Origin of the sequence: Rhodanobacter sp. Root627 (assembly GCF_001427835.1) — a bacterium.
Classification (GTDB): domain Bacteria; phylum Pseudomonadota; class Gammaproteobacteria; order Xanthomonadales; family Rhodanobacteraceae; genus Rhodanobacter; species Rhodanobacter ginsenosidimutans.
Genome location: NZ_LMGW01000004.1, coordinates 343,347 through 390,866, shown reverse-complemented (window position 1 = coordinate 390,866; position 47,520 = coordinate 343,347). Strand labels below are relative to the sequence as shown.

Sequence of the window (47,520 nt, the reverse complement as noted above, 5' to 3'; positions counted from 1 at the left end):
CGCCGATGGTAGTGTGGCTCGCCCATGCAAGAGTAGGTCACCGCCAGGGGCTTTATCCTGATCAACCCTCACCGGAAACGGTGGGGGTTTTTCTTTTGCACGGCTTCTTTTTATCCGGCTGACGAAGCGCACCGTCCGGGCACTGGACAGCGCTGTTGAGGACGGCTTCCGTCGAACTGATGGGTGACCTATGCATTGATCGATGCGGTGACCATCGCCACGGCGTCCTGCTGGAACGCGTGCGATGTGGTCGGCCCGTGGTCGTATGGGTGAACGTGCCAGTCAGCTAACGACCTGTTGGCGAATGCGCGGGTTTTCGACCCCGACGAATGAGCCGTCCGACCGAGCGATCTTTGACCGATCACGTATCTCGGGGAACGCACCGGACAAATTGTCGCGCCTGCTTATTTCGGTGACGATAGTTCCGCTTGGATCGGTAGAATCGAGCGCCTTTCCCCATAGCGAACACGAATGACGACTTTCAACCAAAGCCGCCTGGGTCCCCTGTCGTACCTGATCTTTTCCTCGCGTTGGCTGCAACTGCCTTTGTACCTGGGGCTGATCGTTGCCCAGGGCATTTATGTCGTGCAATTCCTGCGGGAGCTTTGGCACCTGGTGGAAACCACCTTGTTCCACGGTGGCATCGATGCCGCCGGGGGAGGCGACAGTGCCGAGGCGACCATCATGCTGACCGTGCTCGGCCTGATCGACGTGGTGATGATTTCCAATCTGCTGGTGATGGTGATCGTGGGCGGTTACGAGACGTTCGTCTCGCGCCTGCGCCTGGAGGGGCATCCGGATCAGCCGGAATGGCTGTCACACGTCAATGCCACCGTGCTGAAAGTGAAGCTGGCAATGGCGATCATCGGCATCTCCTCGATCCACCTGCTGGCCACGTTCATCAAGGCGCGCAGCATGGATGGCGAAACGATCATGTGGCAGATCCTGCTGCACCTGACTTTCGTGGTGTCTGCGGTCGCGCTTGCGTATATCGACCGACTGACGCTGCCAGCGGGCAAGCACGCGCCCACGCACTGAAACCTGCGCGCGAATCCCCGCAGGTCATGCGAGGTAGTCGCGGCAGGTGGCATCAGGATGCGATGCGGCGATCAGTCCAGCGCGTAACCGAACTGGCTGAGGAATTCCGCGGCGAACTCGCCGTAGCTGAAATGCTGGTTCTGCGTGCCGGGGTGTTCAACCTTCAGCGCGCCCATCAGCGAGGCCATGCGCCCCACGGTGGGCCAGTCCTTGCCGCGCATGATGCCGAAGATCAGGCCGGCGCGATAAGCATCGCCGCAACCGGTCGGGTCCACCACCGCGCGCTCGCGTGCCGGCGGGATCTGGTGGGTTTCGGTGCCTGCGTGGATGACCGAGCCCCGCGGCCCCTGGGTCACGATGTAGGCGCTCACATGCGAGGCGATCTCCTCAGCGCTCCAGCCCGTACGGGCCTGCAGCAACTGGGACTCGTAGTCGTTGACGATGACGTAGGTCGACTTCCCGATCATCGCGCGGAACTCGTCGCCATTGAACAACGGCATGGCCTGGCCCGGGTCGAAGATGAAGGGCACGCCGCGGGCGGCGAACTCATCCACATGCTGCAGCATGGCCTCGCGGCCATCCGGCGCCACGATGGCGAAGTCGATCTGCGGGATGTCGCGGACGTGGTTTTCGTGCGCGCTGGACATCGCGCCGGGGTGGAAGGCGGTGATCTGGTTGTTGTCCAGATCCGTGGTGATGAAGCACTGCGGAGTGAACTGGTCGTCGAACTCGCGCACGCTGCTCAGGCGAATCCCGCACTGTTCCAGATGCTTGCGGTAGGGCGCGAAATCCTGACCCACCGTGGCGACCGGCAGTGGATCGCCGCCCAGCAGCTTCAGGTTGTACGCGATATTGCCAGCACAGCCGCCGAACTCACGCCGCATGGCCGGCACTAGGAACGACACGTTGAGGATGTGTACCTGCTCGGGCAGGATGTGATTCTTGAACTGGTCCTGGAACACCATGATGGTGTCGTAGGCCAGCGATCCGCAGATGACGGCAGGCATGGTGGGTGAAGGGTCCCCGATTGTGGGATGCCGCGCAGGGCAGCAGGATAGGGCCGATGGACGGCCCAGGCCAAAGGTTCAAATGCTACCGCGAATACGCGCAATTCGCGACTTGGTTCCTTCGTGCAAAGTTCGTCCGCCGATACAGAAAACGTACTTATCATCGTGTTGTACAAGGCTTTCTTAACGTTATTGTCCTTGCGTGGACGGGTAACGCTGACTAGACTGGCGAGCTTGATTTTTGCTCAATATCGGCGCACGGCGGACCCATGTTCAAGAAGTTTCGCGGGATCTTTTCCAACGACATCTCCATCGATCTCGGCACGGCGAACACGCTGATCTATGTGCGCAGCCAGGGCATCGTGCTGAACGAGCCATCGGTGGTGGCGATCCGCCAGGACCGCGGTCCCGGCGGTCCGCGCACGATTGCCGCGGTGGGCAGCGACGCCAAGCGCATGCTCGGCCGCACGCCGGGCAACATCGCCACGGTGCGTCCGATGAAGGACGGCGTGATCGCCGACTTCACCATGACCGAGGCGATGCTGCAGCATTTCATCAAGCAGGTGCACAAGTCGCGCCTGCTGCGGCCCAGCCCGCGCGTGCTGGTGTGCGTGCCCTGCGGTTCCACCCAGGTCGAGCGTCGCGCCATCAAGGAATCGGCCGAAGGCGCCGGCGCCCGCGACGTGTTCCTGATCGAGGAACCGATGGCGGCGGCGATCGGCGCCGGTATCCCGGTACACGAGGCGCGCGGCGCGATGGTGCTGGATATTGGCGGTGGCACGTCCGAGGTGGCGGTGATCTCCCTCAACGGCATCGTCTACTCGCAGTCGGTGCGCGTGGGTGGCGATCGCTTCGACGAGGCGATCATCAACTACGTGCGGCGCAACCACGGCACCCTGATCGGCGAATCAACGGCCGAGAAGATCAAGCTGCAGATCGGCTGTGCGTTCCCGCAGAGTGAAGTGCGCGAGATCGAGATCTCCGGCCGCAACCTGGCCGAGGGCGTGCCGCGGATGTTCACGGTCAACTCCAACGAGATCCTCGAAGCGCTGCACGAGCCGCTGGCCGGCATCGTGGCGGCGGTGAAGTCGGCGCTGGAGCAGACCCCGCCGGAGCTCTGCTCCGACGTGGCCGAGCGCGGCATCGTGCTGACCGGCGGTGGCGCGCTGTTGCGTGATCTCGATCGCCTGATTTCGGAAGAGACCGGCCTGCACGTGCAGGTGGCCGACGACCCGCTGACCTGCGTGGCGCGTGGCGGCGGCAAGGCGCTGGAGCTGATCGACCAGCACGGCAGCGATTTCTTCGCTCCCGAATAATTCACGGCATCCGGGGGACCAAGGGCCGCCATGGCGCATGCGCGCGACGAATCCTCGCCGCTGTTCGCCGGCAATGCTGCCGGCACGCTGCGACTGATTTTCTACCTGGCACTGGCCGTGGTGCTGATGGTGCTCGACCAGCGCAATGGCTGGATGTGGCGCGTGCGTGATGCGGCGGCGGCGGTGGTCGAGCCGGTCTATCGACTGGCGGGGCTGCCGGTTGCCGGCATGCGAACGCTCAGCGTGGCGTTCGGCGATCGCCAGCACCTGACCGAGCAGAACCAGCGCCTGCGAGAGGACCTGCTGCTGGCCAACGCCAAGTTGAATCGCATGGCCGCGGTGGCGCAGCAGAACCAGCATCTGAAGGAATTGCTCGACACCCGGCACAGCCTTGAACTCAACGTGCAACTGGCGCGTGTCATCGGCGTGGACCTGGGCGCCTACAGTCATCGGCTGATGCTCAACGTGGGCGCACGCGACGGCGTGAAGCCAGGGCAACCGGTGATCGACGCGCACGGCGTGATGGGGCAGGTGATCGAGAGTTTGCCCACCACCTCGGTGGTGATGCTGGTGACCGACCCCGCCCACGCCATTCCTGTGGTGGTCGAACGTACGGGTTTGCGCACGGTGGCCTACGGCTCGCGCGGGGGCGATCAACTCGTGCTGCCCACGATCCCGCTGGCGGCCGACGTGCAGCGGGGCGATCAATTGCTGACGTCCGGACTTGGCGGGCGCTTCCCGCCCGGGTTTCCGGTAGGACGGGTCACCGAGGTGGCGCCTGCCGCCACCGGCATGTTCCTGGTTGCCCAGGTGCAGCCGGCGGCCGATATCGGTCGCAGCGAAGACGTCCTGCTGCTGCATGACCAGGCTGAGCCGGATGGTCCGCCAGCGCCGGCCAAACCGATGGGGCCGCCAAGCGAGCTCGCCCCGGCGAACGCGGCCGACGCACCAGCGACTCCGCCAGCCGCACCGGGAGTATCGCGATGAATCGCCAGAGTCTGATGCGCTGGTGGTTCACCGCCACGCTGGTGGTTGCGCTGCTGCTGATGCTGGTGCCGTTGCCCGGCCCGTTGGCGCCGTTCAAGCCGTACTGGCCGGCCCTGGTCCTGTTGTACTGGTCGCTGGAATCCGAGGATCGGGTCACGCTGGGCCTGGCGTTTGCGGTGGGTCTGGGCGCCGACGTGGTCAACGGCGTGGTCTTGGGCGAACAGGCCCTGCGGCTGTGCGCGCTGGTGTTCATCGCCCTGCGCTTCCGTTCGCGGCTGCGCTTTTTCCCGATGTGGCAGCAATCGCTTGCGGTGTTGGTGCTGTTGTTGAACGACCGCGTGCTGCTGCTGCTGGTGCGCTTTCTGGGCGGCGCGTCGTTGCCACCGGCCAGCTGGTGGATCGCGCCGTTCGTAGGCGCGGCGCTGTGGCCTTTCCTGTTCCTGCTGCTCGACGACCTGCGCGCGCGCTGGCGGATCCAATGAAGCGCGATTCCGTGACATGAAGCGTCGGTCGATCAAGGACGCCCGCGGTGAGGGTGCGTTGTTCCGGCGCCGGGCCCTGGTCGGTTTCGCCCTGATCGTGGTGAGCCTGGGCCTGCTGATGGCCCGCTTCGCCTATCTGCAGGTGGTGCGCCACGACGAGTTTGTCACCCGCTCGCAGAACAACCGGGTCAAGCCGCGCGCGATCCCGCCCGCGCGCGGCCTCATCTACGATCGCAACGGCGTGCTGCTGGCCGACAACGTGCCGGCGTTCCGGCTTGAGGTGGTGCCGGAGCAGGTCAAGGACATGCCCGCGTTGCTGGCACAACTGGGCCGGGTGGTTCCGCTGGACCACGATGACCTGGACGCGTTCGCCAAGCAGCTCAAGCAGAACCGCCGCTTCGAGAGCGTGCCACTGAAAATGCACCTCACCGAAGACGAAATCGATCGCTTCGCGGTCAATCGCTGGCGGTTTCCCGGCGTCGACGTGGTGCCTTACCTGACCCGGCGCTACCCGCTGGGCGAGGCCTTTGCGCACGTCGTGGGTTATGTGGGGCGCATCGACGCCGACGATGTCGATCGCCTCGACCCGGTGCGCTACAAGGGCACCAGCCACGTCGGCCGTAGCGGGGTCGAGCGGTCTTACGAAAACACGCTCCACGGCCAGCCCGGGTACGAGCTGGTCGAGGTCAATGCCGACGGCCGCACCCAGCGCGTGCTGGAAACCCATGCGCCCACGCCGGGCAGCAATCTCTACCTCAGCATCGATTCCCGGTTGCAGCGGGCGGCCGAGGCGGCGTTCGAGGGGCGTCCCGGGGCGGCAGTGGCGATCGACCCGCGCAACGGCCAGGTGCTGGCCATGGTCAGCGTCCCCACGTTTGACCCGAACCTGTTCGTCAACGGCATCAGCCAGGTCGACTACAGCGCGTTGACCCACAACCCCGACAAGCCGCTGTACAACCGCGCACTGCGTGGCGTCTATCCGCCCGGCTCGACGGTGAAACCGCTGGTGGGGTTGGCCGGCCTGGAAACCGGCTTTCGCAAACCGCAGGACACCGTTTTCTCCAACGGCGTGTTCTACATCCCCGGTCAGTCGCGCGGTTATCGCGATGACGTGCGCGGTGGCAGCGGGCGGGTCAACCTGATGCAGGCGATCGAGCAATCGGTCAACACCTACTTCTACAAGCTGGCGCTGGACATGGGCATCGACCGGCTCAGCAACTACATGGCCAAGTTCAGTTTTGGCCGCCCCACCGGGATCGACCTGATCGGCGAGGCGTCCGGCGTGCTGCCTTCGCGCGCATGGAAGGCGGCGCATTCCAGGGAGCCCTGGTATCCCGGTGAAACGGTGATCGCCGGCATCGGGCAGGGTTATTGGGCGGTGACACCGCTGCAGCTGGCGCACGCCATCGCCACCTTCGCCGGCCATGGCATACCGTACGAACCGCGCCTGGTGATGGCCACCCAGCAAGGCATGGATGCGCCCCGCAAGCCGCTGCCCAACCCACCCTCCGGGCCCTCGGTGATCGCCAACCCCGCCGACTGGGACGCGGTGAACCAGGGCATGCAGATGGTGATCTACGGCGCCAAGGGCACCGGCCGTGCGCTGTCGGCGGGCTTTCCGTACCTGATGGCCGGCAAGAGTGGCACCGCCGAGCGTTTCTCGCGTACCACCAGTGCCTACGACACCAACCGCAATACCGCCTACCTCGCCAGTCGCCATCGCGCGTGGTTCGTTGCCTATGCGCCGGCTGACAACCCGCAGATCGCGGTGGCGGTGCTGCTGGAATCGGGCGCGTGGGGCGCCTCCGCATCCGGTCCGATCGTGCGCAAGATCCTCGACGTATGGCTGGCCGAGCAGGGCAGCGTGCTGGCGGGGGCGACGCGCCTGCCTGCACCCACGGCGGCTACCGCTCGCACGCCACTGCCCGCCACCACGCCGACCGACGATGAGGAAACTCCCGTCGCGCCGCTGCCGCAGGGAGACACGCCATGATCGAGGTGCTGTACGTGCGCGGGCGGCGGTTCCTGCGCCGGATCATGACCCGCCCGCGCATAGACCTGCCGCTGGCCACGGGCTTGCTGCTGCTGGCCTTTATCGGCCTGGTGACGCTCTACAGCGCGGGCGACGGCAACCTGGCACTGGTGGGCGGGCAGGCCGGACGCTTCGTGCTGGGTGGTGCGTTGTTGCTGCTGATTTCGCGCATCCCGCCGCAAGTGCTGCGCAGCTGGACGCCATGGCTGTACGCCGGCAGCACCGCATTGCTGGTGGTGGTGGCGGTGCTGGGCGAGGGTCGTGGTTCGATCCGCTGGCTGGACCTGGGCGTGATGCGCTTTCAGCCGTCCGAACTGTTGAAGCTGACGATGCCGATGATGGTGGCCTGGTACCTGCACCCGCGGCGGTTGCCGCCGGGTTGGGGCGACATCGCCATGGTTGGCCTGCTGATCGCGATTCCCGCCGGATTGATCGCGGAGCAGCCGGACCTGGGCACGGCGCTGCTAGTGACCGCTGCCGGCACGTTCGCGTTGTTCCTCTCCGGCATGGCGTGGTGGCGCATCGGCGTGCTGCTGGCGGCGGTGGGCGGCATGATTCCGGTGGCGTGGCATTTCCTGCACCAGTACCAGCGCGACCGCGTGCTGACCTTGCTCAATCCGGAATCCGACCCGCTGGGCAATGGCTGGCACATCATCCAGTCGCAGATCGCGGTGGGCTCGGGCGGCATCTTCGGCAAGGGCTGGCAGCACAGTACGCAGTCGCGGCTGGATTTCCTGCCCGAGCACACCACCGATTTCATCTTCGCGGTGTTTTCCGAGGAGTTCGGCCTGGTCGGCGTCATCGCGCTGATCACGCTTTACGCCTTCATCATCGGCCGTTGCCTGTGGATCGCGATGGAGGCGCGCGAGACCTATTCGCGACTGCTGGCCGGCGCCATCGGCATGAGCTTCTTCGTCTACGTGTTCGTCAACGGCGGCATGATCGCGGGCATGCTGCCGGTGGTCGGCGTGCCGTTGCCGCTGATCAGTTACGGCGGCACGTCGGCGGTGTCGTTGCTGGTGGCGTTCGGCGTGTTGATGTCGATCCACGCCAACCGCAAGCGGCATGCATGAACGCGGTCATGCCACGCGCCCAAGGCTGCCCCAAGTTGCCGCGGCGTGCGTGTTAGGCTTTCGAGCGACCTCCGTCATTTCGCAAGCGAAGCTTCCATGACTGTTATCCGCGCCTCGCGCCCTGCCGGTTTCCTGGCCGCCCTCATCGTGCCCTTGCTGTTGTGTGTCGCGCCGGTATCGGCGCAGACGCATCCGGGCCAGGCGGCGCTGGTGCAGGAGGTGGTGCGCGATACCGGCAAGGATGCCGCCACCTTGAACGCGCTGCTCGACGGCGCCAAGCGGCAGCAGAGCATTCTCGATGCGATCAGCCGCCCGGCCGAAGCCAAGCCGTGGCGCGATTACCGCCCCATCTTCGTCACCGACAAGCGCATCAACGACGGCATCGCGTTCTACCGCGAACACCGCGACCTGTTGCAGCGCATCGGCACGCAATACGGCGTGGACCCTTCGTACATCGTGGCGATCGTGGGTGTGGAAACCAGCTACGGCCGCAATACCGGCAGCTACAAGGTGCTCGATGCGCTGGTCACGCTGGGCCTGTATTACCCGCCGCGGGCGAAGTTCTTTCGCGAGCAGTTGAAGGAGCTGCTGGAAATGCCGGCCAATCACCTGGCCGGCCCGCTCGACACGCTCACCGGCTCGTACGCCGGTGCGCAGGGCTGGGGCCAGTTCATGCCCACCAGCATCCGCGACTTCGCGGTGGACGCTGACCACGATGGTCGCATCGACCTGCAGGGTTCGCTGCCGGACATCTTCGCCAGCGTGGCCAATTACTTCGCCGGCCACGGCTGGGTCAGCGGCGAGCCGGTGGCGGCGCGCGCGCAGCCCGATGCCAGCGCACGGCCGATCACCATCAAGGACAGCCGCCCGCAATGGCCGCTGGAACAACTGGAAGCCTGGGGCTACGCGCCGCTGCAGTCGCTGCCGCCCGCGCAGATGACCACCTTGCAGACGTTCGATGGCGTCAACGGCCCCGAATACTGGTTCACGTTCCAGAATTTCTACGTCATCACCCGCTACAACCGCAGCCCGCTGTATGCGATGTCGGTGCACCAGCTGGCGCAGGCGATCGCCGCCGGCGTCGGCCAGGTGGATAGCGCGCGATGAAGTGGTGGCACGCGTCGCTGGCGCTGGCCGCGTTGTCGCTGCTGGCCGGCTGCGGCGGGCACAAGACGAAACCCTCGCGCGGCAGCCATGCCACCCAGCAACAGGCAAGCTCCCGTGCGGGCGCGTCGTCGTCGTCCGGCGACCGCTTTCATGACGACCTCAGCCGGCCGCAGAGCAGCCGCTACCGGGATCGCAGCGACAGCATTCCGGACGGCCCGATTCCCGACATCGGCAAGCTGATCGAGCCGGTGCCGAAGGTCGAGCCGCGTTCGCTATATGGCAACAAGTCGCCCTATACCGTGCTCGGACGCAGCTACAAGGTACTGCCCACGGCACGCGGCTACGACGAGCGCGGCATCGCCTCGTTCTATGGCAACAAGTTCCACGGCTACAAGACCTCCAGCCTGGAAACCTACGACATGTACGCGTTCAGCGCCGCCAGCCCCACGCTGCCGCTGCCCAGCTACGCGCGGGTGACCAATCTGGAAAACGGCAAGAGCGTGATCGTGCGGGTCAACGACCGCGGCCCGTTCCACGCCAACCGGCTGATCGACCTGTCCTACGCCGCGGCGGTGCGGATCGGCATCTGGCCCAAGGGCACCGGCCTGGTCGAGGTGCGCGGTATCGATCCGCGACAGCCGGGTCAGGAACTGCCGCCGCCGCCCGTGGTCACACGCCGGCACCCCGGGCTGTATCTGCAAGTGGGCGCGTTCGCCAATACCGACAACGCCAATCGCCTGGCGCAGCGTTTGCGCGAGGCCAACGTGGGCGCGGTGCAAGTCAGCGATGTCGACGTCAACGGGCAGCGCGTGCGCCGCGTGCGGGTCGGGCCGCTGGTGGATGTCGATCGCGCCGATGCGGTCAGCGCCCGGATCGAGGGCATGGGCCTGCCACGACCGCAGGTCGCGGTAGACTGAGCAAATTTGCAGCACCTTTTCACCGACGCCGGCGATCGCGCCGCCGACCTCAAGACCGGACTGAATCACACGATGAATTTTCTTCGCCGCACCCTGATCCCGTTTGCCGCCGCCAGCCTGTTGTTCGGCGTTGCGCTCGCCCAGACGCCACCGCGCCCGTCGCCCGTGCCGCGCCCGGTGGTGCCCGACGCGCCGGTGCCGCCGCCGCCGGACGTCGACGGCAAGAGCTGGGTGCTGATGGATTACGCCACGGGGCAGATCCTGGCCAGCAAGGAGCCGGACCTGCGCGTGGAGCCCGCGTCGATCACCAAAATCATGACCGACTACGTGGTCTCGGCCGAGGTCGCCAACGGCAAGGTCCACATGAGCGACCCGGTCACCATCAGCGAGAACGCCTGGCGCGGCGGCGGCGCCGGCACCGACGGCTCCACCAGCTTCCTCAAGCTCAACAGCCAGGTGCCGCTGAAAGACCTGCTGTACGGCATGATCATCCAGTCCGGCAACGACGCGGCGATCGCGCTGGCCGAGCACACGGCCGGTTCCGAGTCCTCGTTTGCGGCGCTGATGAACGCCTACGCCAAGCAGCTGGGCATGGTGAACTCGAACTTCCGCAACGCGTCGGGTTATCCGATCGAGAACCACTACACCACCGCGCATGACGTGGCGATCCTGTCGCGCGCGCTGATCCACGACTTCCCCGAGGACTATGCGATCTCCGCGGTGAAGGAGTTCGAGTGGAACGGCATCAAGCAGCACAACCGCAACACCTTGCTGTGGCGCGACCCCAGTGTGGACGGCATCAAGACCGGTCACACCGCGGCCGCCGGCTACTGCCTGGCCGCATCGGCCAAGCAGGGCGAGTCGCGGATGATCGCCATCGTGATGGGCGCCAGCAGCGAGAAGGCGCGCGCCGATTCGGCGATGGCGTTGCTCAACTACGGTTTCCGCTTCTACGAAACGCACAAGCTGTACGAGGCCGGCAAGGCACTGGTGACACCGCGGTTGTGGAAGGGTGAAAGCAACCAGCTGCCGCTGGGCGCCGCCGAGGACGTGCGGGTGACGGTCAAGCGCGGTGATTACGACAAGCTCAAGGCCACCATGGATATTCCCGCCACCCTGATCGCGCCGTTCAAGAAGGGCCAGCAGGTGGGCACCCTGCGTGTCACCCTGGCCGGCCAGCCGGTGCAGAACGTGCCGTTGGTGGCGCTGGCCGATGCGCCCAAGGGCGGCTTCTTCTCGCGCCTGTGGGACACCATCCTGTTGTGGTTCCACGGCAGCAAGGACAAGACCGAACAGGCCGCGGACGCGAAATAATGCAACCGATCGACTTCACCAAGGCCAAGCAGGAAGGCAAGGGATTCCAGTTCCCCGGTGAGTTCGAGATCACCGCCGTGGGCAGCGCCAGCGCCGACCTGCCCGCCCGGGTGCCGCAACTGCTGGAGCAGGCGGGGCTGAAAGTGCTGCACGAAAGCGTGCGCCACCGGCATTCCGGCGGCGGCAATTTCGTCTCGGTCACGGTCAGCTTCCGCTGCGAGAACCGCGAGCAATACGACGCAGCGCATGTAGCGCTGCGCGAGTGTCCGGATATCCGGTATACGTTGTAGCCGGGATTTGGGATTCGGGAATCGGGATTCGGAAAAGCCGCTCCCGTCCCCATGATGGAAGCGGGCTGCGCTTCCTTCGCCCAGGAAAAATGCAAGGCAACAAGTTCACCGTGACCCCCGAATCCCCCATCCCGAATCCCCAATCCCGGCCCCTCGCCATTCGCCGCCTCGGCCGCCAGCCCTACGCGGTGACGTGGAAGGCGATGGGTGCGTTCACCGACAACCGGGTGGCCGATACCGCCGACGAATTGTGGTTGCTGGAGCACGATCCGGTATTCACCCTGGGCCAGGCGGGCAAGATGGAGCACGTGCTGGCGCCCGGCGACATCCCGGTGGTGCCGGTGGATCGCGGTGGCCAGGTGACGTATCACGGCCCCGGCCAGATCGTGGCCTATCCCCTGATCGACCTGCGCCGCGTGGGCGTCAGCGTGCGCGAGCTGGTGCATCGGATCGAGCAAGCCATGATCGACACGCTGGCGCATTGGCAGATCGACGCCGTGCGCCGCGACGGCGCGCCGGGCGTCTATGTGGGCGAGGCCAAGATCGCGGCGCTGGGCCTGCGCGTGAGGCGCGGTTGCAGCTTCCACGGGCTGGCCTTCAACGTGGCCATGGATCTGGAGCCGTTCCAGCGCATCAATCCTTGCGGTTACAAGGGTTTGGCGGTCACGCAAATGCTAGACTTGGCCGGCCCCACACGGCTGGCAGACGTCGAGGATGTGCTGATCGGCGAATTCTGCCGCCAGTTCGGTTTCTCCGCCGTACCGACCGCCCCCGTGCTACCCGAACTCCCCGCCCGCGCAGCGGCCCAGGCTTGATCGATCCAGGCGTTTTCATGAGCAACCTTTCCCCCTCCAAGACCATCCCGATCAGCGTTGTCGCCGGCGCGCCCGAGAAGCAACTGGGCAGCGACAAGATCGCGCTGAACCGCGCCGGTTTCGATACCGCCGTGCCGACGCTGCGCAAGCCATCCTGGATCCGCGTGCGGCTGCCGCAGGGCAACGCGGTGCAGCAGTTGAAGGCGCGCCTGCGCGAGAACGCGCTGGTCACCGTGTGCGAGGAAGCGTCCTGCCCGAACATCCACGAATGCTTCAGCAAGGGCACCGCCACCTTCATGATCCTGGGTGAGGTGTGCACCCGGCGCTGCTCGTTCTGCGACGTGGCGCATGGCCGGCCGCAGCCGCCGGACACCATGGAGCCGGCGCGGCTGGCGCAGACCATCGCCGACATGCGGCTGAAATACGTGGTGATCACCTCGGTCGACCGCGACGACCTGCGCGATGGCGGCGCCAGCCATTTCGCCTCGTGCATCCGCGCCACACGCCACGCCAGCCCCAACATCAAGATCGAGATCCTCACCCCCGATTTCCGCGGCAAGGGCCGCATGGAGCGGGCGCTGGAAGTGCTGAAGGATTTTCCGCCGGACGTGTTCAACCACAACCTGGAAACCGTGCCGCACCTGTATCGCGAAGTGCGTCCGGGCGCCGATTACCAGTGGTCGCTGGACCTGCTCAAGCGCTTCAAGGCGCAGCACCCCGACGTACCGACCAAGTCCGGCATCATGCTGGGCCTGGGCGAAACGTACGATCAGGTGATCGAGACATTACGTGATCTACGCGCCCATGACGTCGAGATGATCACCATTGGCCAGTACCTGCAGCCCACGCCGCACCATCACCCGGTGGTGCGGTACTGGACTCCCGAGGAATTCGACGCGTTGCGCGAAGCCGGTGAGGCGATGGGTTTCCATCACGTCGCCTCCGGCCCGCTGGTGCGGTCGTCCTATCACGCCGACCTGCAGGCCCATGCAGCCGGCGTCACCGAGCACGCCTGAGAGAATCCATGAAATTTCGCCCCCTGCTGGCCCTGCTGCTCGCCATCACCACCACCTGCGTTTGCGCGCAGTCCGCCGCCGATCTCGGCGCCGGGCAGAAAAATCGCAAGGCTTCGGTATGGCCGCTGGTGCCCAGCACCACCGAGGCCGAGGCGGCGCAGTTGTCGGCGCGCTTCCTGACGCGCTTCCATTACGACGCGCAGCCTTTGGACGACGCGATGTCGGCCCGCATCTTCAAGGCCTACCTGAAGATGCTGGACGGCGAAAAGGTGTTCTTCACCCAGGCCGACATGGCCACGTTCGCGCCGCTGGAAACCAAGCTCGACGACGCGATCTGGAACCAGGACCTGTCCGCGCCGTTCACCATCTTCAATCTTTACCTGCACCGCGCCGTCGATCGCATGACCTTTGCGCGCGGCCTGCTGGCCAAGGGTTTCGACTTCAACGCCGACGAGAGCTACACCTTCGATCGCAAGGACGCCACCTGGGCGAAAGACAAGGCCGAACTGGACGACCTGTGGCGCAAGCGCACCATGAACGACTGGTTGCGCCTGAAGCTGGCCGGCAAGCCCGATGACGAAATCCGCAAGACGCTGACCAAGCGCTACACCGGCTACATCGAGCGGGTAAAGCAGCTGGACAGCGAAGATGCGTTCCAGACCTTCATGACCGCCTACGCGGAAACCACCGACCCGCACACCGATTATCTGGGGCCGCGCGCGGCGGAGAACTTCGACATCGCGATGAAGCTGTCGCTGGAAGGCATCGGCGCGGTGCTGCAGGCGCGCGACGACTACACCCAGATCCGCGAGCTGGTGCCGGGTGCGCCCGCGATGAAATCCGGCAAGATCCACGTGGGCGACCGCATCGTGGGCATCGGCCAGGGCGCCGAAGGCCCGGTCACCGACGTGATCGGCTGGCGCCTGGACGACGTGGTCAACCAGATCCGCGGCAAGAAGGACACCACCGTGCGGCTGGAGATCCTGCCGGCGGACACCGGCCTCGATGGCAAGCACGTGTTCGTCACCCTGGTGCGCAAGAAGGTCAGCATCGAGGAGCAGGCGGCCAAGAAGAAGATCGTGGAGATCAAGGATGGCGACGTCACCCGCAAGATCGGCGTGATCGAGCTGCCCACCTTCTATTCCGATTTCGGCGCGCGCAGCGAGGGCGACAAGAACTTCAAGAGCGCCACCCGCGACGTGGCCAAGCTGCTGGGCGAGCTCAAGACGGCCGGCGTGCAGGGCGTGGTGATGGATCTGCGCAACAACGGCGGCGGCTCGCTGGCCGAGGCCAATGCCATGACCGGCCTGTTCATCGACACCGGCCCGGTGGTGCAGGTGCGCGACGCCAAGGGTCATGCCGAAGCGCAGGGCGACGACGACCCGGGCATGGCCTGGAGCGGCCCGCTGGCGGTGCTGGTCAACCGCGGCACCGCTTCTGCCTCGGAGATCTTCGCCGCCGCGATCCAGGATTACGGCCGCGGCCTGATCATCGGTGAGCCCACCTTCGGCAAGGGCACGGTGCAGAACCTGGTCGACCTGGACCGCTTCAGCCGCAGCGAGAGCGACAAGCCGCAATACGGCGAGCTGAAGATGACCATCGCCGAGTTCTTCCGCATCAACGGCGGCTCCACCCAGCTGAAGGGTGTCACCCCGGACATCGCGTTCCCGAAGAATGGCGACGAGAAAGACTTCGGCGAATCCACCTACGACAACGCGCTGGAGTGGACGCACATCCCGCCGGCGCAGTACCAGCCGATCGCCGACATGAAGGCGTACCTGCCGAAGCTTGAGCAGATGCACGATGCGCGCGTGGTGAAGTCGCCGGGCTGGCAGCTGATGCTGGACGAACTGGCCCAGTACAAGATCATGCGAGGCAAGAAGTCGATCTCGCTGAACCTGGCCACGCGCGAGGCCGAGCGCAAGCAGCAGGACGCCATCCAGGCCAGCTTCCGCGCGCGGCACAAGGCCATCGACGGCACCACCAACCTGCTCGATGAAGAAGACGACGTCAGCAGCCGGCTGGACGACGGCCTCAATCCGAACGAGCGCAGCCTGAAGAGCGAGCTGAAGCAGGAGAAGGAGGCGAAGGAAGCGAAGGACGTGCAGCTGGACGAAAGCGCGCACGTGTTGTTCGACGCGGTCGGCCTGATCAAGGCCGACCCGAAACTCGCCGCCGAAGTCCTGCCCTACGGCGGCAAGTTCAGCCTGAACACCGTGGCCAGCACCTCGTTGCCCGCGTCCGCCTCAAGCGCGCCTGTGCACTGAGCGCGTAGGCATCGCCAAAGAAAAAGGCAGCGCTTGCGCTGCCTTTTTTTGTCCGCCGAGCCGCAAATCCTGTAGGAGCGGCTTCAGCCGCGATGCTTTTCAGCTTTCGACAAAGAGCATCGCGACTGAAGTCGCTCCTACAACAGCCGGGTGGGTTCAGCCGAAGCGCTGCTGCAACACGGCGAACACCGCCCGCAGCCCCATCGCCTCGCCGCCGCGCGGGCGGCCGGGGCGGTCGGCGTCGTTCCAGGCGTAGGTGTCCAGGTGCAGCCAGTCGATGTCGTCGGGCACGAAGCGCTCCAGGTACAGCGCCGCGGTGATCGCGCCCGCATGGCGCGACGGCCCGGCGTTGGCGAAGTCGGCCAGGTGCGAATCCAGCAGCTTGCGGTACGGCCGCCACAGCGGCAGCCGCCACAACGGATCGGCCACGGCGTGGCCGGCGGCGACCACGTCGTCCGCCGATGCATCGCGATTGCCGAACAGTGCCGGCAGGTCCGGCCCCAGCGCCACGCGCGCGGCGCCGGTCAGGGTGGCGAAATCGATCATCAGCGCGGGCTTCTGCTCGGCGCCGTAGGCCAGCGCGTCGCACAGTATCAGCCGGCCTTCGGCGTCGGTGTTGTCCACCTCGACGGTGTGGCCGGCGCGCGTGGTGATGACCTCGCCGGGACGCATCGCATTGCCTGCCACCGCGTTTTCCACGGCGGGGATCAGCAAGGTCAGCCGCACCGGCAGTTTCGCCTGCATCACCAGAGCGGCCAGCGCGATCGCATGCGCCGCGCCGCCCATGTCCTTTTTCATCCAGCGCATGCCGTCGGCCGATTTCAGATCCAGCCCGCCGGTGTCGAAACAGACACCCTTGCCCACGATCACCAGCTTCGGGTCGCTGGCCTTGCCCCAGGTGAGCTCGACCAGCCGTGGCGCACGGTGGCTGGCGCGGCCCACCGCGTGGATGGTGGGGAAGTTGGCGGCCAGCAGTTCGTCGCCCACCCATTCGCGCAGCTTCGCGCGATGCGTCTTGCCCAGCCGGCGCACGGCGTCGGCCAGCTGTTGTGGGCCCATATCCTCGGTAGGCGTATTGACCAGGTCGCGTACCAGGCAGGTGGCGTCGACCAGCGGCGCCAATTGCTTCAGCACGTCCGCCGCCACTGCCAGCTTCGCAGGCGCACGGCGCGGTTGGCGGTAGCGGCTGAACTGGTACGCGCCCAGCGCCCAGCCCAGCGCGGCCTGCGCGGGGTCGGCCAGCACGCCTTCGGTGGCCAGGTGATAGGTGGCCTCGGGCAGCGTGCAGGGCAGGGCGGCCAGCGCAGCCAGGCTGTCGCGCGGATCGACGCCGGCCAGCACCCGCACCAGCTTGCCGGACGCATCCGCCAGCAGGGCGAAACTGCCCGGCGCGGCATCGAAACCGGTCTCGGCCAGCCAGCGGCGCTGGCTCGCGTCCAGCCGGCGCCGGGTGGCGGCCAGATGGGCCGCGTCGGTGGTTTCGATGGCAATGCTGCGACGGTCGCCGGGCTGGCGTTCGATCAGGGCGGACATGCGGTCTCCTCGTGTTTCGGTGATGCCGGCGCGTGCCCACGCGCGCGGTGAATCGCCCATTTTGCGCGCATTGCGCCGGGCTTGCTCAAGCTTGCGCGTCAAGCCAGTCGGCCAGCGCGGCCATGTCGGGCAGGTCGAGGTCAGGCCTTGCGCCCAATGCCTCGGGCCAGGGTTCGCCGTGGCGGTTGATCCAGGCCGTGCGCAGGCCGGCATCGCGGGCGCCGGCCACGTCCATCGCCGGGTCGTCACCCACGTGCAGGATGTTGGCCGGTGCCACGCCAAGGCAATCGGCAGCGGCCTGAAAAATGCGCGGGTCGGGTTTGGCGAAGCCGGTGCCGCGGGCGCAGACGTGGTGGGCGAAATGGGTATGGATGCCCACGCGGTGCAGGTCGGCATTGCCGTTGGTGAGGCTGGCCAGTGGCACGCGGGCGGCGATGCGTTGCAGCGCGGGCAGGCTGTCGGCGTACAGCTCCACCGCGTTGCGGGCGGCGAAGTAGATTTCCCACAGCGCGTCGACCGGCGCCTCGATCACGCCGCAGGCGTCGAAGGCCTGCTGCAGGGTGAGCTGGCGCTGGGTGGTGAAGTCGTGCGCCAGGTCGGTGCGCTCGGCTGCCACCTGCAGGCGCAGCGCGCGCATCGCGTCGATCGGCCACTTCAGCGCCACGTCCGGGTGATGCTGGCGCAACCACGCGTCGACCGCCTCGTCGGCGCGTTGCAGCGCCGGCAGCACCGGCCACAAGGTGTCATCCAGGTCCAGCGTGAGCGCCAGGATATGCACCTGCGTTCAGCCGTCTATTTATTGCCGAGGTGGAGCACCTGGCCGATCTTCAGGTTGTCGTTCTTCAGGTGGTTCCAGTCGCGCAGTTGCGCCACGGTGAGGTCGTGCTTCTTGGCGATCACCGACAGCGTGTCGCCCTTGCTCACGGTGTAGAGCTTGCTCGGCGCCGGCGCCACGGGCGGCGGGGTCGGGGCCTTGCGCTCCTCCATCGCCGTCCTGGCGGCCAGCGTCTTGGGCGAGGTGGGGGCGATCGCCGCGCCCGCGGCATAGGTGGCACCCGGCGCGGCCACCGGGGTGCGGCGGCGCGCACCCACGGCGGCCAGGATCTTGTCGCGCCGCGAACTGTCCAGCGTGGTCAGCGCGCTGCCATCCTCGAACGGCAGCACGGCGTGCTTGCGCAGCGCTTCCTTGGCCGGGTCGGTATGCATGAAATCGACGAACGCCTGCACCTGCGCGGCTTTGGGGCTGCGCGGGTTGGTCACCAGGTAGAGCGGGGTGAACAGCACGTAGCTGCCGTCGGCGACGTTGGCCACGGTGGCCGGCACGCCGTCGATCGACAGCGCCTTCAGCTTGCGGTTGCCCTGGATGTCCGACAGCGTGGCGGCGCCCAGCCCGTTCGGGTTCAGCGCCACACCTTCTTCCAGCTTGTGCGTGTTGACGTACAGGCGCGGCGCCGCCACCGGCTGGTTGCCGCGGCCGAACAGCAGGCTGCGCAGGCTGTATTCCACGCCGTCGCCGGGGCTGGCCACGGCGTACACGTCGATCGGCGCATTGCGGCCGCCCACCTCGCTCCAGTTGTGGATCCTGCCGTAGTAGATGTCGTGCACCTGTTTCAGGCTGAGGTTGTTCACCGGGTTGGAGGCCTGGGTAATCACCACCAGCCCGTCCCACGCCACCGGGGTGAACACCAGGTTGGCGTTCTGCGCGCTGCCGTCGCTGCCGCGGGCGCTGCCGGCCAGGTCGGCCGTGCCGCTGGCCACCGCGTCGATGCCCGAAGCGGTGTTGAACGGCTGCAGCTCGATATTGCCGTGGCCGGCCTTTTTCCAGGCGGCGGCCACTTCGCTGACCACGCCCTGCGCCGTGGCCACGTCGCCGCGCCAGATCAGGGTGGGGCCGGCGCTCTTGCTGGTGCTGGCCTTGTGGGCGTGGCTTTTCTTGGCGAAGGACGGGCTGGCGACGCTGGCGCCGATCAGGGCGACGGACAACAAACAGGCAAGACGGACAGACATGACGATGGAGAGCCCCGGCGTGGGTGGACGAGAAAGCGCGAGTATGTCGCTTCACCATCGCGAAATTGGTGAAGCAGACCCGGCATTTCAGCGGTCCGCCGGGGAAACATCAAGTTTTTCCCGCGGCTGGCACGATCCCGATGGCCTCCATGGCACCGCCAACCCCTTTCCGCAGGCGCTCCCGCGGAAAGCTGAACAGCCGGCGCTTACTGGATCAGCACGTAATGGCTGCCGTCGGCATCGGCCACCACCAGTACCAGTTGCCGCAGGTGCACGCCGGCCAGTCCGCGCAGCATGCGCAGGCTGACGATGCGCTGGTTGCCGATGCCGATCAGCATGTCGCCGGATGCCAGCCCGGCCCGCGCCGCGCGGCTGCCCGGCTGCACCGCGCTGATCGCCACGCCATGGATACCCTGGTCGCGCTGGCGCTGGCTCAATTCGCTGAAGCGTACGCCGACCAGGCGCGGGTCGAGCTGGCCGCCATCCAGCGTGGCCAGTTTTTCCGGGCTCAGCGTGGCGCTCACCTCGCGCTGCTGGCCGTCGCGCAGCAGGCCCAGCCGCACGCTGCTGCCCAGCGGCAGCAACCCTTCGGCGTTGCGCAACTGCTGCACGCTGCGCAGCGGTTCGCCGTTCAGCGCGGTCAGCACATCGCCCGGCTGCAGCCCCGCGCGTTCGGCGGCGCCGTCCGCGGTGACGCCGGTTATCACCACGCCCTTGGTGTCCTTCAAGCCCAGCGATTGCGCGATGCGCGGCGTGATCGCCTGCGTCTGCAGCCCCAGGCTGCCGCGCTCCACCTTGCCGTGCGCCAGCAACTGGCTCATCACCGAACTGGTGAGGTTGCTGGGGATGGCAAAACCGATGCCCACATTGCCGCCCGAGGGCGAGAAAATCATCGTGTTGATGCCCACCAGTTCACCGCGCAGGTTCACCAGCGCACCGCCGGAATTGCCCGGGTTGATCGAGGCATCGGTCTGGATGAAGTTCTGGTAGCCGCCCATGCCTGACCCATCCTGGCCCAGGCCCGAACGCCCCAGCGCGGAGACGATGCCCGAGGTCACCGTCTGCCCCAACCCGAACGGGTCGCCCACCGCCACCACGTAATCGCCCACCCGCAGCTGCGACGAATCGGCCAGCGGCAGCGCCTGCAACTTCACCGCGGGAATCTGCACCACCGCCACGTCGGTGTCCGGATCGGTGCCGATCAGCTTGCCCTTCATCGTGCGCCCGTCCTGCAGGGTCACGCTGATGTCGTCGGCACCGCCCACCACATGGTTGTTGGTCAGCACGTAGCCCTTGGCCGCATCCACGATCACGCCCGAGCCCAGGCTCTGTTCCACCCGCTCGCGCGGCGAGGCGGGCAGGCCGAAGAACTGGCGCACCATCGGATCGTCGAAATACGCATCGCGCACCTGCACCCGGGTACGGGTGGAAATGTTCACCACCGCCGGCGTCACCCGCTGCAGCATCGGCGCCAGCGACGGCATCGGCTGGCCATCGACCGCCGCCGGCAGCGCGGCATGCCCGGGTACCGGCAAGGCCGCGCTGGCCAGGGCGATCAGCAGGGTTGCCAGCCAGTGACGGGCACGAAAAAGGTGGCGGGACATCGGGTTCTCCTTGGCGTGATCGGCGCAGTTTCGACTGCGGGTGCGCCGCACGGTTCCGGCGTCGCACTTTCTTGCACCCATGCTGCTCAGCCACTTTACATCGGCGGTTGGCGGGGTTAACTTCCTTCTCCGTTCGCAACCACAACATCTTGTGTCTGCCTTACGGTAACCAAACAAGTGCTGGTGCCGGTTGCGCTATCCTCGGGGGAGGGCAAGGCCGCTGCCAGCAGCCATCAAACACCGCGGAAAACCGTGCCGAAACGCCACTTTCGGCCGTGTCGATCATCCAAAAACACCGCATCAACACCAACGGGGCCGCAAGGTACCGGGAGGTCAGGAAATCCAATGAGCACAGTCCGTGCACCAGCCGCAGGTACAGCCGTGAGTCGTGACGCCGTGGAGATCCCGCTGCAGCCCGCATCGCAGGATATCTGGGACAAGAAATACCGCCTGAAGAACAAATCGGGCGAGCCCGTCGACGCCGACGTCGACGGCACCTGGCAGCGCGTGGCGCGCGCCTTGTCGGACGTGGAAACCACGCCCGAGCTGCGCGAGCACTGGTACGAGCGCTTCCTGTGGGCGCTGCGCCGCGGGGCAATCCCCGCCGGCCGCATCACCTCCAACGCGGGTGCGCTGGCGCACAAGCCGGCCACCTCCACCATCAACTGCACGGTGTCGGGCACCATCCGCGACTCGATGGACGACATCCTGGAGAAGGTGCACCAGGCCGGCCTCACGCTGAAGGCCGGCTGCGGCATCGGCTATGAATTCTCCACCCTGCGCCCGCGCGGCGCGTACGTCTCCGGCGCCGGCGCGTACACCAGCGGCCCGCTGTCGTTCATGGATATCTACGACAAGATGTGCTTCACCGTGTCCTCCGCCGGCGGTCGCCGCGGCGCGCAGATGGGCACGTTCGACATCAGCCATCCGGACGCCAAGGAGTTCATCCGCGCCAAGCGCGAGGATGGCCGCCTGCGCCAGTTCAACCTCAGCCTGCTGATCACCGACGGCTTCATGCAGGCGGTGGAGCACGACCAGGACTGGCCGCTGGTGTTCCCCGTGCACGTCAAGGAAAAGGACGAGATCGACCTCGCCGACCCCACCAAGGTGGTGTGGCGCGAATGGCCCATCCACGAAAACTACGTGGACCGCGAAGACGGCCTGGTCGCCTGCAAGATCTACGGCACCATCCGCGCGCGGCACCTGTGGGACATGATCATGGTGTCCACCTACGACTATGCCGAGCCGGGTTTCATCCTGATCGACAAGGTCAACGAGATGAACAACAACTGGTGGTGCGAGCACATCCGCGCTACGAATCCTTGCGGCGAACAACCCTTGCCGCCGTACGGCTCGTGCCTGCTGGGCTCAATCAACCTCACCACCTTCGTGCGCGATCCGTTCGGCCCCAAGGCCCGCTTCGACTGGGACGAGTACCGCGACGTGGTGAAGGTGTTCACCCGCATGCTCGACAACGTGGTGGAGATCAACGGCCTGCCGCTGGAGCAGCAGCGCAACGAGATCATGGGCAAGCGCCGCCACGGCATGGGTTTCCTGGGCCTGGGCAGCACGCTGACCATGCTCAAGCACCGCTACGGCACCGCCGACGCGGTGGCGTTCACCGAAGAGGTCTCGCGCGAGCTGGCCGTGGCCGGCTGGGAAGTGGCGCTGGAGCTGGCCAAGGAAAAAGGCCCGGCACCCGTGCTGGCGCAGGAGTTCACCGTCACCGGCGACATGCTGCGCAAGCGCCCGGAAATGGTCGCCGACGGCTACAAAGTAGGCGACGCCATCCCCGGTCGCGTGCTGCATGCGAAGTACAGCCGCTACATGCAGCGCATCGCCACCGTGGCGCCCGAGTTGGTGAATGCGCTGGCCGAAACCGGCGCGCGCTTCACCCACCACAGCTCGATCGCGCCCACCGGCACCATCTCGCTGTCGCTGGCCAACAACGCCAGCAACGGCATCGAGCCCAGCTTCGCGCACAGCTATTCGCGCAACGTGATCCGCGAGGGCAAGAAGTCGAAGGAGCGCGTGGAAGTGCTCAGCTACGAGCTGCTGGCCTATCGCGCGCTGATCAACGCCGATGCCAAGCCGTTCACCGAAGAGGCGGAAAACAAGCTGCCCGCGTACTTCGTGGCCGCCGACGACATCAGCCCGAAAGAGCACGTGGACATCCAGGCCGCGTCGCAGAAATGGATCGACTCGTCCATCTCCAAGACCGCCAACGTCCCCACCGATTACCCCTACGAAGACTTCAAGGACATCTACTTCTACGCCTACAAGCAGGGCCTGAAGGGATGCACCACCTTCCGCTTCAACCCGGCCGCGTTCCAGGGCGTGCTGGTGAAGGAGTCCGACCTCGAAAACACGCTCTACCGCTTCGAACTGGAAGACGGTAGCGTGATGGAACTGAAGGGCAACGAGCAGGTGGAATACGACGGCGAAATGCATTCGGCCGCCAACCTGTTCGACGCCCTGAAGGAAGGCTATTACGGCAAGTTCTAAGGCACGCGCGCCCAGCCGGGCGCGCGTCGGCGTCGCACCCTCATCGACGGAGCACGGCATGCCAACCCATATCGATACACCGGCCAACAAAGGCGACGCATTCAGCGCCGACGAGCGCACCGGGCCATTGGTGTTGCCCGTGCTGCCCACGATCGAATCGATGGGTGCCGCGCCGCTGGACGCCAGGGCTTACGCCGCGCCGAAACGCAAGGCGCCGGTGAAGAAGGGCGCCGCGAAGAAGGCCGTATCGCCGAAGGCCGCCGCAAAAGCGGCACCGAAAGCGGCAGCAGCCAGGCGCGCGACCGCGAAAAAGGCGGCCGCGAAACCGGCAACGAAAACCGCGGGCAAGGTCGTGCCGCCGTACATCGTGAAAACCACCAGCAAGAAACCGGCGGCGAAGAAAGCTGCCGTTGCCAGGAAGGTGGCCGGCAAACCACCCATCGACAACACCGCGAAAGTCAGCAACAAACAGACGGCCAAAAAGGCCGCGCCCGCGAAGGCGGCAAAGTCCGCCAGCAAGAAGGCCGTCGCCAAGACGGCCAAGAGGTCCACTGCCAGCAGCAAACCGAGCGCCACGACGGCACGCAAGACCGCCGCCAGAAAAGTCGCCGGTCGAGGGAAATAGCCGCACCGCCCGGTCCGGCCTCGCGTCGGGCCGGGCACTTCTCCGCGTAGCGCGGAAACGAATACCAGTGCAGCGATCCGGCGCCACGCCGGCGGCACGCCACCCATTCAAAGAAGCGAAACCATGGCAATCAAGATCAACAAGAAGATCACCGGCTACAACGTCGTCAAACCCGAAGACAAGGCCGTCGCCGCGCCCGTGGCCCCTGCCGCGCCCAAGGCCGCGCCGACCGCTGAAGTGATCCAGATGCACGAAAGCGTCCAGCGCCCGGAATCCCTGGTCGGCTCCACCTTCAAGATCAAGTCGCCGCTGTTCGAGCACGCGCTGTACGTCACCATCAACGACATCATCCTCAACGCCGGCACCCCGCACGAACAGCGCCGCCCCTTCGAGATCTTCATCAACTCGAAAAACATGGACCACTTCCAGTGGATCGTGGCGCTCACCCGCATCTTGTCCGCCGTGTTCCGCAAAGGCGGCGACGTGACGTTCATCGCCGAGGAAATGAAGGCGGTGTTCGACCCTCGTGGCGGCTACTTCAAGGCTGGTGGCGTCTACATGCCCAGCATCGTGGCCGAGATCGGCGCGGTGATCGAGCAGCACATGAAGAACATCGGGCTGATCCATGATCCGGAGATGGATGAGGCGACGCGCAAGCTGATCGCCGAAAAGCGCGCGGCTTACGAGCAGGCCGGAGCAAAAAAAAAGGCTGACGTAAGCGCGGCTCCTGTGGGAGCGGCTTCAGCCGCGATAGCCTCCGCCGACACCGAATCCTCCGGCTTCCCGCCGGGCGCCACGATGTGCGCGAAGTGCAATACGCAGGCGCTGGTGCTGATGGATGGGTGCCAGACTTGTTTGAATTGTGGGTATTCGAAGTGCGGTTGAGCAATTTTCTCGTATTGTGTTAATTCAAAGGGCGGCAGCGATGCCGTCCTTTTGTTTGAAGAATGTATTGGGGGTAGAGATGGAAATCCAACAAGATTCGGATCTTGTCATCTGGCGAAATTGCAATATCGGCGCCCCCGACGCGGAGACGGATCGAGACCTACTAGCTTCTTGCTTCGTGGAGAATGGGTGCATTGAGCAGGTGCTTGATGTCGCCAGTCCTGCGTCGCTTATTGTCGGAAGAACAGGTGCAGGTAAAAGCGCTACTTTGATCCGACTTGAGCAGATCGCTCGCAACGTTGTTGAAGTTAACCCATCAGATCTATCTTTCAAATACGTGGAGAACTCCACTGTATTAAAGTTCTTTCGTGACTCAGGGGTTGATCTTGATATTTTTTATCGGATGTTGTGGCGTCACGTTCTCATAACCGAGCTTCTAAAGGCTCGTTATGATTGGTCGAATGAAGGCGCTGTCAGGAACTGGTTTGATGGGTTTTTTGAGAAGTTTAAGAGAGATCCGGTCAAAGCTCGCGCTCTGCGATATTTGCAAGAATGGGGCGATAAGTTTTGGCAGGACACTGAAGTCAGAGTCAAAGAGGTTACAGAAAAGATCGAAACGGAGCTGAAGGCTTCTGTGTCGGCGAGCTACATGGCTAAATTGTCGGCCGAGGGTGGAGCTAAGCTTTCCGAGGAAGAAAAGAGTGAGATATATACTCGAGGTTCGTCAGTAGTCAATAGAATTCAGATGAAAGAGCTTGCTAAGCTCGTTGCATTCTTGGCTGATGAGGTTTTTGACGATCCTCAGAAACCCTATTATATAACCATTGATAATCTGGACGAGCCATGGGTTGCCGCAGGAGCGAAGTTCTCGCTCATAAGATCCCTAATTGAAGAAATTAAAGTATTTCGAAAAATAAGAAATGTAAAAATCATAGCGGTTCTTCGTCAAGATTTGTTGGAAAAGGTCTACAACGAAACTCGAGATGGCGGATTTCAAGAGGAAAAATACGAAGCCTACTATGCGCACATCAAGTGGCGGGAAAAGGATCTTGAGGCGCTCATTGAAGTGAGAGTAAATGAAGTCTTTAAGCGAAAATATACAGGACGCAAGGTGATGCTCTCCGATATTTTTCCAAAAGACAGAGGGAATGAGCGCGCGTTACCATACATTTTAGAGAGAACTTTCCTAAGACCCAGAGACGTCATCTCATTTGTCAATGAGTGCCTAAGCTGCGCCGAGGGCAAGTCGCGGATTACTTGGGCGACACTTCATAATGCCGAGGAAAAATACTCCCAAAAGAGGTTCCGCTCGGTACTAGATGAATGGACGCAGTTATTTCCAAGTCTTAAGTATGCGGTGGGTGTAATTCGTGGATTACCTGAGAGTTTTATTGAGTCTGATATTAAGCAGGAGACGATAGATTCCTCGATACTAGGCGCTGCAGCGGAGGGTGCTGAAGATGAGCTTGGAAGGCTAGCTATTGATTTTCTTAGTCCTAATAAGAAAATTAAGTCCGAAGCTTTCACACGCGTTGCTCTATCAGTTCTCTATCATGTGGGGGTTATTGGCCTAAAGCAAAATGCCACGAGTCCTTTTGCCTGGGTCTACCGCGACGGGAAAAATTTCTCACATGTTGATATAGGTGTTGGGTGCCATTTCAGGATACATAAGATGTTTTGGAGGGAGTTTGGTGTTTCACCCAAAGCTCTTTCCTATGACTCTCATCAATGACGCCCCCTTTTCTGGCGCCGCCTTGCGAACCATTAACTTCTAGGAGTTCAAAATGAAGGGTTTTTTGGATCTTGATAGGGAAGGTAAAGATGCTGCGCCCTCATTGAGCGACGAGACCATCGAAAGCGTGGCAAAAGTCGTGGATAGTCTAACGAAGCCTTTTGCGGAAACTTACGAGAAAGGGAATTACCCGGGCTACCTATCGGTGCTCGGAGCGCTTATGATTTTTATCCCTTTGTTATCGAATGGTTTTCGGTTGTTTACATTGAGTACGGAAAGCCAGAGGCTCTACGTTATCGTGGGAGCTGCGCTGATCGTCATTGCGGGCGTTTGGATCTCTCTTCAAAATATACTCGTCTACAGGCTTCAACGTGCGAAGCAAGAGATTGCCTGCCGTATGCTGGCAATTAAGGTCGCCGCAATGGGCGAAGTGCAGAGAGCTGCTCTCGACTCCCTTGGGGAGGTCAAGGGAGACACCAGCGTGGATATAGGGTTCAAGGACAAGTGACGAAAAGGTGGCAGGGGCAATTTCCGCAAAAAAGGGGTCAAAAAAGGGTCAGGTTGAGATGGCCCGGGTTTGACGGACACCTTTGAACGGGGACAATCCCCTGGGAGGTGTCACATGGTCAAGCGCCAACGGTTCACCGCGGAGTTCAAGCGCGAAGCGGTCAGGTTGCTTGATGCGGGCGAACGTCCCGCATCGGAGGTAGCCATCGACCTGGGTATTCGACGGAACCAACTTTACAAATGGAAGGCCGAGCAGGTCCGATCCGGCGAGCTCTCCTTTCCTGGCTCCGGCCGCAAGCACGCGGACCAAGATTCGGAGATTGTGCGCCTCAAGCGCGAACTGGCGCGCATGACGGAGGAGCGCGACATTTTAAAAAAAGCGGCGGCGTACTTCGCCAAGGAACTGCCATGAAGTACGACTTCATGCGCTCTCACGCCGACCAGTTCTCGCTCACCGGCATGTGCCGTGTGTTGTCGGTCAGCCGCAGCGGCTACTACGCGTGGCGCGGTCGTGAACCGAGCGCCCGCCAGCGCGAGGACCTCACCCTGACAGCACATGTGCGACGCATTCACAACGCGTCGCGCGAAGCGTATGGCACGAGAAAGGTCTGGAAGGCGTTGGTCGCCGAGGGCATCGCCTGTGGTCGCAACCGTGTTGCGCGAGTGAGGCGCGAGAACGGCATCGAGGCTCGTCGCCGCCGTCGTTTCAAGGTGACCCACTACGCGCGACGCCACAAGAACACGGCGCCGGACCTGCTTCGTCGGAAGTTTCAGGCTGAGCAGCCCAACCAATGCTGGGTCGGTGATGTGACCTTTATCAGCACGCGGCAAGGTTGGCTTTACCTCGCCGTGTTGATCGATCTGCACTCGCGAATGGTCGTTGGCTGGGCCATGTCTGATCGCAATGACGAGCCGCTGGTGTCGGCGGCGTTGCGCATGGCGATCACGCATCGCCAACCAGCGGCAGGATTGATTCACCACACGGACCGTGGCGTGCTCTACAGCTCACGTAACTACCGTCGTCTGATGGCCGCCGATGGCCTGCTGCCAAGCATGAGCCGTCACGGCGACTGCTACGACAATGCCTGTGCGGAAAGCTTCTTCTCCTCGCTGAAGAACGAACTCGTTCACGGTGAGGCCTTCGCGACACGCGATGCCGCGAGGGTCGCCATCGTCAGCTACATCGAAGGCTTCTACAATCGCAAACGGCTGCATCAAGCACTCGGTTATCGCATACCTGCGGTTGTCGATGACGAGTCGATGAGTGCTTAATTAACGTGTCCGAAAAAGCCGGGCCACCTCAGGTTCATTTACAAACGTTTGAATGTGCTGTCGTTAGCCGGTGGCCCGTTGAAGCAAGAGCTTTCGTGCGCCTTTGGCGCGCGAGTAACTTTCTCTTGGGTGGCCAAGAGAAAGTCACCAAAGAGAAGGCCACCCTCCTCGGCGCTTGCCGGGCGTTGCCCGGCAAGTCCGTGAGTCGCGGCCGGGCTTTTCGACAGGGCGTCGTGCCCTGACGAAAAGGAGCCGACATCCATGTCGGCTCCCGCTGCGCGGCCTTGTCGTCCGCGACTCACCGCCTCACAAGGGAGTGAAGATCAACGGCAACGGCAAACGCAAACGCAAACGCAAACGCAAACGCAGCAGCAGCAGATGCAGCTGTTGCTGCATCTCCAAGCCGCGGGGGTCGTGACGCTCTGCTCTGGCGCGCGGGAGCGCGCTGCTCTTGATCTTCATTCCCCTGTGCAGCGGCGGGCGGGTGGCGGATCAGCCCGCAGGGTGACCGGCAGGATGCCGGTCAGTTTGGCGTCAGTCCATGGATGGACTGTCGACAAACCCCGCCGCCCGCACGCGGACTTTGCGGGCATTCATGCCCGGAAAGCGCGAAAGCGGGGTGGCCTCTCTTTTGGTTACTTTTCTCTGGCCACGCAGAGAAAAGTGACTCGCCCTCCGAAGGAGGACGAAAGCTTTTGCTTTGGCTTGTTTTTTTGCCGCCTTGGCGGCGGTGTTTCCGAAAAATGGTGGGCCCCTCGGCGTCAGCGTCGCGGCAGCTCCTTCGTCGTCTTCTGCAAAATCTTCATCGATTCCGCGTTCCTCTTTTTCCACTCACGCAGTTGTGCGTCGTTTTGTGCGTCGCTCAAGTACATGACCGCGTTCGAACGCTGCGGCGCGGCCTGACGATGTACCGCTTTCGGTTGAGGCACGCGTTGAGCATTGATGGCTGCGGATACGTTTACAGACGGCTGGCGATTGGTGGAGGGAGAGAGGGCTGCGATAAGCAGAAGGCCGGCGAACATGCTTCCCGCGAGCGCAAGCGGCTTATCCATCGGGCGGGTGACGGGCGCCGTGGCCGCCTGCAGTGTGCGTACCGTGGCGATTAGTTCGTCACCGTGGATGAGTTCGATGGGTTTTCCATGAGCGAAGCGCCGGGCGTCGCTGGTGTAGTCGCCGAGGGCGACGATCTTTACGGCGACGGCCTGGTGGTGCACAAGCAGGCCGTACATTGCGCGCACTTCTTTGACGCCGACTTGCCGGCTCTTCCATTGTTTGCATTGGACCAGCGTGATCTGACCCGCTTTGCGCAGGAACAGGTCGACGCCGCCGTCAGCACCGCCCAAGCCGTTTTCTTCGACGGAATAGCCTTGGCGGCGAAAAGCTTCGCCCGTCAACTGTTCGAATTGGCGCCAGCTCATCTGGCGCAGGCTGTCGATGCCGGTCTGCTTATCGAAGAGCTTCCGGCGCCGTGCGCGTCCGATGAATGAGCCGATAGCTGCCACCCAGCAGCCGACGAGCACCATCCAGCCCAGTGGCGCGTAGGTTCCTGCGGAGGCCAGATTTCCCAGCCCCGATAGATACGGGTTTCCGGTAGTGCTGAGATACCAGCCTATGCCGTAGCGGAAAGCCACGTAACCGAGCAGGCCGAGCACGATGCCCATCGGCCATGGCATGGCGGCCACAGCCTCAATGCCGCTTTGCTTGCGCTTCGCCATATCTCCCCCTGAGCTTTCCCTGGCATCCCAAAGATAACTTGATGTTTGCGGGAAGAACACGCGCAGGTGTCTTGAAAGAACGTGCCTCGTCGGCGGTCAAGCGTCTTTCGACCTTTGGCCGAAAAGTTTCCGGTGGTGTGCGAGGAACGATGTTTGTTCCGGGCGGAACCGCTCAACTTTTTTCTCTGGATCGATGGACCACCGCTCAAGCACGTCACCCGACAGTGATGGATGCACCCGCATTCGCCCGTCATTCTCGAAGGTGATGAATTGTTCATCGAACAGGGCGTCGACATGCGGCGAGAGCAGCAGGCCGTTGTGGCCGCTGAGGCGTTCCGCGTTGTTGGCTTCGCGCCACGGTTTGATATGGCTGGCGATAAGCAGCCGGGTATCGGTAACGCCAGTGACGCGGCAGGCGCCATCGAGCAGGATGACTTGCTTGCGAAAGAAGCCCTGGCCGATGCGGGCCTTGGCCAGTTGCAGGCGGTGGGTCTCGGGAACCGACGCATCGATCTCGATGCGGTGGATATCATCCAGGGCTTGTGCGTTTGGCTGCGGATCGATGACGTAGGCGGGCGGTTGGTCCAATTCGTGGGCCTGCTGTGCGCCAAGCAGTGCCATCAACACATGACCCAGGGCATCGGAGATGCCGGCCAGATAGCAACCCTGGTTGCCATTGCCGTTCTTTTGGATAGGCGAATTACGCTGCGGTAGCATCGGGCCGATGAGCTGAAGGTTTTCCTTCGGCTGGAGTGGCCGTTTAGTGCCCTTGAAGTCGACTTCGACCAGCCAGCCTTCATGGGCCCAGTAGTCGCCGACATTGCCAAATTCGATGGGCTTGGGACTCGGCGAAGCGGCGACGGTGACCCGGCCGATAGCACCGATGCGGCCGTTGGCGTACGAGAACACCATGTCGCCAGGCCGCACGAGCTTCATGTTCTCGTAGGTCTGGTTGAACGCGCCGTTGGTGTTCCGGTAGGGCGACCACAGGTAGCCGCCACGAACCTCGTGGTCGCGCGTCTGTTTGTGATTCACCCACCAAAAAGCCATTGCCCGCCCCCTGCGCACGAGGTTAGTGCAGAAGGCGGTTGTCGGAAATGCCCTTCACGTTCTCGGCAAGCTAAAAGCGGGTCAGGTTCACCTGCAACCGTTTGAACGCTTCGCCGCTGACTTGTAATTCGTGGGCTTCGGTCAAACCGCAGCCGACCCACCTCGGCGCTTGGCGGTCTGCACCCGGCAATCCGTGAGCCGTGGTTGAGCGGCCGACCAGGATTCAGCGTGCGCTGAAGCCGGAGAGACAGCGCACGGTCGTGGTCGCCTCCTTCCGCAAGCCAGGTCCAACACCAGGTTGCCAGTTTCGCCCCGTCGGCAGCGTTATGATCGTTCGCATGTGTTTTCCCCGGGAGCCGTCCATTCGGTAGGCGACGTGCTGGAACGCATCGCAGAGGCGGGGTCTTATGGAATCGATCGGCGACGATTTGCGCGTCATGCAGCGTACCCCGCTGGCGCCCGCGCACGTTGCCGCGTTGCGTGAGGCGGGTACGCAGGCGGTCTACGCGGCCGGCAGCTACCTCGCGCGCCCGGGCCAACTGGCCGATCGCTTCATCTATGTCGTTGATGGCGAAATCGAGCTCGTCAACGCCTACACCGATGAGCGTCATGTGCCATCAACGCTGGGGCCGACCCAGTTCATGGGGGAGATTTCGTTCCTCAACGGCGGCAGCTTCTCCATGCCGATGCGCGCCGTGTGCGATACGTCCGTGATCGAGGTGCCACGTGCCACGATGCTGACGTTGATGTCACAGATCCCCGAGATGTCGGACATCATCATCCGCGTTTTCTCCGCGCGCCGTCGCGGTCAGATCGAGCAACGCCACAGTACGCTGGTGCTGATCGGCGAGGAGCTCGACCGCGATGTCCGTTGCATCGCCGAATTCGCCACCCGCAACCGTATTCCCTACAGCTCGTTTGAGCTTGGCAGCGCCGAGGCGAACGCCGTGGCCGCCACGTGTTCGCTGGCGCCGGATCGTCCCGCCGTCATTTTTGGGCGGGATGCGATTGTCATCGATCCAACGCCGGACAAGGTCGCGCGTCTGCTCGGGCTCAACCTGGATCTGGTCGATGACGAGGATTTCGATGTGTTGATCGTCGGCGGCGGGCCGGCGGGTGTGGCGGCCGGCGTCTATGCCGGTGCGGAGGGACTCTGCGCGTTGGTGACGGAAGACATCGCCATTGGTGGGCAGGCAGGCACGTCGAGCCGTATCGAAAACTACATGGGTTTCCCTACCGGCATTTCCGGTGCCGACCTGGTGTGGCGTGGCGAAATCCAGGCGATGAAGTTCGGCACGCGTTTCGCCATGCCGCGTCGCGTCGCGCAACTGGAGGTGCTGGATGACGGCAGCTTTTGCGCCACCTTCGACAACGGCAGGCGGATTCGCGCCAGGGCGGTCGTGGTGGCGACCGGCGTGCAATATCGCCGCCTGCCGATCGAGCGGCTGGCCGAGTTCGAGGGCGCGGGCATTTATTACGCCGCGACCGACATCGAGGCGCGTTACAGCAAGGGCACGGAGGCGATCATCATCGGCGGCGGCAATTCGGCCGGCCAGGCGGCGATGTTTCTCAGCCGCACCGCGAGCCGGGTTCGCTTGCTGGTGCGCGGTCGATCATTGGCGGCATCGATGTCGAGCTACCTGTCGAGCCGGCTCGAAGCGGAGCCGACGATCACGATCGAATACGGTGCCGAAGTCAGCGCGCTGCACGGCAGCGATCATCTGGATGCGGTGACGATCCGCCACACCGCGCACGGGCGCGAAGAAACGGTACCGACCCGGGCGCTCTTCATCATGGTTGGCGCCGCCCCCAATACCGAGTGGCTGGCGGACCTGGTCAAGCTGGACGACAAGGGCTTCGTGCTCACCGGTGAGGCGGCCGGCGCCGACTCGCCCTACGCCGCCTCGCTGCCTGGCATCTTTGCGGTGGGCGACGTGCGCAGCGGATCGGTAAAGCGCGTGGCTTCGGCCGTCGGCGAGGGTTCGGTGGTGATCTCGAAGGTCTGGGAATTCGTCGATCGTCGGCGCCGGGCCTGATCGCTTTAGAGAAAAGATGCCGGGTTCATTGCCGTGGCCCTGGCCACGGAGCTCGGGCCTGCTTTCGAGGCGTATTTTGTACGGCTTCGGGGCGGGTAAATGAGTTCGATATCATTGCTTCCCAACATGTCGCGGTTTGGATTGAGTGTTGAAGACAGGCAGGAGAGGTCACCGTGACGCACCAGGCGCAGTTCATTGACGACAGGATGGCCGCGCTACTCGAGACGGATGAGGATCTGCGGCGCATGGTGGCGGGCGACTGGATGCGTTATCGCGCATCGCCCGCCCTGCAGGCGCTGACGCGCGAGGCGAACGCGACGTGTGCGGTGATCAATCGCATCTACTACGACGATGCGGAGGAGGCGATGCGCCTTTTCCACGGGCTCGTTCCCGGCGCGGGCGCGGGGATCGATTTTCGTCCGCCGATCCGGATCGACTATGGCGCGCGCCTGCTCATAGGCGACCGCACGTTTATCAATGCCGATTTCATGGTCATCGGCGGCGGTGCGGTAACCATCGGAGCGGACTGCCTGATCGGGCCGCGCTGCGGTATCTACACCCCCAATCATGCGGAAGACATCGCGCGCCGTCTCGACGGCTGGGAGCTCCCCAAGCCGGTCACCATCGGCAACAACGTGTGGATAGGCGGCTCGGTCACGATCACGCCCGGCGTCACGATCGGCGACAACAGCATTATCGGCGCGGGTGCCGTGGTTACGCGCGACGTCCCCGCTGGCGTCGTCGCGGCCGGGAATCCATGCCGCGTCATTCGTCCGATCGCTGAAGGTTGAACCCGATCGGGGAAGCGGAAGGGGCGCCGCCTGGTTAGCCGCCGCTTCTGCAAATGGCTTTGTCTTCGTACTGGGATGTCAAAGATGAAACTGGCGAGCTACGACTCTCCGTGGAAATGGACATACGCGGTCATGGCCACGTACGCGGCGCTCTCATTTCTGCTGGCCTTTTTCCCGCTCAACCATTTTCCCACGATCGTCGATTTCGGTTCGGTGCCCCTCATCAGAAAACTGATGGCATGTTCTGCCTATCCCGCACGAACCTATTTCTACTGGCATTGGATGATCGTGGGGCCCCGCTCATGCTTGCCCTGTTTGGGTTGGCGACTCCCATCAGATTGAAGCGCAGGACGACCAGAGAGGGCGCGATCCTGGCGTGCCTGGCCGTGCTCATCCTTTTCGGATTGGTACTGTTCCCATTGCTCGTCTGGGGCATCTTTTGGGACGGTTCTGACTGGACAAATTCCAAATTGGATCGAGCCCTTCGACACTCATGTACGTCCCGATACAGCATGGGCGAGTGCGGATTCATGATCATGACAGCGATGTGCTGCGGCGCGTGGATAGGCTTTGTCGCAACGTTGCGGGTAATTTTTGCGGCGTGTTGGGCCAGAGTTTGGCCGAATGCGGGCACGCTTGAATGAGTGCCTTTCATGTCCGCACAAATTTTTCGGGCCCGGCATTGCAGTGAGGCCAGCAGGCTCGTCACAATCGCCGTCTTGCCAATGGAAGGTGGGTCGGACATGCCTCAGCTCGTCAATCTTTTTCTGGTGGTTTTCGGCGTGATCGCCATCGGGGCAGGGCTGGCTGGGTTGCGCAGCAATCCTGCATCCTTGGTTGTGTTGATCGTTGGTATCGGCGTGATAGCGCTGGCGTATTTCAGCGACCGTCGCCGCGAGCGGCGGCGGGAGGAGCGCGAGCGCGCCGATGGTCAGCGTCGTCTCGACGAGCTCACCGGACGGGCCTGGGGGCCCGGCGATTCGCTGCGGGTTCCCCGTTCGGTCTGGGTGGTGCCAGTTGGCTTGTTGCTGGCCGCCGCCGGGGCAGGGGTCTGGCATATGGGGGTCACGACGTTATGGCAGGACTGGATTCCTGTCCTCGTCGGCGCGGTCTTTCTCGTGAGCGGTGGCCTGATCCTGGCGCGTACCTTGCCCGGTATCGGTCGTCCCGCGCTCGAACTGACTTCGGCCGGTTTCGCCACGCCGCTGAATGGCCGGATTGCCTGGCGCGATGTTTCCGGCGTCTTCCTCCATGCGGTCACCCACCGCAACGGTGTCGAGAGCTTTCGGCTGATGTTTCGCGTCAAGCAGTTCGCGCGCGTGGCCACCGCCATCCACTGGACCGATCGGCTGTTTGCGACGTTTCGCCTTGGTGCGCTTGCCCGTGGTGTGGTGGAGGTGGGTCTGCCGAAGTCGAAAGAGCCGCCGAAAGTGGTTTATGCGCTGGCTCGGCTGCTGTGGAAGCAGGCGACCGGCCACGACCACGACTGGAACCCGTTGATGTCCGACCAGTACAACGAGGCCTTGCAGCGGATGGAAGCCATCACGGCCCGGATGCAGGAGCCCGACGCCGTCGAGGCCTCGCTGGCGGACCCGGAACGACTATCGCAGGACATGGCACAACTGGACCAGGACATGGCCCTGATCGCCCGCGAACGCAGGCGCGAGTTGGTGCAAGCCAAGTGGGTGGGTGGCGTGCTTGTTGCTCTGATGCTGCTGGCCTTTGCGTGGCCTTGGGTTGGGAGGTTGCTGCGTTCTTGAGCCGACCGGCACCGGCAGCACCGGGAGCAGCAGGAGTCGACCCGGTTTCAACCCCGTGCCGAGCCATCGCTGCACCAATCCTCCGTCATCGCTGCCCGTCCCTCGGCAGCAACGTCCGCACGATCAGGACAGCCAGCAGCGGAATGCTGATCGCGTAGATGTATTGCGTGCGCGACACGCCGATGTTGAAGGGAAACCAGATGCCCGGCACGCCGATCGGGTCGAGCAGCTCGCCGCCGAACAGGGCGGCCAGCACCGTGGCCAAGGTGATGAGTGCCAAGGTGCGCGGCGGGCCACCGCAGACGATGCGCGCGACGATGACGACGAACAGCGCGAGCGAACCCAGCCGGCTGATGTTCGTCCAGGTCGGCAGGTGGGCCAGCGCGCCGACGATGCCGGCGATGCCCAGTACGACGGCGAGTGCATCGATGCTTCGCCATGCGGGCAGGCGCCAGCGGTTCCAGGCCAGCAGCCAGGCGGTCATCGTCGGTACCCACATCACCGAGGCCAGCCATGTGTAGGTGCGCAGATCCTGCAGGTCGGTCCATGACACGATCGCGTTGTTGAGCCGCCGGGCTGCCGTCAGCGCAAGCGCGATGCAGGCAAACACCAGGAAACCCTTGCGGTTGCTGTGTGAGCCGAACACGAGCGCCAGGGCGATGACCGCCAGCATGGCGGCCGGTTCGACCACATCGACGATGTATCCGGCGATGGTCCGCTGCCACTGCGCGCGGTGCAGCGCGTCGCTGGTGGGCCGTGGCGCCAGGATGGGCGCGGTGTGCATGCCGCCGGCCTCCGCGTTGGGACTGGGGCGCGCCAGCATGTAGATGCGGATGGCGAGCACGCCGGTGGTGCCTGCCGCGTCGGCGGGCAGCGCGAACCGCAGCGGCCGCGTGCCGACCAGGCGCGCGTCGGGGCCGAGCCGACCCGAGCCGCCCAGCAGCCGGCCGTTCCAGTACAGCGCATAGCCGTCGTCGACCAGGGTCGGTCCCAGGATGTCCCATGACGCGCTGGTGCCTGGCACCTTTACCGTGCGTCGATACCAGGCGTAGCCGTGATAACCCGGATGGCCGTGCGCGCTCCATCCGCCCACGTAGTCGGGCAGGCCCACGTCGCCATCGTGCTGGCCGGGTGGGGCGGTCAGGTCCATCGTCTGCCAGCCGCTGTCGTCGATGTCGGCGGCCGCCCAGCGCGGATCGTCGTCGGTGTGGAATCGCCACGTGCCGTCGAGCAGGGTGGAGGCGGCGCGCAGCGGCGCCGGATCGGGACGGCCACCGATGGCCAGGACGGCGATCATCAGGGCCACGGTCAGCAACGCCACGATGACGATGCCCCCGATCAATCTGCGTTGTGTCGCGTTGGCTGACCTTGCCGTCGAAGGGAGCGATGGAGGCTTCATGCGCTGGTCTCTTTGCCGTGATGTCGATGTCGTCAAGCAGGCCGCCGCCTGAAGTGGGTGAGATGGTGGCTCCCGGATCCGGGCAGAAATCGACGACGCGCCGCCTCGCAAGGGAGGGGAGATCAACGGCACCAGCAAACACCCTGTTGCCGAAGCTCAGGCCGCCGTGCGCGCAGCCACCATCAGGCACATCGTGACGTTCAAGGTGGCATGCACCAGCCATGGCCCCAGGATGGAGCCCGACTTGATGCGTACCCAGCCCATCGCCAACGCCAGCAGAAAGACCAGCGGCAGCAGTACCCACATCTGCGGCATCGTCTGCAGGATCAGCAGATGGGGCAGCAGGAAGATCAGCGCCTGCAACAGATCCGCCCACGCCAGCGGCATCCGTCGCGCCAGGCTCCCGGCGATCAGGCCGCGGAATACCAGCTCCTCGACGAAACCGGTCTGCACCACGCCGTAAAGCAGCGCCATCACGATCGCCTGCACGCCCAGCCCCAGCCCGGCAAAGACCCGTTGCGGCGATCCTTCCCGCAGGAACGGCGCCACCGGCGGTGACCACAGCAGCAGCACGCATGTCACCACCAGCGCTATTGCCGCACTGATCAGCAGATAGTGGACGCTCGATCCCCGCAGGCCTGCGCGGCCTGCGATATCGGCGAGGCGCCGCCGATGTCGCCATTTCTGCCAGACGAGATAACCCAGGAAGGGCACGCCCGCCAGCAACAGGACCGCCATCAGCGCATTCACGACAGGTGATACAAGCCACATGGTTTTTCCCTGTTTTGCGAAAGAAACGGGGATCCGGAGGTGGCTGACTTTCGAGCTGCCCTCCACCATCCGGCAGTTGCGCCGATGCTGTTACGGTCATCACGGGCGCCACAACTGCCATGCGTCATACAAGCCGGCAGTCCACGGTGCGGACGCGTGACGCGTCGCGCCCGCTATTTCGCCCGTGCCATGCAACGCTGCCAGCGCTGGTCCACGCGCCCGGCAAACCATGCGGTGGTGAGCTTGCGGGTGATCTTTGGACTCTTCAGTGTGATGCCCGGTAGCTGCGCGCGGGGCAGCGGTTTGCGTTCGATGGCCTCGGCCAGCGCATACAGGCGGGCGTAGAGTTTGCTGTCTGCAAAGTCGTGACTCTCGCCCTGTTCCAGGGCGCGATGGATGGCCCTGTCGCTCATGTCCAATTGCGCGGACACGCTGCGCACGGCCAGCTCGGTGGCGCCGGGGCGATCGCCAAAGCCGGCATCCGGCGGCAGCAGGTCGCCGTCCAGCGCCAGCGGGATGCCGGAAGCGACGCTCACCGCGTGCTGGAACGCGGCGTTGCGGCTGGCGTACCAGCCGGCGTTGAAATCGGCGAAGCGGTACAGCGGCCGCGGGTAATCCACCGGATAGCCGAGCAGGTGCGCGATGCCGAAGTACATGCCACCGCGCCGGCTGAACACCTCGTCACGGATCGAGCGCTGCAGCGGATACGGATAATCGTGCGCATGCGCCTCGGCGAACGCGATGCTCACCTGCATTGGCCCGCCCGTGTACACCGGATTGAAGTCGCCGAACAGGCGCTTGCCCAGCGGAACCATGCCGATGAAATCCTGAAAGATCCCGCTCAATTGCTTCTCGGTGCGCGCCGCCGCCAGCCGTTCGCTGTAGCGCCGGCCATCGGGCGACTTCAACCACAGCGCCGCGTCCACCAGGAAACCGGGCACGTGTTTCGCCGCGGCACGGCGGTCAATCTCCTGCCGCGCGATCTTCGCCAGCCCCGGTACGACGGGGTCGACCTTGAAACCCGATTCCTGTTCGGTCACCGCCAGCACCGCACACAGGTTGGCCACCTCCGGTTGGATGCCTTGTGCGGCGAAGGCCACCTGGATGTCGGTGGCCCAGCCCTCGCGATCGGTCACGCCGGCCGGCATCAGCCGCACTATCTGCGCGCGCACCTGTGCCGGGCTGCGCGGCGGTTGCGTTTGCTGGGAGGCGCAGCCAGCCAGCAATGCCACCGCCAGCCATGCAGCCACGCGGCTGCGCATGGTGGACCGGAACGGATGGCCGGGGTCTGCAGCTGGCATGTTCATGTCGGGCCGGTCATCTGCCAAGCCAAGAACCGCGGTGGAGCAGCAAGTCGACGTGACTCGCACGCTTCACCGGACAAAAGTTCGGCGGCGGGTGGTGCCCGCCGCCGTGGTGTGGCGCGTTATTGCGCGATTGCACGCCGGTACGAGATTCAGTGCGCCGGCTTGATCCAGCCGTGCATCGTCAGCCAGCGGGAGAAGTCGCCGAACCAGCCGGTGCTGGTGGTTGTTTTCTGGTACATGCCGAAGCCGTGGCCGCCTTGCTCATACAGGTGGAATTCCACCGGGCGCTTGGCGTCGCGCCAGCTCTGGATGAGGCCGAAGCCGGCATTGCCGAAGAACGGATCGTCGGCGGCCAGCGCCACGAACATGGGCGGCGCATCGGCCGGTACTTTCACCGCGGCGAGCGGGCCGTAGATGAGGCCGATGAAGGCGGGCTTGGCGCTCTCGACGTTCAGTTCGGTGGCCAGCGTCAGCATGGCGCCGGCGGAGAAGCCGACCATGCCGACCTGGTTGGGGTTGACGTGCCATTTGGCGGCGTTCTTGCGAACCAGCTCGAAGGCGGCGCGCGAGTCGGCGAGCTGCGGGGCGAGATCGGAGATGACATCGCTTGCCTTCGGCTCCGGTCGCTTCGCGGTCGACGAGAACATCTTCTTCATCGACTCCTCGAACCCGGCCATGTCCTTGGGCGTCTGCTTGAGCCGGTACTTCAGCACGAAGGCGGCAACGCCCTGGGCGGCAAGCGCCTTGGCCACGTCCGAGCCCTCGTTTTCCATCGACAGCGTCCTGAAGCCGCCACCCGGTGCGACGATGACCGCTGCACCAGTGGCCTTGCCCGCATCGGGCAGGTAAGGCGTGAGCGTGGCGACGGTGACGTTGCGCGCGAAGGTGCTGCCGTACTGGCTGTGCCACGACTCGCTCGCCGTGGCATTCGGCAGCGCACCGGTTCCCAGCTCGATGGCGTTGGCCTGCGCAGGGGTGGGGATCGGGGTCATCTTGTCGTTCTGCGCCTGGGCCGGGGCGGCGAGGGCGAAGGCAAGCGCCAGGCCCAGGGTCAGGCAGGCGTTACGGCTGGAACGGCGCACTTTCGTCATGCTTTCCACTTGCTTCACGCGATCTCTCCTTCATGGTCGATGGTCGCTTTGATCTTACGTAAAAAATCGCGCGTGTGCGGTTGTGATCCATCAATCGACAGCGATTTTGTGCATTCTTTTCGAACTGCCATATTCGTTTAGCCATCCATATTGCGTCGGTTTTGTTATCTCAGATGCTGCCCTCCAGACATCACCGCCATCTGTCGCACACTCGGCCCGCCGCAGGCATTTTTTGATCGGGGGCTTCTCCACACCGAGAGATACAACCAGACGAGGGTCTTCCCACGCTTGCCGCTGGAGATGCGTGGTCAGTATGGGAAGGCCGGCCGCGATGCGTTATACCTACGCGGAGGGGCACGAGCGACACGGCGCATGTTGGCGCCACATCTGACGCCGTCGGCAGGGCTTGCGCTGCCGGAGGCGATGGTTTTCGCGCACGGCCGTCGCAACGACGGCCGGCGCCAAGGGAGAGAACGGCATGACGATGACGAGGCGCGAGATGCTGGGCGTATTGGGTGTAGTGGGCGCCGGTGCGGTGGCAAGTGTGTTGCCGCGCTTTGCGTGGGCGGCCGGGCGCGGCTATCCGTGGCCGCTGGGCGTGCAGCTGTGGTCGGTAAAGGCCGAGCTGGATCAGGATTTCGAGGGCACCTTGGCGCAGCTTGCGAAGCTGGGCTATCGCGAAATCGAAACGGCCGGCCTGCACGGACGCACGCCGAAGGCGTTTCGCGAGGCGATCGTGCAGGCCGGGTTGAAGCCGGTAAGCGCGCATTTCTCGATGGGCGACTTGTTCGCCGATGCCGCCGCCCGCATCGCCGAGGCGCAGGCGATGGGCGTCCAGTGGATCGTGGCGTCATCCCCGCGGCCGGACAAACCGCTCAAAGAGGGCGACTGGATTCCGGCGATCCGCGATGCCATGACGCTCGACGCCTGGAAGAAGAACGCGGCCGAGCTCAACCGGGTCGGCGCGCTGGCGAAGGCGGCGGGGCTGAAGCTCGGCTATCACAATCATCCGATCGAATTCGCCGACTACGACGGCCAGCGCGGCTACGACGTGATCCTGAAGCACACCGACCCGGCGCTGGTGAAGCTGGAGCTGGATGTCGCCTGGGCGGTCGCCGGTGGCGTCGATCCGATCGCGCTGCTGAAGAAGCATGCCGACCGGATCCGCCTGCTGCACATCAAGGGCCTCAAGGCGCGACCTGCGCCCGGCACCTATGGCAGCGATTTCGCCAGCGGGGTGATCGGCGCCGGCGACGTGATCGACTGGCCGCCGATCTTCGCCGCCGCACGCCAGGCCGGCGTGGTGCATGCGTTCGTCGAACAGGAGCCGCCGCACATCCAGCCGATCATGAAATCGCTGGCGGCGTGCCGCGACTATCTGCAATCGCTGTGATCAAGACCATTATCGGGGAAGCGACATGACGGACAGAAAATTCGCGTTCGGCGCGGTGGTGATGGCAGGAGTGATGCTGCTGGGCGCAGCGACAAGCCCAGCCTTGGCGAAGGATGTGCGCCCGGCGATTACGGGCGTGTCGCATCTGGCCGTCTATTCGACCGACCGCGCGGCCAGCGAGCATTTCTACACCGTGATCCTGGGCGCCAAAAAGGGCGCAGACCCGGAGACGGCCGCGGGCGTGCGCTATTACTTCAGCCTGCGGCAATTCGTCGAGGTACTGCCCGCACCGGCGCATCACGGCAAGAGCATGCTGGCGCACGTGGCGTACAACACCGTCGACGTGTCAGGCCTGCGCGCCTATCTGCTGGCGCGTGGCGTGACCGGTGCGAGTGCGCTGCACCGTGGCGAAGAGGGCGCGTGGTTTTCGGTGCACGACCCGGAAGGCAACGAAGTGCAGTTCGTGCAGCCCGCCACCAGCGACACCACCGCCGTGGCCGGTGCGATCAGCGGGCGCATCATCCATGTCGGTTACCTGGTCCACGACCGCGCAAAGGAAGATGCCTTCTACCGCGACATCCTGGGCTTTCGCCCTTACTGGCACGGCGCGATGAAGGAAGGCGCCGTCGACTGGATCTCCCAGCAGGTGCCCGATGGCACGGACTGGCTCGAGTACATGATGGTGGGGCCGGGATCGACGACCCCACTTGACCATGTCGATGCCCATCAACTGGGCGTGCTCGACCACCTCTCGCTGGGCGTGCCAAACATGGAGGCGGCGGTGACGACACTGATCGATCAAAACCGCCTGAGCCCGCGCCACGACGGCCCGCAAATGGGCAAGGACGGCAAGTGGCAGGCGAACCTCTACGACCCGGACGGCACCCGGGTGGAACTGATGGAATTCCAGCCCGTCACCAAGCCGTGCTGTTCTCCGTTCACCGCCGAGAGCCCGAAACGATGAGGGCGTTTTGCTTCGCGTCGATGTGTCGGGCTCGCGTCTCACATATCGAAAAACCATGACGAAAAGCTACGACCCACCGCTGGCCACCAACCCGCATGCTCCTCTTTACCGGGTCGATAAAGGGATCCGGTCAGCCCAGCAACGGCTGGACGCCGCCATCGATGCGAAACGGCATCACACCAGCCAGAACCTGGCCCACGAAGTGATCAAGGAAGCACGCGAAGGACTCAAAAAGTCTGAACAGTTGCGCGCGCTCAGAATCAAGGAACTTGCGCGGCAGGCGGGGGCCGAGGCGGTTGGGAAATGGCCGGACGAGGGCCACGGGGTCTAGCCTCGAGGCCCATCCCCGGCACGTTGGCGCCCCTGACATCACGTGTTTTACAAAGACGACTGCGCACCCATGCCGTGCCGTCGCCCACGTTGACGAAATCGACGTCCATGTCGACTCCGCGTGTCAGGAACAGGCAACAGCAAGCGCCGTTGCCTTCGAGGCGATGCGTTATCGCCCGGACTTTGTCACACCACCCGGTTCTGCCGGATCACTTCCTTGTACCAGGCGGCGCTGAGTTTCGGGGTGCGCTTTTGCGTGGCGAAATCGACGTAGTGCAGGCCGAAGCGCTTGCCGTAGCCGTCCGCCCATTCGAAGTTGTCCAGCAGGCTCCACAGGAAATAGCCCTTCAGCGGATAGCCTTCGGCGACGGCGTGCTGGAACTGGCCGACGTAGTTGCGCAGGTACATGATGCGGTCGGCGTCGTCGATGTGGCCGTCGGTGACCGGGTCGTCGGCGGAGGCGCCGTTTTCGGTGATGTAGATCGCCTTGGGGTTCCACAGTTCGCTGGTCAGCCGCACGCCCCAGTAGGCGACTTCGGGGCCCACGACGAGCCACGGCGAGGCCATGCGCGGCGACGAGGGAAGGTGCGGAATGTATTTGTAGCCGGTGGGGCCGTCGTCGGCGCGCACCCATTCGGGCGCGTAGATATTGAGCCCCACGAAATCGAGCGGGCTGCTGATGATGGCCATGTCGCCGGGCTCTACCTTCGGTGCGGCGTCGCCTTCCTGTTTCAGGTATTCGTCGATGTAGCGGCCTTCCATGATTGCCGTCATGAACATCGCGTTGTTCTCGCGCGTGGCCTTTTTCGCGGCGGCGACGTGCTCGGGCGTGTCGAATGCGGGCAGGAAGAAGACGGTGTTGTCCGCCAGCCCCACCTGCGTGCCGGGCTTGCTGTGTGCGCGGATCGCCTGGACGGCCAGACCGTGGCCCAGGACGCCGTGATGGCGCACCTGGTTGACTTCGGCCGGCGGCAGTTTCAACCCCGGCGCCTTGATGCCCGAGCCGTAGCCCTGGTCGGTGAAGCAGCGCAGCTCGTTCACCGTCATGAAGTGATGGACGCGGTCGGATAACTGGCTGGCGACGAAGCCCGAATAATCGGCCAGCGCGTAGGCGGTGTCGCGGTTCTGCCAGCCGCCGGGCAGGGCGGCGGGAAGATCCCAGTGGAACATGGTGACGTGGGGCTCGATGCCCGCGGCCAGCAGCGCGTCGATCACCTTGTTGTAGTGATCCACGCCCTTCTGGTTGGGCTTGCCGCGCCCGTCGGGGAAGATGCGCGACCAGGCGATCGACAGGCGGTAGCTGCGCACGCCCAGATTTTTCAGCAGCGCGATGTCTTCGGGGTAGCGGTGGTAGCTGTCGCAGGCCACGTCGCCATTGTCGTTGTTGGCCACCTTGCCGGGCGTGTGGGAAAAGATGTCCCAGTTGGTCTTGCCGCGCCCGTCCTCGTCGACGGCACCCTCGATCTGGTAGGCCGCCGTGGCGCAGCCCCAGCGGAAGTCCTTGGGGAAGCTGTAATGGACCGGCTTGATTCGTGGCCGTGCCGATGAGGCCGCCGTGGCCTCGGCGGCCGATGCGGCGGCCAGGCCTTTTCCGAATGCCAGCGTGGAGGTGGCGGCGCCGGTGCCGAGTACCAGGCCCGTCCGCAAGAAATCCCGTCTTTTCATTGCTGTCCCTTCCTGTGAGTTTGCACGATAGGTAATGGCCGACACCGGCCGTAAAGACCGCATGATGCATCCGAACGGGGCCGCTCCGCGATGGAGCGGCCCCGCACGGTCACGGCTGCAGCGACACCACGGTCACCGACGCGGGCGGCAGGGTCAGCACGATGGCGCCGTTCTTCAGCGTGCCGCTGATCGGTTTGGGCGACACGGTGCGCGGATGATCGAAGGTGTTGACGCTGTCGACCTTCGGCGCGCTGAGGGTCTGGCCGTTTGCCGATGTCGCCTTGAAGCCAAGCGCGGCGGCGTCGACGTCCAGCGGATGGTTCGGGTCGAGGTTGGTCAGCGACAACCAGAGCTTGCCGTCCTTACCCCTGGCGGCGATGGCGTCGAGGCGCGGCAACGTGGTGTCGCCGTGCACGTAGGAGCCGGCGTCATAGCTGACGGGGATGAAGGTGGCGTCCTGGAACGGCACATACATCTTGAACACGTCGTAGGTGGGCGTCAGCACCATCTTCGGGCCGTCGGTGAGGATCATCGCCTGCAGCACGTTGATCATCTGGGCGATGTTGGCCATGCGCACGCGGTCGGCGTGGCGGGCGAAGATGTTGATGTTGAGGGCCGCCAGGATGGCGTCGCGCTGGCTGTTCTGCTGCATCAGGAAGGCGGGGTTGGTGCCCGGCGTCGGCGCCAGCCATGCGCCCCATTCGTCGACCACCAGCGCGATCTTTTTCTGCGGATCGTACTTGTCCATCACGGCCGATTGCTTGTCGATCAGCGGGCCCATTTTCAGGGTTTCCTTGATCACGTGCGCATAGGCCGATTCGTCGAAATTCGTGGACGGCATGTGCGGCGGCCAGCCGTCGTAGATCGTGTAGGAATGCAGCGACAGGCCTTGGATGTCGAACGACCAGCCGTGGCGTTCCTTCCAGGTTTTCATCACCGCTTCGGTCCAGGCGGTGTCGTCGGTGCCGGGGCCGACGGCGATTTTCAGCGACGGCTCCTTCGCGTTGTAGCTGCCCACGAAGCGGGCGTAGCGGCGCAGCTCGGCGGTGTACTCGTCCGGCGTCATCAGGCCGCCGCAGTCCCAGCTCTCATTGCCGATGCCCATCATGGCGACGCGGTAGGGCGCGGGGTGGCCGTTGGCGGCGCGCAGCTTGGCCAGCGTGGTGGGCTGGTCGGCGGTCATGTACTCCATCCAGTCCTGCGCCTCGGCCACGCTGCCGGAGCCGACGTTGAGCGAGATATAAGCCTCGGCGCCGACCTGCTGGGCGAAGTCCATGAACTCGTCTGTGCCGAACGCGTTGGAGTCGACCACGTTGCCCCAGGCCGTATTGACGCGCGTGGTGCGCTCGGGGCCGATGCCGTCACGCCAGTGGTAGCTGTCCGCATAGCAGCCGCCGGGCCAGCGCACGTTCGGCACCTTGATCGCCTTCAGCGCGGCCACGACGTCATTGCGGATGCCGCGCGTGTTGGGGATGGCGGAGTCCTTGCCCACCCAGATGCCGCCGTAGATGCCATGGCCGAGCTGTTCGGCGAACTGGCCGAAAAGGTGGCGATCGATGGTAGCGCCGGGCTTGCCGGCATCGACGGTGAGCCGGATCGCCCGGTCGGCGGCGTTCGCTGGCGCCGCGGCGGCGAAGGCGGTGGCCAGCGCGCACAGGCCGACGGTCATGAGATGACGCATGGGATGTCCCCTTGGGTAGTCGGTGGATGGTCGGGTGAGCAAGGACGGGAGCGCTGATCGCGGGTCAGGGTGTAGCGACGATTCCCGCTCCGCACCGGCGGCCGCCCGAACGGCTGAGCATGAAACAAAACACGGTGTCAGGCCAGTTCCCGCCGCCGCCGGCCCCACGGCGATGCGGCGTGCTGCGCTTTATGGCGACGGCTGGGTAAGATGGGCGACACAACCCGGGGTGCGGGGATGCATCGGGGCAGGGGCCGCATGAGGTCATCGAATCGGACCAGCGCAAGGAGACGTCGGATGGTCGTGGCCGGTGCGACGTTTCCGGTGGGCGGTCCGCGGGCACGGCGCGGGGATTCCGCCACACACCAGACGCCCCATGGCGCGTAATCCACCAGCCATCGCGTGGCGGCGACGCCTGGGCGTGTTCGGCCTGGCCATCGCTCTGCTTCTTTGCGGCACCGCGAGCCTGGCCGATGCGCCGGCGGTGGATCCGGCAACCTTGCTGGCGCAGGCCAAGGCGATACGCGCGAAGGATCACCCGCGCTTTCTGCAGATGCTGGACCAGCTCCACCGCCGCCAGGCGATGCTGTCGTCCGACCAGCAAGGACAACTGCGCCTGCTGGATGCGTGGGAGGCGCTGTTCGAGGGCCAGTATGCGAAGGCCGAGCCGTTGCTTCGCGAGGTCGTTGCCCACGGTGGCCTGGATCAGCAAAGTCTGGCCAACGGCATGTTGCTCAACATGCTGGCGATCCAGCACCGCTATGACGAGGCTTTTGCGCTGGCCGAGCAGTTGTCGGCCGTGTTGCCGCGGCTGCACGACCGCCACGCGACTTACGTGGTGCTGTCGCAACTGTCCCAGCTGATGGCTTCGGCCGAGCAGCCGGAGCCCGCGGCCGAGTATGCCCGGCAGATGGAGCAATTCACGCCGCCGGGCGAATCGCTCTGCCGGCCCTATGTCTACCTGTTCGGCGCCTTGAACGCCAAGGGCGACCTGCCGCCCACCGATCCGGTCTACCGCAAGACGATCGACACCTGTGTCGCGGCCGGCGAGCCGATCTACGCCAATACGGTGCAGCTGGATCTTGCCCGGCGGCAGGCGGACGTGGGCGATGCCGGCGCGGCGCTGGCTTTGCTCAAGCGCATAACGCCGGGTGTCATTGCGCAGAATTACCGCGCGCATGTCTATGTGCTTCGCAGCACGCTCGGTTACGCGTACTGGGTCAGCGGCGATGTGGT

General features: G+C 64.5%; 41 protein-coding genes (1 of these 41 cut by a window edge). 26 read left to right on the top strand and 15 right to left on the bottom strand.

The features are described from left to right. Positions 1 to 471 precede the first annotated feature (471 nt). On the top strand, positions 472 to 1,038 hold the full coding sequence (locus ASD68_RS16315; RefSeq protein WP_056085574.1) for a TIGR00645 family protein: 567 nt from the start codon (positions 472 to 474) through the stop codon (positions 1,036 to 1,038). A 71-nt stretch (positions 1,039 to 1,109) separates the two neighbouring features. On the opposite strand, the gene ASD68_RS16310 is transcribed toward ASD68_RS16315, so the two are convergent. Further along, positions 1,110 to 2,045, bottom strand: coding sequence for a carbohydrate kinase family protein (locus ASD68_RS16310; protein WP_056608706.1), 936 nt, complete (start codon positions 2,043 to 2,045; stop codon positions 1,110 to 1,112). A gap of 269 nt (positions 2,046 to 2,314) precedes the next feature. Here ASD68_RS16310 and ASD68_RS16305 point away from each other — a divergent pair, with 269 nt between their 5' ends. From ASD68_RS16305 to ASD68_RS16250, 12 genes are all read left to right on the top strand, one after another. Continuing rightward, positions 2,315 to 3,361, top strand: coding sequence for a rod shape-determining protein (locus ASD68_RS16305; RefSeq protein WP_056085572.1), 1,047 nt, complete (start codon positions 2,315 to 2,317; stop codon positions 3,359 to 3,361). 30 nt (positions 3,362 to 3,391) lie between these two features. After that, complete coding sequence (gene mreC, locus ASD68_RS16300; protein WP_056608703.1) at positions 3,392 to 4,348, top strand: rod shape-determining protein MreC; 957 nt, start codon at positions 3,392 to 3,394, stop codon at positions 4,346 to 4,348. Next, on the top strand, positions 4,345 to 4,830 hold the full coding sequence (mreD, locus tag ASD68_RS16295; protein WP_056085570.1) for a rod shape-determining protein MreD: 486 nt from the start codon (positions 4,345 to 4,347) through the stop codon (positions 4,828 to 4,830). Before mreC ends, mreD begins: the two co-directional genes overlap by 4 nt. A 16-nt stretch (positions 4,831 to 4,846) precedes the next feature. Further along, on the top strand, positions 4,847 to 6,823 hold the full coding sequence (gene mrdA, locus ASD68_RS16290) for a penicillin-binding protein 2 (protein WP_056608700.1): 1,977 nt from the start codon (positions 4,847 to 4,849) through the stop codon (positions 6,821 to 6,823). Beyond that, a complete protein-coding gene (rodA, locus tag ASD68_RS16285) occupies positions 6,820 to 7,935 on the top strand; it encodes a rod shape-determining protein RodA (protein WP_056085568.1) in 1,116 nt (371 codons plus the stop codon). Before mrdA ends, rodA begins: the two co-directional genes overlap by 4 nt. 96 nt (positions 7,936 to 8,031) lie before the next feature. Further along, positions 8,032 to 9,042, top strand: a complete 1,011-nt coding sequence (mltB, locus tag ASD68_RS16280) for a lytic murein transglycosylase B (protein ID WP_056608696.1) — start codon at positions 8,032 to 8,034, stop codon at positions 9,040 to 9,042. Further along, positions 9,039 to 9,959, top strand: a complete 921-nt coding sequence (locus ASD68_RS16275) for a septal ring lytic transglycosylase RlpA family protein (RefSeq protein ID WP_056608693.1) — start codon at positions 9,039 to 9,041, stop codon at positions 9,957 to 9,959. The genes mltB and ASD68_RS16275 overlap by 4 nt, the downstream gene beginning before the upstream one ends. 72 nt (positions 9,960 to 10,031) lie before the next feature. Continuing rightward, entirely contained in the window at positions 10,032 to 11,273 is a 1,242-nt protein-coding gene (locus ASD68_RS16270; protein ID WP_056608799.1) for a D-alanyl-D-alanine carboxypeptidase family protein, read from the top strand. Continuing rightward, positions 11,273 to 11,563, top strand: coding sequence for a DUF493 family protein (locus tag ASD68_RS16265; RefSeq protein ID WP_056608690.1), 291 nt, complete (start codon positions 11,273 to 11,275; stop codon positions 11,561 to 11,563). Before ASD68_RS16270 ends, ASD68_RS16265 begins: the two co-directional genes overlap by 1 nt. Before the next feature lie 89 nt (positions 11,564 to 11,652). Beyond that, positions 11,653 to 12,378, top strand: a complete 726-nt coding sequence (gene lipB / locus ASD68_RS16260) for a lipoyl(octanoyl) transferase LipB (RefSeq protein ID WP_056608687.1) — start codon at positions 11,653 to 11,655, stop codon at positions 12,376 to 12,378. Positions 12,379 to 12,395: 17 nt separating this feature from the next. Then, a complete protein-coding gene (gene lipA, locus ASD68_RS16255) occupies positions 12,396 to 13,394 on the top strand; it encodes a lipoyl synthase (protein ID WP_056085563.1) in 999 nt (332 codons plus the stop codon). 8 nt (positions 13,395 to 13,402) lie between these two features. Further along, positions 13,403 to 15,661 carry a carboxy terminal-processing peptidase gene (locus ASD68_RS16250; RefSeq protein ID WP_056608684.1) on the top strand — a complete coding sequence of 753 codons (2,259 nt, stop codon included), beginning with the start codon at positions 13,403 to 13,405 and terminating at the stop codon, positions 15,659 to 15,661. A 156-nt stretch (positions 15,662 to 15,817) separates the two neighbouring features. Here ASD68_RS16250 and ASD68_RS16245 read toward each other — a convergent pair whose 3' ends face one another. The 4 genes from ASD68_RS16245 to ASD68_RS16230 all read right to left on the bottom strand — a co-directional run bounded on the left by ASD68_RS16245 (position 15,818) and on the right by ASD68_RS16230 (position 20,805). Further along, positions 15,818 to 17,194: a leucyl aminopeptidase family protein gene (locus ASD68_RS16245; protein ID WP_056608681.1), complete on the bottom strand. Its 1,377-nt coding sequence runs from the start codon at positions 17,192 to 17,194 to the stop codon at positions 15,818 to 15,820. An 85-nt stretch (positions 17,195 to 17,279) separates the two neighbouring features. Next, positions 17,280 to 17,972, bottom strand: coding sequence for an HAD family hydrolase (locus ASD68_RS16240; protein ID WP_056608677.1), 693 nt, complete (start codon positions 17,970 to 17,972; stop codon positions 17,280 to 17,282). Positions 17,973 to 17,986: 14 nt separating this feature from the next. Continuing rightward, positions 17,987 to 19,201, bottom strand: a complete 1,215-nt coding sequence (locus tag ASD68_RS16235) for a substrate-binding domain-containing protein (RefSeq protein WP_056608674.1) — start codon at positions 19,199 to 19,201, stop codon at positions 17,987 to 17,989. Between the two features lie 206 nt (positions 19,202 to 19,407). Further along, a complete protein-coding gene (locus ASD68_RS16230) occupies positions 19,408 to 20,805 on the bottom strand; it encodes a Do family serine endopeptidase (RefSeq protein WP_056608671.1) in 1,398 nt (465 codons plus the stop codon). A 345-nt stretch (positions 20,806 to 21,150) separates the two neighbouring features. Between ASD68_RS16230 and ASD68_RS16225 the strand changes: the two genes are divergently transcribed. Beyond that, entirely contained in the window at positions 21,151 to 23,310 is a 2,160-nt protein-coding gene (locus ASD68_RS16225; RefSeq protein ID WP_056608668.1) for an adenosylcobalamin-dependent ribonucleoside-diphosphate reductase, read from the top strand. A 189-nt stretch (positions 23,311 to 23,499) separates the two neighbouring features. On the opposite strand, the gene ASD68_RS17370 is transcribed toward ASD68_RS16225, so the two are convergent. After that, positions 23,500 to 23,898 carry a hypothetical protein gene (locus ASD68_RS17370; protein WP_056608666.1) on the bottom strand — a complete coding sequence of 133 codons (399 nt, stop codon included), beginning with the start codon at positions 23,896 to 23,898 and terminating at the stop codon, positions 23,500 to 23,502. A gap of 160 nt (positions 23,899 to 24,058) precedes the next feature. Between ASD68_RS17370 and ASD68_RS16215 the strand changes: the two genes are divergently transcribed. The 5 genes from ASD68_RS16215 to ASD68_RS16200 all read left to right on the top strand — a co-directional run bounded on the left by ASD68_RS16215 (position 24,059) and on the right by ASD68_RS16200 (position 28,331). Next, a complete protein-coding gene (locus tag ASD68_RS16215) occupies positions 24,059 to 24,820 on the top strand; it encodes an NrdJb (RefSeq protein ID WP_056608662.1) in 762 nt (253 codons plus the stop codon). Between the two features lie 79 nt (positions 24,821 to 24,899). Beyond that, positions 24,900 to 26,552, top strand: a complete 1,653-nt coding sequence (locus ASD68_RS17035; protein ID WP_156458447.1) for a DNA repair protein — start codon at positions 24,900 to 24,902, stop codon at positions 26,550 to 26,552. A 52-nt stretch (positions 26,553 to 26,604) separates the two neighbouring features. Beyond that, on the top strand, positions 26,605 to 27,060 hold the full coding sequence (locus ASD68_RS16210) for a hypothetical protein (RefSeq protein ID WP_056608659.1): 456 nt from the start codon (positions 26,605 to 26,607) through the stop codon (positions 27,058 to 27,060). Between the two features lie 114 nt (positions 27,061 to 27,174). After that, a complete protein-coding gene (locus ASD68_RS16205; RefSeq protein ID WP_007082825.1) occupies positions 27,175 to 27,471 on the top strand; it encodes a transposase in 297 nt (98 codons plus the stop codon). After that, on the top strand, positions 27,468 to 28,331 hold the full coding sequence (locus tag ASD68_RS16200) for an IS3 family transposase (protein WP_056608657.1): 864 nt from the start codon (positions 27,468 to 27,470) through the stop codon (positions 28,329 to 28,331). Before ASD68_RS16205 ends, ASD68_RS16200 begins: the two co-directional genes overlap by 4 nt. Before the next feature lie 306 nt (positions 28,332 to 28,637). On the opposite strand, the gene ASD68_RS17030 is transcribed toward ASD68_RS16200, so the two are convergent. From ASD68_RS17030 to ASD68_RS16190, 3 genes are all read right to left on the bottom strand, one after another. Further along, positions 28,638 to 28,793 (bottom strand): hypothetical protein, encoded by a 156-nt coding sequence (locus tag ASD68_RS17030; RefSeq protein ID WP_156458446.1) that lies wholly within the window; start codon positions 28,791 to 28,793, stop codon positions 28,638 to 28,640. A gap of 299 nt (positions 28,794 to 29,092) precedes the next feature. Then, a complete protein-coding gene (locus ASD68_RS16195; RefSeq protein ID WP_056608654.1) occupies positions 29,093 to 30,046 on the bottom strand; it encodes a restriction endonuclease in 954 nt (317 codons plus the stop codon). A gap of 96 nt (positions 30,047 to 30,142) precedes the next feature. Further along, positions 30,143 to 31,096 (bottom strand): HNH endonuclease signature motif containing protein, encoded by a 954-nt coding sequence (locus tag ASD68_RS16190; RefSeq protein ID WP_056608650.1) that lies wholly within the window; start codon positions 31,094 to 31,096, stop codon positions 30,143 to 30,145. Positions 31,097 to 31,503: 407 nt separating this feature from the next. Between ASD68_RS16190 and ASD68_RS16185 the strand changes: the two genes are divergently transcribed. From ASD68_RS16185 to ASD68_RS16170, 3 genes are all read left to right on the top strand, one after another. Then, on the top strand, positions 31,504 to 33,132 hold the full coding sequence (locus tag ASD68_RS16185; RefSeq protein ID WP_056608648.1) for a cyclic nucleotide-binding domain-containing thioredoxin-disulfide reductase: 1,629 nt from the start codon (positions 31,504 to 31,506) through the stop codon (positions 33,130 to 33,132). Positions 33,133 to 33,305: 173 nt separating this feature from the next. Further along, the gene (locus ASD68_RS17435) at positions 33,306 to 33,923 is read left to right on the top strand and encodes a sugar O-acetyltransferase (RefSeq protein ID WP_304437676.1); all 618 of its coding nucleotides are present in this window, start codon (positions 33,306 to 33,308) and stop codon (positions 33,921 to 33,923) included. A gap of 653 nt (positions 33,924 to 34,576) precedes the next feature. Further along, complete coding sequence (locus ASD68_RS16170; protein ID WP_235578772.1) at positions 34,577 to 35,683, top strand: hypothetical protein; 1,107 nt, start codon at positions 34,577 to 34,579, stop codon at positions 35,681 to 35,683. An 85-nt stretch (positions 35,684 to 35,768) separates the two neighbouring features. Here the strand turns inward: ASD68_RS16170 and ASD68_RS16165 are convergent, their stop codons facing one another. From ASD68_RS16165 to ASD68_RS16150, 4 genes are all read right to left on the bottom strand, one after another. Continuing rightward, complete coding sequence (locus ASD68_RS16165) at positions 35,769 to 37,082, bottom strand: hypothetical protein (RefSeq protein WP_056608641.1); 1,314 nt, start codon at positions 37,080 to 37,082, stop codon at positions 35,769 to 35,771. Positions 37,083 to 37,238: 156 nt separating this feature from the next. Next, positions 37,239 to 37,853, bottom strand: a complete 615-nt coding sequence (locus tag ASD68_RS16160) for a CPBP family intramembrane glutamic endopeptidase (protein WP_056608638.1) — start codon at positions 37,851 to 37,853, stop codon at positions 37,239 to 37,241. Positions 37,854 to 38,026: 173 nt separating this feature from the next. After that, positions 38,027 to 39,115, bottom strand: coding sequence for a DUF1615 domain-containing protein (locus tag ASD68_RS16155; RefSeq protein WP_156458453.1), 1,089 nt, complete (start codon positions 39,113 to 39,115; stop codon positions 38,027 to 38,029). Between the two features lie 194 nt (positions 39,116 to 39,309). After that, entirely contained in the window at positions 39,310 to 40,269 is a 960-nt protein-coding gene (locus tag ASD68_RS16150) for an alpha/beta hydrolase (RefSeq protein ID WP_156458445.1), read from the bottom strand. Between the two features lie 460 nt (positions 40,270 to 40,729). Here ASD68_RS16150 and ASD68_RS16145 point away from each other — a divergent pair, with 460 nt between their 5' ends. From ASD68_RS16145 to ASD68_RS16705, 3 genes are read left to right on the top strand one after another with little or no spacing between them, the layout of a single operon-like run. Continuing rightward, positions 40,730 to 41,644: a sugar phosphate isomerase/epimerase gene (locus tag ASD68_RS16145; RefSeq protein WP_082546116.1), complete on the top strand. Its 915-nt coding sequence runs from the start codon at positions 40,730 to 40,732 to the stop codon at positions 41,642 to 41,644. Between the two features lie 25 nt (positions 41,645 to 41,669). Further along, positions 41,670 to 42,608: a VOC family protein gene (locus ASD68_RS16140; protein ID WP_082546115.1), complete on the top strand. Its 939-nt coding sequence runs from the start codon at positions 41,670 to 41,672 to the stop codon at positions 42,606 to 42,608. 55 nt (positions 42,609 to 42,663) lie between these two features. Further along, positions 42,664 to 42,939: a hypothetical protein gene (locus ASD68_RS16705; RefSeq protein ID WP_082546114.1), complete on the top strand. Its 276-nt coding sequence runs from the start codon at positions 42,664 to 42,666 to the stop codon at positions 42,937 to 42,939. Positions 42,940 to 43,124: 185 nt separating this feature from the next. Here ASD68_RS16705 and ASD68_RS16130 read toward each other — a convergent pair whose 3' ends face one another. Further along, positions 43,125 to 44,603: a GH1 family beta-glucosidase gene (locus ASD68_RS16130; protein WP_056608624.1), complete on the bottom strand. Its 1,479-nt coding sequence runs from the start codon at positions 44,601 to 44,603 to the stop codon at positions 43,125 to 43,127. Between the two features lie 109 nt (positions 44,604 to 44,712). Continuing rightward, on the bottom strand, positions 44,713 to 46,284 hold the full coding sequence (locus tag ASD68_RS16125; protein WP_056608621.1) for an alpha-L-arabinofuranosidase C-terminal domain-containing protein: 1,572 nt from the start codon (positions 46,282 to 46,284) through the stop codon (positions 44,713 to 44,715). Positions 46,285 to 46,660: 376 nt separating this feature from the next. On the opposite strand from ASD68_RS16125, the gene ASD68_RS16120 reads away from it, so the two are divergent. Beyond that, positions 46,661 to 47,520, top strand: partial view of a GGDEF domain-containing protein gene (locus tag ASD68_RS16120; protein WP_056608617.1) — the 5' end (the start) only. The gene runs 925 nt beyond the window's last position; only the first 860 of its 1,785 coding nucleotides appear in the window; its start codon is at positions 46,661 to 46,663; its stop codon lies off the right edge, out of view.

Coding starts and splice junctions, on each gene's coding strand:
- ASD68_RS16315 (WP_056085574.1), top strand. CDS start 472: ATGACGACTTTCAACCAAAGCCGCCTGGGTCCCCTGTCGTACCTGATC.
- ASD68_RS16310 (WP_056608706.1), bottom strand. CDS start 2,045: ATGCCTGCCGTCATCTGCGGATCGCTGGCCTACGACACCATCATGGTG.
- ASD68_RS16305 (WP_056085572.1), top strand. CDS start 2,315: ATGTTCAAGAAGTTTCGCGGGATCTTTTCCAACGACATCTCCATCGAT.
- mreC (WP_056608703.1), top strand. CDS start 3,392: ATGGCGCATGCGCGCGACGAATCCTCGCCGCTGTTCGCCGGCAATGCT.
- mreD (WP_056085570.1), top strand. CDS start 4,345: ATGAATCGCCAGAGTCTGATGCGCTGGTGGTTCACCGCCACGCTGGTG.
- mrdA (WP_056608700.1), top strand. CDS start 4,847: ATGAAGCGTCGGTCGATCAAGGACGCCCGCGGTGAGGGTGCGTTGTTC.
- rodA (WP_056085568.1), top strand. CDS start 6,820: ATGATCGAGGTGCTGTACGTGCGCGGGCGGCGGTTCCTGCGCCGGATC.
- mltB (WP_056608696.1), top strand. CDS start 8,032: ATGACTGTTATCCGCGCCTCGCGCCCTGCCGGTTTCCTGGCCGCCCTC.
- ASD68_RS16275 (WP_056608693.1), top strand. CDS start 9,039: ATGAAGTGGTGGCACGCGTCGCTGGCGCTGGCCGCGTTGTCGCTGCTG.
- ASD68_RS16270 (WP_056608799.1), top strand. CDS start 10,032: ATGAATTTTCTTCGCCGCACCCTGATCCCGTTTGCCGCCGCCAGCCTG.
- ASD68_RS16265 (WP_056608690.1), top strand. CDS start 11,273: ATGCAACCGATCGACTTCACCAAGGCCAAGCAGGAAGGCAAGGGATTC.
- lipB (WP_056608687.1), top strand. CDS start 11,653: ATGCAAGGCAACAAGTTCACCGTGACCCCCGAATCCCCCATCCCGAAT.
- lipA (WP_056085563.1), top strand. CDS start 12,396: ATGAGCAACCTTTCCCCCTCCAAGACCATCCCGATCAGCGTTGTCGCC.
- ASD68_RS16250 (WP_056608684.1), top strand. CDS start 13,403: ATGAAATTTCGCCCCCTGCTGGCCCTGCTGCTCGCCATCACCACCACC.
- ASD68_RS16245 (WP_056608681.1), bottom strand. CDS start 17,194: ATGTCCGCCCTGATCGAACGCCAGCCCGGCGACCGTCGCAGCATTGCC.
- ASD68_RS16235 (WP_056608674.1), bottom strand. CDS start 19,201: ATGTCTGTCCGTCTTGCCTGTTTGTTGTCCGTCGCCCTGATCGGCGCC.
- ASD68_RS16230 (WP_056608671.1), bottom strand. CDS start 20,805: ATGTCCCGCCACCTTTTTCGTGCCCGTCACTGGCTGGCAACCCTGCTG.
- ASD68_RS16225 (WP_056608668.1), top strand. CDS start 21,151: ATGAGCACAGTCCGTGCACCAGCCGCAGGTACAGCCGTGAGTCGTGAC.
- ASD68_RS16215 (WP_056608662.1), top strand. CDS start 24,059: ATGGCAATCAAGATCAACAAGAAGATCACCGGCTACAACGTCGTCAAA.
- ASD68_RS17035 (WP_156458447.1), top strand. CDS start 24,900: ATGGAAATCCAACAAGATTCGGATCTTGTCATCTGGCGAAATTGCAAT.
- ASD68_RS16210 (WP_056608659.1), top strand. CDS start 26,605: ATGAAGGGTTTTTTGGATCTTGATAGGGAAGGTAAAGATGCTGCGCCC.
- ASD68_RS16205 (WP_007082825.1), top strand. CDS start 27,175: ATGGTCAAGCGCCAACGGTTCACCGCGGAGTTCAAGCGCGAAGCGGTC.
- ASD68_RS16200 (WP_056608657.1), top strand. CDS start 27,468: ATGAAGTACGACTTCATGCGCTCTCACGCCGACCAGTTCTCGCTCACC.
- ASD68_RS17030 (WP_156458446.1), bottom strand. CDS start 28,793: ATGAAGATCAAGAGCAGCGCGCTCCCGCGCGCCAGAGCAGAGCGTCAC.
- ASD68_RS16195 (WP_056608654.1), bottom strand. CDS start 30,046: ATGGCGAAGCGCAAGCAAAGCGGCATTGAGGCTGTGGCCGCCATGCCA.
- ASD68_RS16190 (WP_056608650.1), bottom strand. CDS start 31,096: ATGGCTTTTTGGTGGGTGAATCACAAACAGACGCGCGACCACGAGGTT.
- ASD68_RS16185 (WP_056608648.1), top strand. CDS start 31,504: ATGGAATCGATCGGCGACGATTTGCGCGTCATGCAGCGTACCCCGCTG.
- ASD68_RS16170 (WP_235578772.1), top strand. CDS start 34,577: ATGTCCGCACAAATTTTTCGGGCCCGGCATTGCAGTGAGGCCAGCAGG.
- ASD68_RS16165 (WP_056608641.1), bottom strand. CDS start 37,082: ATGAAGCCTCCATCGCTCCCTTCGACGGCAAGGTCAGCCAACGCGACA.
- ASD68_RS16160 (WP_056608638.1), bottom strand. CDS start 37,853: ATGTGGCTTGTATCACCTGTCGTGAATGCGCTGATGGCGGTCCTGTTG.
- ASD68_RS16155 (WP_156458453.1), bottom strand. CDS start 39,115: ATGCGCAGCCGCGTGGCTGCATGGCTGGCGGTGGCATTGCTGGCTGGC.
- ASD68_RS16145 (WP_082546116.1), top strand. CDS start 40,730: ATGACGATGACGAGGCGCGAGATGCTGGGCGTATTGGGTGTAGTGGGC.
- ASD68_RS16140 (WP_082546115.1), top strand. CDS start 41,670: ATGACGGACAGAAAATTCGCGTTCGGCGCGGTGGTGATGGCAGGAGTG.
- ASD68_RS16705 (WP_082546114.1), top strand. CDS start 42,664: ATGACGAAAAGCTACGACCCACCGCTGGCCACCAACCCGCATGCTCCT.
- ASD68_RS16130 (WP_056608624.1), bottom strand. CDS start 44,603: ATGAAAAGACGGGATTTCTTGCGGACGGGCCTGGTACTCGGCACCGGC.
- ASD68_RS16125 (WP_056608621.1), bottom strand. CDS start 46,284: ATGCGTCATCTCATGACCGTCGGCCTGTGCGCGCTGGCCACCGCCTTC.